The sequence below is a fragment of the Rhodococcus sp. BE178 genome, assembly GCF_050433545.1.
Lineage (GTDB): Bacteria > Actinomycetota > Actinomycetes > Mycobacteriales > Mycobacteriaceae > Prescottella.
Genome location: NZ_JBNPXA010000004.1, coordinates 230,687 through 288,357 on the forward strand (window position 1 = coordinate 230,687; position 57,671 = coordinate 288,357).

The 57,671-nt window shown below is 67.9% G+C and carries 49 protein-coding genes and 2 pseudogenes (1 of these 51 cut by a window edge); 15 read left to right on the plus strand and 36 right to left on the minus strand.

The annotated features are described in order from the left end of the window. Window positions 1–5 precede the first annotated feature (5 nt). Together J2X34_RS10365 and J2X34_RS10370 are read left to right on the plus strand one after the other, a co-directional pair. Window positions 6–617: a TetR/AcrR family transcriptional regulator gene (locus tag J2X34_RS10365; protein WP_114723256.1), complete on the plus strand. Its 612-nt coding sequence runs from the start codon at window positions 6–8 to the stop codon at window positions 615–617. Window positions 618–794: 177 nt separating this feature from the next. Continuing rightward, window positions 795–1,343, plus strand: a complete 549-nt coding sequence (locus tag J2X34_RS10370; protein ID WP_429517000.1) for a TetR/AcrR family transcriptional regulator — start codon at window positions 795–797, stop codon at window positions 1,341–1,343. 54 nt (window positions 1,344–1,397) lie between these two features. Here J2X34_RS10370 and J2X34_RS10375 read toward each other — a convergent pair whose 3' ends face one another. The 6 genes from J2X34_RS10375 to J2X34_RS10400 form a co-directional block, all read right to left on the minus strand. Then, window positions 1,398–2,048 carry a CoA transferase subunit B gene (locus J2X34_RS10375; protein ID WP_114723212.1) on the minus strand — a complete coding sequence of 217 codons (651 nt, stop codon included), beginning with the start codon at window positions 2,046–2,048 and terminating at the stop codon, window positions 1,398–1,400. Next, entirely contained in the window at window positions 2,045–2,791 is a 747-nt protein-coding gene (locus tag J2X34_RS10380) for a CoA transferase subunit A (RefSeq protein WP_429517003.1), read from the minus strand. The genes J2X34_RS10375 and J2X34_RS10380 overlap by 4 nt, the downstream gene beginning before the upstream one ends. Continuing rightward, complete coding sequence (fahA, locus tag J2X34_RS10385; RefSeq protein ID WP_429517005.1) at window positions 2,788–3,972, minus strand: fumarylacetoacetase; 1,185 nt, start codon at window positions 3,970–3,972, stop codon at window positions 2,788–2,790. Before fahA ends, J2X34_RS10380 begins: the two co-directional genes overlap by 4 nt. After that, window positions 3,969–4,892: a hypothetical protein gene (locus J2X34_RS10390; RefSeq protein WP_429517007.1), complete on the minus strand. Its 924-nt coding sequence runs from the start codon at window positions 4,890–4,892 to the stop codon at window positions 3,969–3,971. Before J2X34_RS10390 ends, fahA begins: the two co-directional genes overlap by 4 nt. Then, window positions 4,889–6,088 carry a homogentisate 1,2-dioxygenase gene (locus tag J2X34_RS10395; RefSeq protein WP_429517009.1) on the minus strand — a complete coding sequence of 400 codons (1,200 nt, stop codon included), beginning with the start codon at window positions 6,086–6,088 and terminating at the stop codon, window positions 4,889–4,891. Before J2X34_RS10395 ends, J2X34_RS10390 begins: the two co-directional genes overlap by 4 nt. 300 nt (window positions 6,089–6,388) lie before the next feature. Then, complete coding sequence (locus tag J2X34_RS10400) at window positions 6,389–6,964, minus strand: MarR family winged helix-turn-helix transcriptional regulator (RefSeq protein WP_114723217.1); 576 nt, start codon at window positions 6,962–6,964, stop codon at window positions 6,389–6,391. A 233-nt stretch (window positions 6,965–7,197) separates the two neighbouring features. Here J2X34_RS10400 and J2X34_RS10405 point away from each other — a divergent pair, with 233 nt between their 5' ends. The 4 genes from J2X34_RS10405 to J2X34_RS10420 all read left to right on the plus strand — a co-directional run bounded on the left by J2X34_RS10405 (window position 7,198) and on the right by J2X34_RS10420 (window position 12,799). Then, the gene (locus tag J2X34_RS10405) at window positions 7,198–7,890 is read left to right on the plus strand and encodes an IclR family transcriptional regulator (RefSeq protein ID WP_114723218.1); all 693 of its coding nucleotides are present in this window, start codon (window positions 7,198–7,200) and stop codon (window positions 7,888–7,890) included. A 314-nt stretch (window positions 7,891–8,204) separates the two neighbouring features. Then, window positions 8,205–10,538, plus strand: a complete 2,334-nt coding sequence (locus J2X34_RS10410) for a cytochrome P450/oxidoreductase (RefSeq protein WP_429517011.1) — start codon at window positions 8,205–8,207, stop codon at window positions 10,536–10,538. A gap of 40 nt (window positions 10,539–10,578) precedes the next feature. Next, window positions 10,579–11,919 (plus strand): MFS transporter, encoded by a 1,341-nt coding sequence (locus J2X34_RS10415; RefSeq protein WP_429517013.1) that lies wholly within the window; start codon window positions 10,579–10,581, stop codon window positions 11,917–11,919. 118 nt (window positions 11,920–12,037) lie between these two features. After that, window positions 12,038–12,799: an alpha/beta fold hydrolase gene (locus tag J2X34_RS10420; protein ID WP_114723221.1), complete on the plus strand. Its 762-nt coding sequence runs from the start codon at window positions 12,038–12,040 to the stop codon at window positions 12,797–12,799. A gap of 80 nt (window positions 12,800–12,879) precedes the next feature. Here the strand turns inward: J2X34_RS10420 and J2X34_RS10425 are convergent, their stop codons facing one another. The 6 genes from J2X34_RS10425 to J2X34_RS10450 form a co-directional block, all read right to left on the minus strand. Beyond that, window positions 12,880–13,377: a nuclear transport factor 2 family protein gene (locus J2X34_RS10425; RefSeq protein WP_114723222.1), complete on the minus strand. Its 498-nt coding sequence runs from the start codon at window positions 13,375–13,377 to the stop codon at window positions 12,880–12,882. A 73-nt stretch (window positions 13,378–13,450) separates the two neighbouring features. After that, window positions 13,451–14,800 carry an MFS transporter gene (locus J2X34_RS10430; RefSeq protein WP_258558051.1) on the minus strand — a complete coding sequence of 450 codons (1,350 nt, stop codon included), beginning with the start codon at window positions 14,798–14,800 and terminating at the stop codon, window positions 13,451–13,453. 46 nt (window positions 14,801–14,846) lie between these two features. Further along, a complete protein-coding gene (locus tag J2X34_RS10435) occupies window positions 14,847–16,307 on the minus strand; it encodes an FAD-dependent oxidoreductase (RefSeq protein ID WP_429517016.1) in 1,461 nt (486 codons plus the stop codon). Continuing rightward, window positions 16,304–17,104: an SDR family NAD(P)-dependent oxidoreductase gene (locus tag J2X34_RS10440; RefSeq protein ID WP_258558052.1), complete on the minus strand. Its 801-nt coding sequence runs from the start codon at window positions 17,102–17,104 to the stop codon at window positions 16,304–16,306. The genes J2X34_RS10435 and J2X34_RS10440 overlap by 4 nt, the downstream gene beginning before the upstream one ends. 10 nt (window positions 17,105–17,114) lie before the next feature. After that, window positions 17,115–17,951 carry an SDR family NAD(P)-dependent oxidoreductase gene (locus J2X34_RS10445; RefSeq protein WP_429517018.1) on the minus strand — a complete coding sequence of 279 codons (837 nt, stop codon included), beginning with the start codon at window positions 17,949–17,951 and terminating at the stop codon, window positions 17,115–17,117. A 77-nt stretch (window positions 17,952–18,028) separates the two neighbouring features. After that, window positions 18,029–18,496: a nuclear transport factor 2 family protein gene (locus tag J2X34_RS10450; RefSeq protein WP_114723226.1), complete on the minus strand. Its 468-nt coding sequence runs from the start codon at window positions 18,494–18,496 to the stop codon at window positions 18,029–18,031. A gap of 205 nt (window positions 18,497–18,701) precedes the next feature. Here J2X34_RS10450 and J2X34_RS10455 point away from each other — a divergent pair, with 205 nt between their 5' ends. Continuing rightward, window positions 18,702–19,367, plus strand: a complete 666-nt coding sequence (locus J2X34_RS10455; RefSeq protein WP_258558053.1) for an IclR family transcriptional regulator — start codon at window positions 18,702–18,704, stop codon at window positions 19,365–19,367. A gap of 15 nt (window positions 19,368–19,382) precedes the next feature. Here J2X34_RS10455 and J2X34_RS10460 read toward each other — a convergent pair whose 3' ends face one another. The 5 genes from J2X34_RS10460 to J2X34_RS10480 form a co-directional block, all read right to left on the minus strand. Next, a complete protein-coding gene (locus J2X34_RS10460) occupies window positions 19,383–20,609 on the minus strand; it encodes a CynX/NimT family MFS transporter (protein ID WP_429517021.1) in 1,227 nt (408 codons plus the stop codon). Then, window positions 20,602–22,527, minus strand: coding sequence for an FAD-dependent oxidoreductase (locus J2X34_RS10465; RefSeq protein ID WP_114723228.1), 1,926 nt, complete (start codon window positions 22,525–22,527; stop codon window positions 20,602–20,604). The genes J2X34_RS10460 and J2X34_RS10465 overlap by 8 nt, the downstream gene beginning before the upstream one ends. A 3-nt stretch (window positions 22,528–22,530) precedes the next feature. After that, complete coding sequence (locus J2X34_RS10470; RefSeq protein ID WP_429517023.1) at window positions 22,531–23,865, minus strand: MFS transporter; 1,335 nt, start codon at window positions 23,863–23,865, stop codon at window positions 22,531–22,533. Window positions 23,866–24,029: 164 nt separating this feature from the next. Beyond that, entirely contained in the window at window positions 24,030–24,941 is a 912-nt protein-coding gene (locus J2X34_RS10475; RefSeq protein ID WP_114723230.1) for a LysR substrate-binding domain-containing protein, read from the minus strand. Window positions 24,942–25,022: 81 nt separating this feature from the next. Further along, window positions 25,023–26,453: a DUF1254 domain-containing protein gene (locus J2X34_RS10480; RefSeq protein WP_258558054.1), complete on the minus strand. Its 1,431-nt coding sequence runs from the start codon at window positions 26,451–26,453 to the stop codon at window positions 25,023–25,025. Window positions 26,454–26,640: 187 nt separating this feature from the next. Between J2X34_RS10480 and J2X34_RS10485 the strand changes: the two genes are divergently transcribed. Then, on the plus strand, window positions 26,641–28,623 hold the full coding sequence (locus J2X34_RS10485) for an acyl-CoA dehydrogenase family protein (RefSeq protein WP_114723231.1): 1,983 nt from the start codon (window positions 26,641–26,643) through the stop codon (window positions 28,621–28,623). A 13-nt stretch (window positions 28,624–28,636) separates the two neighbouring features. On the opposite strand, the gene J2X34_RS10490 is transcribed toward J2X34_RS10485, so the two are convergent. From J2X34_RS10490 to J2X34_RS10520, 7 genes are all read right to left on the minus strand, one after another. Continuing rightward, window positions 28,637–29,587 (minus strand): DUF808 domain-containing protein, encoded by a 951-nt coding sequence (locus J2X34_RS10490; RefSeq protein WP_429517026.1) that lies wholly within the window; start codon window positions 29,585–29,587, stop codon window positions 28,637–28,639. Window positions 29,588–29,847: 260 nt separating this feature from the next. After that, entirely contained in the window at window positions 29,848–30,771 is a 924-nt protein-coding gene (locus tag J2X34_RS10495) for a ketopantoate reductase family protein (protein WP_429517028.1), read from the minus strand. 207 nt (window positions 30,772–30,978) lie between these two features. Then, on the minus strand, window positions 30,979–31,866 hold the full coding sequence (locus J2X34_RS10500; protein ID WP_429517030.1) for an STM4011 family radical SAM protein: 888 nt from the start codon (window positions 31,864–31,866) through the stop codon (window positions 30,979–30,981). Between the two features lie 2 nt (window positions 31,867–31,868). Continuing rightward, the gene (locus J2X34_RS10505) at window positions 31,869–33,233 is read right to left on the minus strand and encodes an STM4012 family radical SAM protein (RefSeq protein ID WP_429517032.1); all 1,365 of its coding nucleotides are present in this window, start codon (window positions 33,231–33,233) and stop codon (window positions 31,869–31,871) included. Then, window positions 33,230–34,054, minus strand: a complete 825-nt coding sequence (locus J2X34_RS10510) for an STM4013/SEN3800 family hydrolase (RefSeq protein ID WP_258558055.1) — start codon at window positions 34,052–34,054, stop codon at window positions 33,230–33,232. The genes J2X34_RS10505 and J2X34_RS10510 overlap by 4 nt, the downstream gene beginning before the upstream one ends. Then, window positions 34,038–35,132: an STM4014 family protein gene (locus J2X34_RS10515; protein ID WP_429517034.1), complete on the minus strand. Its 1,095-nt coding sequence runs from the start codon at window positions 35,130–35,132 to the stop codon at window positions 34,038–34,040. Before J2X34_RS10515 ends, J2X34_RS10510 begins: the two co-directional genes overlap by 17 nt. Further along, the gene (locus J2X34_RS10520; protein WP_429517036.1) at window positions 35,129–36,082 is read right to left on the minus strand and encodes an STM4015 family protein; all 954 of its coding nucleotides are present in this window, start codon (window positions 36,080–36,082) and stop codon (window positions 35,129–35,131) included. The genes J2X34_RS10515 and J2X34_RS10520 overlap by 4 nt, the downstream gene beginning before the upstream one ends. A gap of 126 nt (window positions 36,083–36,208) precedes the next feature. On the opposite strand from J2X34_RS10520, the gene J2X34_RS10525 reads away from it, so the two are divergent. Further along, entirely contained in the window at window positions 36,209–37,744 is a 1,536-nt protein-coding gene (locus J2X34_RS10525; protein WP_429517038.1) for a bifunctional 3'-5' exonuclease/DNA polymerase, read from the plus strand. 62 nt (window positions 37,745–37,806) lie between these two features. Here J2X34_RS10525 and asnB read toward each other — a convergent pair whose 3' ends face one another. Continuing rightward, on the minus strand, window positions 37,807–39,636 hold the full coding sequence (gene asnB, locus J2X34_RS10530; RefSeq protein WP_429517040.1) for an asparagine synthase (glutamine-hydrolyzing): 1,830 nt from the start codon (window positions 39,634–39,636) through the stop codon (window positions 37,807–37,809). A 134-nt stretch (window positions 39,637–39,770) separates the two neighbouring features. Here asnB and J2X34_RS10535 point away from each other — a divergent pair, with 134 nt between their 5' ends. Both J2X34_RS10535 and J2X34_RS10540 read left to right on the plus strand, forming a co-directional pair. Then, the gene (locus J2X34_RS10535) at window positions 39,771–40,898 is read left to right on the plus strand and encodes an NDMA-dependent alcohol dehydrogenase (protein ID WP_429517042.1); all 1,128 of its coding nucleotides are present in this window, start codon (window positions 39,771–39,773) and stop codon (window positions 40,896–40,898) included. Continuing rightward, a pseudogene (locus J2X34_RS10540) lies at window positions 40,892–41,124 on the plus strand (serine hydrolase); the annotation flags it as partial. The gene J2X34_RS10535 and the pseudogene J2X34_RS10540, both read left to right, overlap by 7 nt. Before the next feature lie 632 nt (window positions 41,125–41,756). Here the strand turns inward: J2X34_RS10540 and J2X34_RS10545 are convergent. The 9 genes from J2X34_RS10545 to J2X34_RS10585 form a co-directional block, all read right to left on the minus strand. Beyond that, window positions 41,757–43,343: an AMP-binding protein gene (locus J2X34_RS10545; RefSeq protein ID WP_429517044.1), complete on the minus strand. Its 1,587-nt coding sequence runs from the start codon at window positions 43,341–43,343 to the stop codon at window positions 41,757–41,759. A 341-nt stretch (window positions 43,344–43,684) separates the two neighbouring features. Then, window positions 43,685–44,284: a TetR/AcrR family transcriptional regulator gene (locus J2X34_RS10550; protein ID WP_429517045.1), complete on the minus strand. Its 600-nt coding sequence runs from the start codon at window positions 44,282–44,284 to the stop codon at window positions 43,685–43,687. A gap of 148 nt (window positions 44,285–44,432) precedes the next feature. Next, on the minus strand, window positions 44,433–44,780 hold the full coding sequence (locus tag J2X34_RS10555; protein ID WP_429517047.1) for an AMP-binding protein: 348 nt from the start codon (window positions 44,778–44,780) through the stop codon (window positions 44,433–44,435). Window positions 44,781–44,801: 21 nt separating this feature from the next. Continuing rightward, on the minus strand, window positions 44,802–45,956 hold the full coding sequence (locus J2X34_RS10560) for an acyl-CoA dehydrogenase family protein (protein ID WP_429517049.1): 1,155 nt from the start codon (window positions 45,954–45,956) through the stop codon (window positions 44,802–44,804). Between the two features lie 70 nt (window positions 45,957–46,026). Beyond that, window positions 46,027–47,823, minus strand: coding sequence for an acyclic terpene utilization AtuA family protein (locus J2X34_RS10565; protein WP_429517051.1), 1,797 nt, complete (start codon window positions 47,821–47,823; stop codon window positions 46,027–46,029). Then, entirely contained in the window at window positions 47,820–48,635 is an 816-nt protein-coding gene (locus J2X34_RS10570) for a TIGR03084 family metal-binding protein (protein ID WP_429517189.1), read from the minus strand. The genes J2X34_RS10565 and J2X34_RS10570 overlap by 4 nt, the downstream gene beginning before the upstream one ends. Further along, window positions 48,635–49,399 carry an enoyl-CoA hydratase/isomerase family protein gene (locus J2X34_RS10575; RefSeq protein WP_429517053.1) on the minus strand — a complete coding sequence of 255 codons (765 nt, stop codon included), beginning with the start codon at window positions 49,397–49,399 and terminating at the stop codon, window positions 48,635–48,637. Before J2X34_RS10575 ends, J2X34_RS10570 begins: the two co-directional genes overlap by 1 nt. Continuing rightward, the gene (locus tag J2X34_RS10580) at window positions 49,396–51,399 is read right to left on the minus strand and encodes an acetyl/propionyl/methylcrotonyl-CoA carboxylase subunit alpha (RefSeq protein ID WP_429517055.1); all 2,004 of its coding nucleotides are present in this window, start codon (window positions 51,397–51,399) and stop codon (window positions 49,396–49,398) included. The genes J2X34_RS10575 and J2X34_RS10580 overlap by 4 nt, the downstream gene beginning before the upstream one ends. An 8-nt stretch (window positions 51,400–51,407) precedes the next feature. Continuing rightward, window positions 51,408–53,006, minus strand: a complete 1,599-nt coding sequence (locus tag J2X34_RS10585) for an acyl-CoA carboxylase subunit beta (protein WP_429517191.1) — start codon at window positions 53,004–53,006, stop codon at window positions 51,408–51,410. A gap of 662 nt (window positions 53,007–53,668) precedes the next feature. Here J2X34_RS10585 and J2X34_RS10590 point away from each other — a divergent pair. Then, a pseudogene (locus J2X34_RS10590) lies at window positions 53,669–54,229 on the plus strand (alcohol dehydrogenase); the annotation flags it as partial. Window positions 54,230–54,603: 374 nt separating this feature from the next. Continuing rightward, window positions 54,604–54,810, plus strand: coding sequence for a hypothetical protein (locus J2X34_RS10595; protein ID WP_147283552.1), 207 nt, complete (start codon window positions 54,604–54,606; stop codon window positions 54,808–54,810). 12 nt (window positions 54,811–54,822) lie between these two features. On the opposite strand, the gene J2X34_RS10600 is transcribed toward J2X34_RS10595, so the two are convergent. Then, the gene (locus J2X34_RS10600; RefSeq protein WP_114723240.1) at window positions 54,823–55,566 is read right to left on the minus strand and encodes a GAF and ANTAR domain-containing protein; all 744 of its coding nucleotides are present in this window, start codon (window positions 55,564–55,566) and stop codon (window positions 54,823–54,825) included. A 48-nt stretch (window positions 55,567–55,614) separates the two neighbouring features. Beyond that, entirely contained in the window at window positions 55,615–56,085 is a 471-nt protein-coding gene (locus J2X34_RS10605; RefSeq protein WP_114723241.1) for an urease accessory protein UreD, read from the minus strand. Window positions 56,086–56,091: 6 nt separating this feature from the next. Between J2X34_RS10605 and J2X34_RS10610 the strand changes: the two genes are divergently transcribed. Both J2X34_RS10610 and J2X34_RS10615 read left to right on the plus strand, forming a co-directional pair. Further along, the gene (locus tag J2X34_RS10610) at window positions 56,092–56,607 is read left to right on the plus strand and encodes a hypothetical protein (protein WP_429517058.1); all 516 of its coding nucleotides are present in this window, start codon (window positions 56,092–56,094) and stop codon (window positions 56,605–56,607) included. Window positions 56,608–56,704: 97 nt separating this feature from the next. After that, window positions 56,705–57,671: the start of an MMPL family transporter gene (locus tag J2X34_RS10615; protein ID WP_429517060.1), read on the plus strand. 1,262 nt of this gene lie beyond the right edge of the window; only the first 967 of its 2,229 coding nucleotides appear in the window; it begins with the start codon at window positions 56,705–56,707; its stop codon lies off the right edge, out of view.

The window sequence follows — 57,671 nt, forward strand, 5'->3', positions numbered from 1 at the left end:
AGTCGATGAATCAGGACCAGAAGATGTCCCGCCGCGAGCGGAACAAACACGAGACGCGCGAACGTCTCCTCGACGCCGCGAGCACCCTGTTCGCCGTGCGCGGGGTGATCGACACGACCGTCGAGGAGATCGCCGATGCCGCGGGCGTCTCCCGAGCGACGTTCTTCAACTACTTCCCAGGCAAGGACGTGATGCTGGCCGGACTCCACACCCGGCACATGGATCTGCTGTCCGCCGTCATCTCCGATCTGCTCGCTCGGGATCTGACGACCGAGCAACGCATCCACGGCCTGTTCGAGGACTTCGTCGCCGCCACCGAGCAACTTCCGGGGTACCTGCGCGCGGTGACGGGCGAACTCGAACGAGACCTCGCGACACCGGAGATCAGCGTCGGGCGGACGGAGCGGTTCAACGACGAGATCCTGCGCATCCTGGAACCGGGCCTGGCTCGCGGCGAGGTTCGAACGGACTACCCACCGCGGTTCCTCGCACAGATGATCGCCGCCGTCTACGTCTCCACCATCCGGTACTGGCGCCAGGACCCCGAGTTCGACCTCACCGACGGATTCCGGAAGGCCGCGAGCTACGCGGCGGAGTCGCTCGTCCCGCGAGACTGAGCAACACGCATGTCGGATTCGCGAAGTTTGTCCACGAAAACCATCCGGCCGGTAGATTCTCGAATGTCGGGACTTGTCGATCAACCAGTCGAGGTGGGGACGCGGGGGACAGCGATGATGGATGACCGGGAAATCATCACACGCCGTGAGGAACGAAAGCGGCAGACACGAGGCCGATTGATCGAGGCGGGACGGGCACTGTTCACGCAACAGGGCTTCGATCGGACCACCATCGACGACATCGCGATGGCGGCACACGTGTCCCGCGGAACGTTCTTCAACTACTTCGACAGCAAGGACGCGGTGCTGTCGGCGCTGCACCAGGGCCATATGGACAAGCTGCCGGGGATAATCGACGATCTGTTGGCCCGGGATCTCACCACCGCCGAACGAATCCACTCGCTCTTCAACGACGTCGTCGAGGCCGCCGTGACGCTCGATCAGTACTTCCGGGCGACCACCCGGGAGCTCGATCGGGACCTCGCGACACCCGCGATCAGCTCTGCCCGCACCGAACGGTTCATCGTCGCGTTCGGCCGGATTCTCGAGGCCGGCATCGACAAGGGCGAGGTCCGACAGGACTACCCGCTGCGCTTCCTCTCGCAGATGGTGACCGCCGTGTACGTGACCACGATCCGCTACTGGCGTCAGGACACCGTCTTCGACATGGAGTTGGAGTTCGCACGCGCCGCCGCGTTCATCGCCGAGGCCGTCGCCCCGCGCTGAGGAGAACCCGTCCGACCCGAGGGGGGGTTCGGGCCGGACGGGCGATCGGGGGTGCTAGGCGGCGTCTTCGGCCAGTTCCACGACCAGCGCGGCGCCGGTCTTCTCCTGCACCTCTTCGACGGTGACATCGGGTGCGAGTTCACGCAGCACCAACGTGCCGTCCGCGACGTCGATGACCGCGAGGTTGGTGATGATGCGCTGCACCACCGCCTGACCGGTCAACGGCAACGAGCACTGGTCGACGATCTTGGCGCCGCCATCGCGGTCGGTGTGTTCCATGACCACGATGACGCGCCGGGCACCGTGCACCAGATCCATGGCGCCGCCCATACCCTTGACCATCTTGCCCGGCACCATCCAGTTGGCCAGGTCCCCGTTCCGGGAGACCTGCATGCCACCGAGGACCGCGGTGTCGATGTGTCCACCGCGAATCATGCCGAACGACAACGCCGAATCGAAGAACGCCGCACCCGGGTTCACCGTTACTGTCTCTTTGCCCGCGTTGATCAGGTCGGGATCGACCTTGTCCTCGGTCGGGTAGGGACCGGTGCCCAGGATGCCGTTCTCCGAGTGGAGAACCACCTTCACCCCTTCGGGCAGGTAGTTGGGGATCAAGGTCGGCAGGCCGATCCCCAGGTTGACGTACTCGCCGTCGATCATCTCGGCCGCGGCGCGCGCGGCCATCTGCTCACGTGACCAGCTCATGCCGACACCGTCCGCTTCTCGATTCGCTTGTCCTGCAGACCCGTATGCACCACCCGCTGGACGAACACGCCCGGCAGGTGAACCTGCGCGGGATCGAGTTCGCCCGGCTCGACCAGCTTCTCGACCTGCACGATGGTGGTCCGGCCGGCCATCGCGGCCAACGGGTTGAAGTTCATCGCGGTCTTGTTGAACACGAGATTGCCCTCGGTGTCACCGATCTCGGCGTGTACCAGCGCGTAGTCCGCGACGATGGACTCCTCGAGCACGTACGTCCTGCCACCGAACGTGCGCGTCTCCTTCGGCGGCGACGCGATCGCCACCGAGCCGTCGGCGTTGTAGCGCCACGGCAGACCGCCCTCGGACACCGGGGTGCCCACACCGGCCGGCGTGAAGAACGCGGGGATCCCGGCGCCGCCGGCGCGCAGACGCTCGGCGAGCGTGCCCTGCGGCGTCAGCTCCACCTCGAGCTCACCCGACAGGTACTGCCGCGCGAACTCCTTGTTCTCACCGACATACGACGCGGTCACGCGCCGGATCTGACCGGCGGACAACAGGATTCCCAGACCGTGGTCGTCCACGCCGCAGTTGTTGGAGAACACCTCGAGTCCCGTGACACCGCGGTCGGCGAGACCGGCGATCAGCTCGGTCGGGATGCCGCACAGACCGAATCCACCGACCGCGAGCGAAGATCCGTCGACGATGTCGGCGACGGCCTCGGCTGCCGTTGCGAAGACCTTGCTCATCGGGCATCACCGATGGCGGGCAGAATACGAGCACGGACCTCGCCGAAACCGATGCGTCCGCCGTTCGCGCCGGGCGCGGTCGCGGAGATCGAGATCTCGTCGCCGTCCTGGATGAACGTGCGCTGCTCGCCGGCAACCTCGACGGGTTCGGCTCCGCCCCAGGTCAACTCGATGAAGGCGCCTCGTTGATCCTTCTCGGGACCCGAGATGGTGCCGGAACCGAACAGGTCACCCGTGCTCGCGGCGGCACCGTTGACGGTGGTGTGCGCCAGCATCTGTGCGGGCGACCAGTACATCTGGGCGTAGGGCGGACGGGACACGACGTCGCCGTTCCACTCGACCTCGAGATCGATGTCCAGGCCCCACTTCTCCTCGCCCTGCAGGTACGGCAGCGGCGTCGGATCCTGGACCGGGGTGTCGACGCGGGCGGCCTCGAGCGCCAGCAGCGGAACGACCCACGGGGAGATGGACGTCGCGAAGCTCTTGCCGAGGTTCGGGCCCAGCGGGACGTACTCCCACACCTGGATGTCGCGGGCCGTCCAGTCGTTGAGGATCACGGCGCCGAAGCAGTGCTCGGCGAACTGGTCCGGGGTGATCGACGAACCCAGCGGCGAACCCACACCGACGATGAAGCCCATCTCGGCCTCGATGTCGAGGCGGATCGACGGACCGAACGACGGCGCGGCATCGGCGGGAGCCTTGCGCTGACCGCACGGACGCACGATGTCGACACCCGACACCACGACGGTGCTCGAGCGGCCGTGGTAGCCGACCGGCAGGTGCTTCCAGTTCGGCATCAGCGCAGCCGAATCCGGGCGGAACAGCTTGCCCAGGTTGGTCGCGTGGTTCTCCGACGCGTAGAAGTCGACGTAGTCGGCGACCGCGATCGGCAGGTGCATCGTGACGGCGTCCACCGAGAGGACGGCGTCGTCGGCGATCTCGCCGGACACCAGTTCGGTGATCTGCGCGCGCACCGCGACCCAACGGTCCCGGCCCTGGGCCATGAACGCGTTGAGGGTCGGCTGGGCGAAGGTGTCGTCGCCGAGTGCCTTCGCGAGGTCGACGACGCTGTCGCCGACGCGCACACCGACCCGCGGGTCCGTATCGGCGGTCGAGAACACGCCGTAGGGCAGGTTGTCGAGACCGAACAGGGAATCGGCAGGAATCGAGATGACGGTCATGCGAGGGGTCCTTCGTCGATCGAGATGAAATCCACCGGACCCGTAGGCGCGGAGGGCCCGGTGGATGATTGGGGCACCAGGCCGAGGCCGACCAGTTCGGTCAGCGGGTCACTGATGCTGCAGGTGCCGAAGGACAGGAAGCGCGCGCGCAGCGCGTCCACGTCCTCGGCCGACAGCCCGTCCAGGTCGGCTGCCACACGTGCACCGTCACGCTCGGCGAGCGTCGCGGCGATCTCCTCGACGCTCGCACCGGCGGCAGCCCGATGGGTCGCCAGCATGACGTTGAGGAAGCCGTGCTGCTCGAATCCCGTGTCGGGGTCCGTGTTCCGTACCGCGTGGTGCAGTCCGGCGGTCGCCTTGAAGCGCACGCCCGACGTCGCCACGGTGCGGATGGCCGCGGCCAGTTCGGCCTCGTCCGGGTACGCGGTCGCGACGACACCGCCGGTGCGGAACTTCGCGGCGTACGGCGTGCCGGCCAGGCCGGCCAGGATCTCGGCGCGGCGGTCGTCGCGCGGAACCTCGACGAAGATGTCGACACCCGGTGCGGTGGCGGCGATCTCGTCGAGCGCCGCGAGCAGTGCGGCCGCGGACTGTCCCTCGGGCACGGCGATCTCCATCGCGACCAGCTTCGCGCCGTCGATGGCGCGCAACTGCTCGAGCGCGGCGGGGACGGCGTCGGTGCCGCCGGGCACGGTGAGGCTCAGCGCGAGCTCGCCGTCCTGCCCGGCAGCCTTCTCGCCGAGGATCGACGGTAGCTCGCCGAGCCGCGGGGCCGGAAAGACGAACGGCCCCACCAGTGCAGCGTGGTCACTGCGCTCGTGCGCGAGGTGGGCGGGCACCGCGGCGTCCATCGGCGCATTCCCCGGAGGGAACAGCGCCGCGTCGTCGCACAACCCTGCCAGCAGCGGAGAGATCGTCACTTGCCGGGCCCCCGTCCGGACCAGGACCAGGGGTAGGCCTCGTCCTCGCACGCGAGGGCGCCCTCACCGAGCTCGAGCGGACGGAACGTGTCGACCATGACCGCGAGCTCGTCGAAGAACTCGACGCCGATGCTGCGCTCGTACGCGCCCGGCTGCGGGCCGTGGGCGTGGCCGCCGGGGTGGATCGAGATCGACCCCTGGCCGATGCCCGAACCCTTGCGGGCCTCGTAGTCGCCACCGCAGTAGAACATGATCTCGTCGGAGTCCACGTTCGAGTGGTAGTACGGCACCGGGATCGCCAGCGGGTGGTAATCGACCTTGCGCGGCACAAAGTTACAGATGACGAAGTTGTTGCCCTCGAACGCCTGGTGCGCCGGCGGCGGCTGGTGCACGCGGCCCGTGATGGGCTCGTAGTCGGAGATGTTGAACGTGTACGGGTACAGGCAACCGTCCCAGCCGACGACGTCGAACGGGTGGTTCGGGTACACCATGCGGGTGCCGACGATCTCGCCACCGGCGCGGTGCTTCACGAGCACCTCGACGTCCGTGCCCTCGGCGACCATCGGCTCGGTCGGTCCGTGCAGGTCACGTTCGCAGAACGGGGCGTGCTCGAGCAGCTGCCCGTACTTGGACAGGTAGCGCTTGGGCGGAACGATGTGGCTGTTGGCCTCGATTGCGTACGCGCGCAACGGCTCCGGACCCTGCGGCACCCAGCGGTGCGTGGTCGACATCGGGATCAGGACGTAGTCGCCCTGGCGCGCGTGCAGCGCACCGAAGACGGTCTCGACGATCGCCTCGCCGGACTCGACGTACACCATCTCGTCGCCGAGCGAGTTGCGGTACAGCGGCGACTCCTTGGCCGCGACCACGTACGACAGCCGCACGTCGGCGTTGCCGAGGATCAGCCGGCGCCCGGTGACCACGTCGGTCTCGGCCCAGATCTCCTCGGGGAAGAGGTCGTGGAGCTTGAGGTGCCGCGGCTTGAGCGGGTGGTTCGGGGTGGTGCCCTGGTCGCGCAGCTCCCACACGGTCGCATCGACGATGGCCGACGGGATGTGGCGGTGGTAGAGCAGCGAGGAGTCCGAGGAGAAGCCCTCCTCGCCCATCAGCTCCTCGAAGTAGAGCTGGCCGTTCTCGTCCCGGTGCTGGGTGTGACGCTTCGGCGGAATGTTGCCGAGCTGTCGGTAGAACGCCATGACCGGCCTCCTGAGTGCTCGCGCCCGGATCGCTGCCCGGGCTGTGGTCGTCACCTTCGGTGGAACAGCAGCGCGGTATCGATCACCGCCGCCGGCTCGCTCCGAGGTTAGTAAACAGATTAACTAGTTTCGGTGCGTGAGCGCAACCACACGAGCGGTCTCGTCTCGGTATCCCCGGTATCCCCGCTCCCCCCGAGTACCCCCTCCCCCGCGATTTGCGCACTTATCGGCCCCGGGACGGCGTCGCGGACACCGATAAGTGCGCGAATCGCGAAGGGAGTGGGGGGTGACGCGCGTGTGTCAGTTGCGTCCGCGAACGTCGAACTGGCTGCGATTGGTGATCAGCTTGTCGAGCAGCATCACGAGAATGTGCTGTTCAGCCTCGGTGAGAACGCTCGCCCATGCGTATTCGCGTTCGTTGTGCTCGCGGTAGGTGGCGGCCATCTCGGCGCGACCCTTCTCGGTGAGCGAGAGCTGGACCGAGCGGCCGTCGTGCTCGTCCGGGGACCGATCGAGCAGACCGCTCGCCACCAGGGTCTTCGTCAGATTCGATACGGCGGCGCGGCTCATGCCGGTGAGCTTGGCGGCGCTCTTGGGTTCGATCGGACCGGCCAGCCACGTCACGAACAGCAGGCGGAAGGTCGACCACGACAACCCGCGCGGACGGTGCACCGACGACTCGAGGTCGTACGTCACCACATTCGCGGCCCGGTTGAGGGTGAGTAAAACCTGCGTGGCGAGTTGATGGGTGGAACCGTACTCGGTGCTCAGGCGCCGATTCGCGAGATCGATGAACGACCAGAAGTCGAGATCGCCGGCCTCCGGCTCCGCAGCGTCCCCCGCAGCCCGGCCGTTCCGCCCGTCATCCCCGCTCATGCGGTCACCCTATCGCGGCGGGCAGTCGTCGCCGTCAGCTGCGACAGTCGTCGAATCCTCACCAAATTAGTATATCTGTTAACTATTTGATCAGCGCTTCCCTGACCGAGTGCCCACCCCGTGGATCGGGTCCACCGCGTTCGACCACCTGACCCGTAAAGTCGGCGCAAAGGCCCCGGAGCACGGGGTCGAGCCCGCACGACAGGCCCCGACAACCCCCGGACAGGACGGATATGAGCACGCTGCAGACCCTCGATCGTGGGCTGCGCGCGCTCGACGTCGTCGCCCAGTCGCAGGCCGGCATCTCGGTGGCCGACCTGGCCAAGGAACTCGATGTCCACCGGGCCATCTGCTACCGCATCGTCGCGACGCTCGAGGCGCACTCGCTGGTCACACGCACCGACGACGGACGCATCCGGCTCGGCGTCGGTGCCGCGATCCTGGCGTCCCGCTTCGAACCGCAGTTCTCCGGCGACGTGCAACCCCTGCTGTACGCCCTCGCGAACGAGACCAAGGCCACGGCGTTCGTCTCCGCAGCTCAGGGGCAGAACTGCGTCGTGATCATGGTGGCCGAACCGGAGGGCACGCTGCTGCGGGTCGGGTACCGCGTCGGCAGCAGCCACCCCCTCGACAAGGGCGCCGCGGGTATCGCGATCCTCGCGCTGCGTCCCGAGCAGTCGAACGACCCCGACCCGGTGCGTCAGGCCCGCGCCGACGGCTACAGCCTCACCCGCGGCCAGCTCGAACACGGCGCGGTGGGCATCGCGTCGGGCATCGCGCTGCCCCCGGGCTTCGGGTCGAGCACCGGCCTGGAACGCAGCGTCGGCGTCGTCGCGATCGACGGCCTCGACACCGACGGCGCCGCCGCCGCGGTGAAGCGCACCGCGCGCGAGATCGAGACCCGCATCAGCGTCCGAGGCGCCTGACCGCCGGGGCCTTCCGGCCCCCACCCACCCCGCACCCGCGCGTTTCGCGCACTTATCGGTCCGACGCAGGCCCTCCCGAGACCGCCAAGTGCGCAAATCGCGAACGGGGGCGGGGTCGCGTACCCCCCGCGACCGGCGATTCCGGGGTCGCTCGCCCTACCACAGAACAGACCACTCGCGTCGTTATTTGAGGCCTACTTGACCCCGAATGTGACCGCACTTACTCTGTGCGGAGTTCGCTCACCGATACACGATGTGCGCTATTAGTAACTTCGCAGATGAGCGCAGTTTTCAGACAGACGGAGATGCCAGTCATGAGCGTGTGCCCGATCGACCACACAGCCCTGCAGAACGCCGGCCGCGCTGCGGCCATGTCCAACACCGGGTGCCCGGTTTCCGCGAATGCCGCCGCCTTCGACCCGTTCACGGGCCCGTACCAGGTGGACCCTGCCGCGTCGCTGCGCTGGTCGCGCGACGAGGAGCCGGTGTTCTTCAGCCCCGAAACCGGCTACTGGGTCGTCACCCGGTACGAGGACGTCAAGGCCGTGTTCCGCGACAACATCCTGTTCTCGCCCTCGATCGCGCTCGAGAAGATCACCCCCGTATCCGACGAGGCGACGGCGACGCTCGCCAAGTACGACTACGCGATGTCGCGCACCATGGTGAACGAGGACGAACCCGCGCACATGCCGCGCCGCCGAGTCCTGATGGATCCGTTCACCCCCAAGGAACTGGTCCACCACGAACCGATGGTCCGCCGCCTCACCCGCGAGTACGTGGACCGGTTCATCGAGACCGGTCGGGCCGACCTCGTCGACGAGATGCTGTGGGAGGTCCCGCTCACCGTCGCGCTGCACTTCCTCGGCGTGCCCGAGGAGGACATGGACGAGCTGCGCAGCTACTCGATCGCGCACACGGTCAACACGTGGGGCCGGCCCGCACCCGAGGAGCAGGTCGCGGTCGCCGAGGCGGTCGGCAAGTTCTGGCAGTACGCCGGCCAGGTACTCGAGAAGATGCGCAAGGATCCGTCGGGCCACGGCTGGATGCCGTTCGGCATCCGCATGCAGAAGGAGCTGCCGGACGTCGTCACCGACTCCTACCTGCACTCGATGATGATGGCGGGAATCGTTGCGGCACACGAGACCACGGCGAACGCCTCGGCGAACGCGTTCCGCCTGCTGCTCGAGAACCGCAGCGTGTGGGAGGAGATCTGCGCCGATCCGAGCCTGATCCCCAACGCCGTCGAGGAGTGCCTGCGCCACTCCGGTTCGGTCGCCGCCTGGCGCCGCCTGGTCACCGCCGACACCACGATCGGGGGCATCGACATCCCCGAGGGTTCGAAGCTGCTGATCGTCACCTCGTCCGCGAACCACGACGAGCGCCACTTCGACAATGCCGACGACTTCGACATCCGGCGCGAGAACTCCAGCGACCACCTGACGTTCGGCTACGGCAGCCACCAGTGCATGGGCAAGAACCTCGCCCGCATGGAGATGCAGATCTTCCTCGAGGAGTTCACCAAGCGTCTGCCGCACATGGAACTCGTGCCGGACCAGAAGTTCACCTACCTGCCCAACACGTCGTTCCGTGGACCGGACCACGTTCTGGTGCAGTGGGATCCGGCGAAGAACCCGGAACGCACCGATCCGTCGATCCTGGACAACCGCCAGCCGGTGAAGATCGGTGAACCGTCCAAGACCAACATCTCCCGGACCGTGACCGTCGACGCGATCACCCCGGCCGCCGACGGCGTCGTGCGCGTGACCCTGTCGGATCCGTCGGGCAAGGCGCTGCCGAAGTGGACGCCGGGTTCGCACATCGACATCGACCTCGGCGACCTGTCCCGGCAGTACTCGCTGTGCGGCGATCCGAACGACCTGTCCACGTACGAGATCGCGGTGCTCGAGGAACCCGAGAGCCGCGGCGGGTCGCGCTACGTGCACCGCACCCTCGAGGCCGGCCACACGCTGAAGCTGCGCGGACCGCGCAACCACTTCAAGCTCGACCCCGACGCCGAGCGCTACATCTTCGTCGCGGGCGGCATCGGCATCACGCCGATCATCGCGATGGCCGACCATGCCAAGGCCACCGGCAAGGACTACGAGATCCACTACTGCGGGCGCGATCGCTCCACGATGGCGCTGCTCGACCGGCTGATGGCCGATCACGGCGACCGCACCACGGTGCACGCGAGCTCCACCGGCAACCGCCTCGACATCCCCGCCCTGCTCGACGTCCCGGTCGACGGTACCCAGATCTACTCGTGTGGACCGGAACGCCTGCTCACCGCGCTCGACGAGGCCAGCGCCCACTGGCTCGAGGACTCCCTGCACGTCGAACACTTCACATCCAATCTGGCCAAGCTCGACCCGGCCAACGAGCACGCGTTCGAGGTCGAACTGCGTGACTCGGGTTTGACCCTCCAGGTCGCCGCCGACCAGACGGTGCTCGACGCCCTGCGTGCGTCGAACATCGACATCCAGAGCGACTGCGAGGAGGGGCTGTGCGGATCGTGCGAAGCCCCCGTCCTCGACGGCGAGGTGGATCACCGCGACATGGTGCTCACCAAAACCGAACGGGCTCAGAACAAGTCGATGATGACCTGCTGCTCTCGCGCATGCGGCACCAAGATCAGCCTCGCGCTCTGACCCACCTCCCCCTCTTCTTCAGCACCCGAAAGGATCCGTAATGGGATCACCGACAGTCTCTGCGCCGGCCGGCCCGGCTCGTAGCGACCAGCCGCCCAAGTCGAGCTTCAAGCGCGTCCTCACCGGCAGCATGGCCGGTGCCGTGCTCGAGTGGTACGACTTCGCGATCTACGGCATCCTCGCCGCGACCGTCCTCGGCCCGCTGTTCTTCCCCGGCGACGACGGCGTCGCGAAGCTGCTGCTGGCGCTGGCGACCCAGGGCCTCGGTTTCATCGCCCGCCCGTTGGGCGGCATCGTCTTCGGCCATCTCGGCGACAAGTTCGGCCGGAAGCCGATGCTCGTCACGACGTTCATCATGCTGGGCACCGCGACGGCCGCGATCGGCCTGCTGCCGACCTACGACCAGATCGGCATCTGGGCCACGGTCGCACTCGTCGTGCTGCGTATGATCCAGGGCTTCGCGCTCGGTGGCGAGTTCGGCGCCGCGGTGCTGCTGGTCAGCGAGTACGGCGAACCGAAGAAGCGTGGCTTCTGGGCGTCCTGGCCGCAGGCCGGTGCCCCGATGGGCACGGTCCTCGCGACCGTCATCGTCTCGGTCCTCGGCTTCTTCCTCACGGACGACGCGTTCGACCAGTGGGGCTGGCGTGTGGCCTTCCTGTTCGCGATCCCGCTGCTGATCGTCGGCTTCTGGGTGCGTCGCGGTGTCGAGGAGTCCCCGGTCTTCAAGGCCGCGCAGGAGCAGGCCGCCAAGGCCCCGCAGGCCGACGAGCGTTCGAGCATCCTCGAGGCGCTGCGCCGTCCGCGCGCCGTCCTGATCGGGCTCGGCATGCGTCTGGGCGAGAACATCGCGTTCTACGTCTACACCGTGTTCGTCATCGCCTACGCCACGACGTACTTCGACTTCCACCGCGGCGACATCATCATGGCCGTCACGTTCGCGTCGCTGTTCCAGTTCGTCGGCATGATCGGCGGCGGCGCGTGGTCCGACCGCATCGGCCGCCGGAAGGCGATGCTCGTCCCCGCGATCATCCTCGTGGTGTGGGCACCGGTGTTCTTCTGGCTGGTCCAGCTCGAGAGCCTGCCGATGCTGTGGCTGGGTGTGTGCGTGGGCGCGTTCTTCCACGGCATGCTCGCCGGCCCGGAGGCCGCCTGGATCACCGAGCTGTTCCCGACGCGCTACCGCTACGCCGGTTCGTCGCTGGTGTTCCAGGGCTCGTCGATCATCGCCGGCGCGCCGGCCCCGTTCATCGCGGTCTGGCTGATCGACAACTACGGCGTCGGTATGGTTATCGGCTACCTGGTGATCACGATGGCGATCACGGTGATCGCGCTGTTGTTCAGCCGCGAGACCAAGGGCGTGGATCTCGACGAGGTCGCGTGACCGATGAGAATCGGTCGGTGACGCCGACCTAGACATCCGGGCCCCGGCCCCGATCCCGACAGGGGTCGGGGCCGGGGCCCGGCCCGTTCGTCACACCGCTACAGACAGGAGAAGTCGAATGACCATCGCTCACAAGCTGGTCGGACACGGCCCCGTGAAGGTGATCGCGCTGCACGGCTGGTTCGGCACGTCCGAGGGCTGGGGCATGCTGCCCGAGTTGATCGACACCGACGCGTACACCTACGCCCTGATCGACTACCGCGGCTACGGCGCGCGACGCGACGAGGCGGGCGAGTTCACGCTCGAGGAGATCTCCGCGGACACCCTCGCGCTGGCCGACGAGCTGGGCTGGGACCGCTTCGCCCTCATCGGGCACTCGATGGGCGGCGCCGCCGCGCTGCGCGTGCTCGCCGACGCCCCCGACCGGGTCACGGCGGTGATCGGCGTCAGCCCCGTTCCCGCGTCGGGCGTGCCGTTCGACGACGACACCGCGGCACTGTTCGGCGGCGCCGAGAACGAGGACGGCAACCGGTACGCGATCCTCGACTTCACCACCGGTAACCGGCAGTCCGCGACGTGGCTGCGGCAGATGACGCAGTTCTCGGTGGACTTCACCACCCGCCCGGCATTCGGTGCGTACCTGCGTTCCTGGGCCGGGGCCGACTTCGCCGCGGAGCTGCCGCTGACGTCCATCCCGGTCAAGACGATTGTCGGCGAGCATGATCCGGCGCTGGGCGCCGAGACCATGAAAGCCACCTGGATGACGCAGCTGCCGCAGTGCGAGCTGGACGTCCTCGCGAACGCGGGCCACTACGCGATGTTCGAGGCGCCGGTCGCGATGATCACCAGCATCGAGGCCGTGCTCTCCGAGCTGAAGTGAGCTGACACCGTCCGTGGCGACGCCGGCACCCCGCAGACGGGGTGCCGGCGTCGCCGTGTCGGATCCGAACTCGTTGCCGGTCAGGGCTTGCCGGTGAAGACCGGATCCTCGAACGAGCGACGGGATCGGACCCAGGAGGGGTCCAGGCCGTCGTCGATCACCTCGGTCACGGACTCGTCGAACACCACGATGCGGTCCGCGATGCGCCACTGTCCGTCGCGCCGCTCGAAGCGGTCGACGTAGCGGCACTTGATGGTTGCGCGGGCCTGCGGCGCCCCCGGGGTCTCGGGGGTCTCGGGGGCCTGGCGCAGGTAGCACAGGCAGTACGACTCGACGTGCGCCGCATCGCCGTCGAGGTCGATCAGCACGTTGGTGATGTAGTGCATCGACGAGTCGATCGTCGCGTGCCGGGACTTCATGTCCTCGATCAGGCCGTCGACGGTGCCGATGTAGCCGCCGTGGTTGTCGATAGCGTCGGGGAAGTAGCAGTCGGCCACCCGCTCGAAGTCCTTGCGGTCCACCGCCCGCGCGTAGCGGTACAGGACCTCGGTGATCTCCTGCTTGTCGAGCAATGACATTGGTTCTCCTGTCGGATTCACCAGCGGGCCCCGCCGACGTCGTTGTCGGCAGGGCCCGTGGTCGGTCGTCTGTCTAGTCGACCCGCAGTTCGATGCCCTTGGTCTCCTTGACGAAGAAGATCGCACCGAGGGTGAGCAGCGCGCAGAACACGAAGTAGAAGGCCGGCGCCAGGTTGTTGCCGGTGACGTCGATCAGCCACGTCGCGATGAACGGGGCCGTACCACCGAGGGCCATGTTGGTGATGTTGTTGCCCAGGGCGAGACCGCTGTAGCGGACCGACGCCTTGAGCATCTCGACGTACGTCACGTACGACGCACCGTTGACCACCGACACCGCGATGAACAGCACCGACTGGCCGACGACCGCCTGCCAGATGCTGCCGCCCGCCATGAGCATGAACATCGGGACGCCCAGCACGACCGCGGCGACGGTGCCGGTGAACAGCACCGGCTTGCGGCCGTAGCGGTCGGCCAGGTAGCCCGCGATCGGCAGCGTGATGACACCGAGGACCAGCGCCAGCGACGTGGACAGGAACGCGACGGTGGACGACTGCCCGCCGGCCTTCTGCAGGTAGGTGGCCGCGTACACGGAGGCGATGTAGTAGCCGCCGGTGATGAGCGCACCCAGGAAGATGATCTTCACGAGCGAGCCACCGGAGGTGGTGAGCAGCTCCTTGACGGGCACCTTCGCCGTCTCGCCCTTGTCCTCGAGCTCCTTGAACTGCGGGGTGTCCTCCATGTGGTTCCGGATCCAGATGCCGACCACGCCGATGACGACGGAGAGCAGGAACGGGATACGCCACGCCCACGACAGGATCTGGTCGTGGGTGAACACCGAGGTGAGCGCCAGCGCGGTCAGGGACGCGACGAGCGAACCGATGTAGGTACCCGAGTTGACCATCGACGTCTGGAAGGCGCGCCACTTCGCCGGCGCGGACTCCGACACGAACGCATTGGCGCCGCCCAGCTCGCCGCCGGCCGCGAAGCCCTGCAGGCAACGCGCCAACACCAGGATCGCGGTCGCCCACACACCGAGGGTGACGTAGGTGGGCATGAGGCCCATCGCCGCCGTCGCGACGACCATCAGCAGGATGGTCCAGGACAGGGCGTTCTTGCGGCCGTACTTGTCACCGATGTGGCCGAAGAAGATGCCACCGGGCACCCGCAGGAAGAACGCGACCGCGAACGTCGCGAACGTGCCGAGCAGCGCGGCGGTGTCGTTCTCCGAGACGAAGAACAGCGACGCGATGATCGTCGCCATGTAGCCGTAGATACCGAAGTCGTAGTACTCGACGACGGTGCCCACGATCGCGGCACGAACCACCTTGACGGTGGACTGCGGGGGCTTGGCCTGCACGGGGTCGGGTCCTCGGGCGGGCTCGGAGCTACGAACCTCGTGCTCCGCAGTGTCGTTTACAGGCATGGGGGGTCCTTTGAAAGTCTCTGGTGTGCAACACGCTTGACCGGTGTCAGATTCCTGCAGTTGTCATTGCCGTGGACGTCTCCGACTCGCCGCGGGCGGTTCGCGCCGCGTTGATACCGGCGAGTCTGCCCATGGTGAGGGCGTTGGCCACGGCGTTTCCGCCGCCCACGTACCGGAGTCCGAGAATTCCGGCCCCGGCCTCCCCCGCGGCGTACAGCCCGTCGATCGGTCGACCCGTCTGATCGAGGACAGCGGCGTCGCTGTCGATCTCCACGCCCGCGTGTGTGCACACGAGCTCCGCGGGAAGCATCCGAACGGCGTAGAACGGACCCTCGTCGATCGGGTCCGGGTGTGCGGTCGAGCCCTTGTTCGCGAGCGTGCGATGACGCAGGAAATCGTCGTCGACGCCGTTCGGGAGTTGCTCGTTCCACCGCGAGACGGCCGCCTCGAGGGCATCGGCCGGCACGTCCATCGCCCCGGCGAGTTCCGCGAGGGAGTCGGCCCGGAGCGTGCGCCCGGAGTCGGCCTCGTCGAGAACCCGCTCCGGAATCCAATCAGTATATCCCCCAGGCAGATTCACGCGCGCCTTTTCGTCGAAGACGGCCCACGCACCGCCCTCCTGCGCGGCGATGATGCCGGTCGAGACCGCGTACGACGCGTCCTCGTCCATGAAGCGTCGACCGTGGCCGTTGACGTAGATCCGCGACTTCGGCGGGAATCCCGACTGCCAGTGGTGGAACCGCTGGAAGTACGCGGTGGGCAGCATCAGTCCCCAGCCCTCGCCGGTGACGGCCGCGGACACCTGCTCGCCGAACTGCAGGTGATCGCCCCGGCTGCCCGGTGCGGCCACCACGAACAGCGACTGTCCGGCCCGGTTCGCGATCGGGTAGAAGCGCCCGACCAGCTCCGGGTTCTGCGCAAACCCGCCGGTCGCGATCACCACCGCGCCCGCCCGGACCTCGATGTCGTCCGCGACCACACCGACCACGCGGTCGTCCTCGACGATCAGCGACTGGACGCGGGTGTTCAGGATCGCCTCGATGCCGTGCTCGCGGCGGGCCTTGTCGAGCACCTGGACCAGCCCGTAGCCCTGATCCTTCGGCACGTGACCACGCCAGACGTCCTCGACGCCGGCCTGGCACAGGCCGGGCATGTGGGCGTTGGCGGACTCCCGCGCCGGGATCTCCACACCCAGATCGATCAGCCACTCGAGCGTCGGGCCCGCGTGCTCGCAGAACGCGCGGACCAGGCCCGGCTTGAGCATCCAGTGGTTGAGGTCCATGTAGTGCTGGAAGAACTTCTCCGCCGTGTCCTCGATGCCGAGGCCGCGCTGGACGCTGGTCCCGGCCGCGGTGAACAGACCGGCCGACAACTGCGTGGAACCACCCAGTTCGGATTCGGACTCGAACAGCAGCACCGACGCGCCCTGCTCGGACGCGGACACCGCCGCCGCGAGTCCTGCTCCGCCGCCGCCGATCACGACGACGTCCCAGTTGTCTTCACTCATGAGAGGACACCTCCCGATTCTTCGAGGATCCGGTGGTACAGCCCGTTGGAGACCAGGCCGCCGTCCACCGTCACCTCGCTGCCGTTCATGTACGTGGATCGGTCGGACAGCAGGAACAGCACCGCGTCCGTGATCTCGTCGACCGTGCCCATACGGCCGGCCGGAATGCTCTGCAGCGACGCCTCGATGAAGGCATCCGCTCCCCCGACGAGAGCGGTGCCGACCAGGCCGGGGTGCACCGAGTTGACCCGGATACCCCACTTCGCGAACTGCCCGGACGCCGACTTCGACAGTCCCGTCAGCCCCCACTTGCTCGACGCGTACGCGGGCGAGAAGTAGCCGACCTGACCGGAGATCGACGAGATGTTCACGATCGATCCGCCGCCGCTGTCCCGCATCAGCGGGGCGGCGGCCTTCATGCCGTAGAACGGGCCGAACAGGTTGATTCGCATGGTCAGCTCCCAGATGTCGTCCGGGGTGTCCATGAACTCGAGCCGACGGCTGATGCCGGCGTTGTTGACCAGACCGCCGAGTTCGCCCTTGCCGGAGCGGATCTCGTCGATCACCCGCGTCCAGGCCGCGGGGTCGGCGACGTCGAGATGGTGCGCCGACGCGCTGCCGCCGGCGGCCTCGATCTCGGCCAGCACCGCGGAGGTGTCGGCGACGTCGGCGAGGCAGACGTGCGAGCCCCGCGCGGCCAGCGCCCTGGCGTGGTTGGCACCCATGCCGGCGGCGGCGCCGGTGACGAGGACGACGCCCGGGTACGTGGCAGGAGTGGAGCCTGCGGAATGACCCATCGACCCTGCATCAGACATGGCGCGAGCCACCGTCGACGGCGATGGAGTGACCGGTGACGTAGCGGGCGCTGTCCGAGAGCAGGAACAGCAGCGGTCCGAAGACCTCTTCCGGCGAGCCGAGGCGGTGCAGCGGCACCACGTTCAGGGCGTGCGCGAGCGCGGCGGGATCCTCGCGGACCCAGCGGGTCATCTCGGTGTCGATGTAGCCGGGTGCGATCGCGTTGACGCGAATGCCCTTGTCGCCGAGTTCCACCGCGAGCGACTCGGTGAGGTGCGCGACGGCGGCCTTGGACGTGCAGTAGGCACCGCGGCCGCGGCGGATGCGCAACGCGGACACCGACGACATGTTGACGATCGCGCCGCCGACCTCCATGTGCCGCGCCGCGGCCTGGGCGCCGAACAGCACGCCCTCGACGTTGACGTCGAGCGTCGCCGCGATCTGCTCGGGTGTGATCTCCTCGACCAGTGCGAACGGGAAGATGCCCGCGTTGTTGATCCAGAAGTCGATGCGCCCGAACTCCTTCAGCGCGATCTGCGCGAGGGCCTCGTGCTCGTCGGCCTTCGTGACGTCGATGCGGGCACCGACGACGCGACCCGGCTTGTCGGCCAGCGACTTCGCGGCCACCTCGTCGTTGATCTCCTGCGCGGTGGCCGTCATCTGATCTTCGTTGATGTCGGCGCCGACGACGTTCACGCCGCGCGTGGCCAGACCGGCCGCGAAGGCGGCGCCCATTCCGCGGGCCGCACCGGTGACGACTGCGACCTTGCCCGCCATCTCCGGGTACAGCGCCAGCATCTGCGTGGCGTCGGTGCGTCCGGGGTTCTGGGTATCGGCGTTCTCGGTCATGATGTCTGGATCCTCCAAAGCAAATGTCTACAAAAAGATTTCGAGGCGCGGGCGCCCCTGATGTTCGAACCGAACGGTCAGGCTGCTGTGTCGCCGCCGGCACCGCTGCCGCCGCTGTCGTCCCTTCGGACGGCGCGACGCGCGATACGCCACTGCCCGCCCGCACGCACCACCCGGTCGGTGACGGTGGTGAACCGCACCAGGCGGGAGTCCCCGCCGATCCGCGTCGCGATGATCTGCAGGTAGGCACGGACCGCGAGTTCGTCCTCGCCGATCCGGTCGATGAGGATGTTGGTGAGCACGTGGCGGTGGGCTTCGCCCGCCGTCGACGCGGCCGTGAAGAACGCCCGGGCGAACTCGGTGAGCGCCGCGGTACCGACGACCGGCGCGGGGTAGCTGGGCGAGTGGAACTCGCCCGTCTCGGTGAACGTGGCCGCCCACTCCGCCGCGAACCCCTCGTCGATGAGGTGGCTCTGCCGGCCGTACAGCTGGTGGATCTCCACGAAAGCCACTGCACCGACCTCACCGTTGCCAGTTCCGCTCATGACACGAACTCCTTCGGCAGTCCCCTGTTCGGGGATTGCACCGTCTACCAATGTGTGCGATAATCGAACGCGTAGTGCGATTAAGGTGAAGCGTAGGTGGCTCACCTCACACACGTCAAGGGAGGGATTCATGGCATCGGTCCGATCCGATGAGAAAACGAGCGAAACCCCGGGAACGACCAGCGGTGTCCAGCTCGATTCACGGATGTCGAAGACGCTGCACAACGGGCTCGAGATCCTCGAGCTGCTCACGCAGCACAAGTACGGGCTGACGGTCACCGAGATCGCCGACGGAATCGGCGTGCACCGAACCGTCGCGGACCGGCTCGTGCGCACCCTCGAGGCACACCGCCTGTGCCGGCGCACCGCGAACAAGCGCATCCTGCTGGGCTCGGGGCTCGTCTCGCTGGCGAGTTCGGTGGAGCAGGATCTGCGCGAGCTGGCGCGGCCGATTCTCGAGGAACTCGCGGACGCCGTCGAGGCCACCGCGCACCTCGCGGTCCGGGACGGCGAGGACCAGGTCCGCGCCCTCATGGTCGTCGAGCCGCGCAATTCACGCGCCCACGTCGGATTCCAGGCGGGTCAGGTCGATCCGATGAACCGCGGCTCTGCGGGCCTGGCCATGCTCGCGGCGATGCCGCCACGGGAAGGGGAACGCCTGGAGGTCACGCGTGCGCGCCAACGCGGATTCGCGGTGACGTCCGGCGAGGTGACCCACTCGGTCACCGGCATCTCGGCCGCGCTGCCCAATCGTCGGCCGGACGACCTCGTCAGCATCGGCGTCTCGGTGTTCGACTCGTCCGAGGAACAGAGGCTGGGCGAGGCCGTCATGGCCGCGGCACGACGGCTCTCAGCACTGCTGCTGCGTTGAGAGATCCGGTGCGGGTCAGCGAGAGCCCCTGGCCCGCACCGCAAATCCCGCGATCAGACACACCGCGGCGACACTGCTGAGCACCAGCGGGCTCAGCGACCAGCCGCCCGTGTGGGTCGCGACGGCCGCAACCAGCGGCGGACCGATGATCGACCCCGCGTTGGACACCTGCACCACCAGGCCGTTGACGGGCCCGATCTCGCGCGGACTCCGGGCCGCGCCGGGTACCGCCGCGAACACCGCGGCCGGCAGCAGGCCGCCGAGGAGCGCGAAAGCCACTGCCGCAGCGTAGGACAGGCCGAACGGCGCCCATCCCGCGTAGATCACGACGGAGGCGGCGCCCATGGAGGTGGCCGCGACGGCGATCAACGATCCGGGGCGCACTCCGCGATGCAGCAGCACCCCGGCACCGATGTTGCCGACGATGTTGCCCAGCACCACCAGCGCCGTGAGCACCGCGGCCGAGCCGTCGGACCGACCGCCGGCGGCGTACATCGTGGGCAGGAAGCCGATCACCGCGAGGTACTGCAGCGAGTAGGTTCCGAAGGCGAGCGCGATCAGCATGGCGGTCGAATTGCGCCACACGCGTGACGGTTTCGACTCCGGGTCGGCACCGGACGAAGACTCACCACTGGACGTCTTCGGTACGACGGCGAGTACCAGCACCGCACACACCACCAGGGCGGCCGCGTTGACGCCCCACAGCCCGCGCCAGCCGATCGCGCCGATCACCCACGGTCCGGCGACGATCGCCACGAACTGGCCCAGCGGCATGTAGATCCCCCACATGCCCAGCGCCAGTCGGCGATGCTCCGCCGCCGCGGCCGAGGCGATCAGTGCCGGCGCCGACACCGCGACGCCCATGAACCCCAGGCCCTCGAGGATCCGGGAGAACAGCAGTACCGGGGTGGACGGGGAGACCGCGCCGAGCAGCGCTCCGGCCGCGAGCACGGTCAGCGCGAGCGTCAGCATGCGGCGTCTGCCCCAACGGTCGACGAATCCGCCTGCGGCACTGCCGAGCAGCGCGCCCACGAACGTGTACGACGACAGGAGCACCCCGGCCGCGGTCAGGCTCATGCCGAGGTCGTCGCGCACCGTCGGCAACGCGACGATGACCTTGCCGACCTGGCTCGCGGCGAGCACGCCTGCGAGCAGCGCGATCACCACCACACCCCACGCAGACGAATCCAGCGCCGCCGGCTGCTGCCGGACGGCGCTGGATTCGGAGACTTGCTCAGGCACCGACGGCGGCATCCGCGTTCTCGTCGGCGGGCACGGTCAGCGACGGATCGGTGGCGGCCGCGATGGCCTCCTCGAACTCGCGCTGCCCCACCTGCGAACCGAGCACCAGCGCGAGGCGGGTCAGGAAGCCCTCGCGGTCGTTCTCGCCCACCTGGTCGAGCGCGTCGGACAGGCCCATCCACACGTTCTCGCGGCGCAACTCGGCCGGGTCGATCGCGGGCCCGTTGTCGACGGCAGCCGACGCACCGGCCGGGGCGCTCCCCAGGCTCAGGTGGCGCACGACGTCGTCGATCCGTCCGACACCGTCGACGCGGCACAGCAGCACGCCGTCGGGACGGATCACGAACACCTCGCCGTCGCGGGCACCGAGCGCGGCGACGGTCTGTCCGTCGGCGTCGGGAACCACCGCAACCGACACGGCGGATTCCTCGGGGGTATCCGAGCCGATCAGGATCGCGCGCACCGACTCCGGTGCCAGCGCACCGGCCAGGGTCGCGGTGGCGGCGGCCAGCGCCGCGGCGTCGACATGCACGCCGAGGACCGCGAAACCGGTGCCGCGCAGGATGTTCAGCGACGTCTCGGTGCCGTCCGCGGTCTGCACCCGGCGGTCCTCGACGGGATCACCGGCGGCGACTCCGTCGGCGTCGGCCGGGGTGGGCCACGTGAGCGGCGAGATCCGCGCGTTGGTGGCGCTGGACTGGCGCGGGTTGATCAGGTGGCTGAACTCGGGGCGGGTCACCGACAGCGCGAGGATCGCGTCGCGCGTCGTCTGGTAGCCGTGGCTGCCGGGCGACATGATGAGCGTGCTCTTGCCGGCGTTGGCGACGTTCTGCCGCCACGCGTCGTGCCGCTCCACCGAGTACGCCTGCAGGAGTTCGGGAGTGGCGTTTCCGTGGATCACGGCGGCCAGCTGCCACGCGAGGGTCTCGGCGTCCTCCATGCCCGAGTTGAGGCCGCGCACACCGAAGATCGGCACCAGGTGCGCCGCGTCGCCGGCGAACAGGATGCGGCCGTGCGTGAAGTCCTGCAGCGCGAGCGCGCGGGCGCTGTAGAAGCCGTGCCACTCGAGCGTCCACGGCAGGTCGTTCTGCAGCCACTCCAGGTGCCGGGTGATCCGGTCGCGGATCCGGTCTTCCTGCGTCTCGAGCTCGGCGTCCTCCGACGGGTCGAGCTGGTAGTCGATGCGCCAGATGTTCATGGGCTGCTTGTGCATGATGATCGTCGAGCCCGGGTTGCTCGGTGGATCGAACCAGACCATGCGCTCGGCCGGCAGTTCCGATTCCCAGTGGATGTCGGCGATCACGTAGCGGCCGTCGTAGTTGTTGCCCTGCATGCGGAGACCGGCGAGCTCGCGCATCCGGCTGCGGCCACCGTCGGCGGCCACGACCCAGCGGGCGCGCAGATGGCGCTTGCCGAACGCGGTGTCGATCTCGAGGGTCACCTCGTCGTCGGCGCGGAGCACGCCCGCGATGCTCGCGGACCAGTGCAGCGTGATGAGCGGGTTCGCCTCGAGCGTGTCGACCATGATCTGCTCGAACTCGGACTGCGAGACGTTGATCATCGGCGGCCGGACGTCGTGGTCGGCGTTGCGCATCTGGAAGTGCAGCACCTGCCGGTCGCGGTAGAAGCTGCGACCGCCGACCCACGGCAGCACGATCTTCTCGAGCTCGGCGCCGAAGCCGAGGCGCGCAGCGGCCTCGAGGCTGTGGCGGGAGATGCAGATGGCGCGGCTGCCGAACGACACCTGGTCGGCCGCTTCGAGGATCGTGACGGGGATGCCGCGCTGGGCCAGGCCGAGGGCGACGGCCATGCCGACGGGTCCGGCGCCGACGATGACGACCGGGAGGGTCTCGTCGGCGGCGGTCATGGACTCGAAGTTCGAGGCCGGGTACTTCGGGGGCTGGTAGTAGGTCGACATGGTCTACACAACTTCCTGCGGGGACGGACGGGAGGACTGGGTACCGGGCACCTTCAGCAGCAGGATGCTGGCGAGGCTGATCAGGGCGATCAGCACGAAGTAGCCGGTGATCGCGAGCGATGTCTCGAAGCTCGCGTACAGCGCGGTGGCGATGATCGGGGCGAGGCCGCCGCCGAGGATGGCGCCGATCTGGTAGCCGAGGGAGGCGCCCGAGTAGCGGATCGCCGGGGGGAACAGCTCGGCGAACAGCGCGGACTGCGGGCCGGCGCAGCAGCCGAGGGTGAAGCCGAGCGCGATCATCGCGACGACCATCACCGGCAGCACGGCGGTGTCCATCAGCGGGAAGAAGACGGCGGCGGCGATCACCAGCGCGATCGAGCTGCGGACGTAGACCGTCCGGCGGCCCAGGGTGTCGGACTTCCACGCGCTGAACGCCATGCCGGCCATCCAGAACGGGCACGAGCTGATCAGCAGGAACAGCATCGTGGTCTTGCTGAAGCCGAGTTCGGACTCGCCGTACTTGAGGACGTAGACCATGTACGCGTAGGCGATGCCGTTGGTGGCGATGAACGTGCCGCCGGCCAGCAGGACGGTCTTCCAGTGCTTGGTGAGGACCTCGACGATGGGCAGCTTGTCGGGCTTGCCGTCGTCCTTGGAATCCTTGGACTCCTTGAACTCGCTGCTCTCCTCGAGGCCGAGGCGGATCCACATCGCGACCAGGACGAGGACGGCACTGAGCAGGAACGGGATGCGCCAGCCCCACGCCTTGAACGTCTCGTCGCTCATGAACGCGGTCAGCGGCAGGTACACGAGGTTTGCCACGAGGACGCCGGCCGGCACACCGATCTGGGGTGCGGCGCCGTAAAGGCCCTTGCGGCCCTCGGGGGCGTTCTCGGTGGCGACCAGGACCGCGCCGCCCCACTCGCCGCCCACGCCGAGACCCTGGATGAAGCGCAGCGTCACCAGCAGGATCGGGGCGAAGACGCCGATCGCGTCGTAGTTGGGGAGCACACCGATGCCGACGGTCGCGAAGCCCATGAGCAGCAGCGAGATGACGAGCATCGACTTGCGTCCCACGCGGTCACCGAAGTGGCCCATGACGACGCCACCGATGGGGCGCGCGATGAATCCGACGGCGAGGGTCGCGAACGACGCCAGCGTGCCGGCCAGATCCGACGAGTTCGGGAAGAACTGGTGACCGAGTACCAGGGCGGCAGCGGTGCCGTAGATGAAGAAGTCGTACCACTCGATCGCGGTGCCGACGAAGCTGCCCAGCGCGGCCTTGCGGGCCTTGCGGTGCAGCACCTGCGGCGGGGTCGCCGTCATGGTTGCCGTCATGAGTTCGGTGCCTTTCACATCTGGAAGCGCAGGGAAGGAACCACCCGCACGCGCGCCGACGAAGCGGCCTGCAGGACATCTTGACCTGGATCACATCGCGTGAAAAGCGCAAGAAGTCGGGGTGAATACCCACAAAACCTGTGGTTATGGGTGGGTGACGCCGATCAGTCAGCCTCGGCGAACTCGACGAACGCGCGGGCGGCCCGGCTGAGCAGCGCGTCCTGCGACCACACCAGCAGGATGTCCACCTCCGGCACCGGCGGCTCCACCTCGGGCCGCACCACCACACCGAGACCCTCGTACGTGACGTCGAGCTGGGGCCGCTGGATCAGCAGCGTCCAGCCGAAGCCGCGCCCCACCAGCGCGCGGGCGGTCTCGAAGTTCTTCGGCCGGAACCGCACGCGTGGGGTGAACCCGGCATGGCTGCACATCTGCAGCGCGTGGAACGAGCTGGGCGGGGCGTCGAGCAGCACCATCGGCTCGTCGGCAAGTTCGGCCAGCTCGACGACCGGGGCGTCGGCGAGGCGGTGGTCGGCGGGCAGCAGGATCGCGGGCTGCCGGGTGTCCATCCGGGCGCGACGCAGCGCGGGCGACAGGTCCAGGTCGTAGACGATCGCGAGGTCCAGCTCCCCCGAGACCAGGCGTTGTTCGAGCCGGTCCTGGGTGTCCTCGACGAAGTCGACGGTGACCCCCGGATGGAGCTGGTTGAACTCGTACAGCAGCCGCGGCAGCAGCGTCGGCCCCAGTGACGAGTAGCAGCCGATCGCGAGCGGACCGGTGAGCACACCCGTGGCGCCCGACGCCTCCGCGGCAAGGTCACCGGCCTGCTCGAGCAGCGCCTTCGCCCGCATCAGGACCCGTTCGCCGGTGGGGGTGAGCTGCACGCCGTGCGCACGCCGACGCACGCACAACTGCGACTTGAGTGCCCGTTCCAGTTCGGTGATCGCGAGGGACACCGCGGACTGCGAGACGTGCAGCCGATCGGCGGCGGCGCGGATGGTGCCGGTCTCGGCGACGGCCACGAAGACGAACAATTGGCGCATCGTGTACGCCGGCGGCCTCGCCGAGCTGACCATGATGGTTATTACCTCCCAGGCACCGATTCTCGCACCCCGCCGAATGGACGAGCCGGGTGGGAAGTCGGGCGACGGGCCTGCTCAGCCCCGTCCCGGCGCGGCCTCCACGATCTCGCTCGGGGCCCACGCCCCGTCGAACCACGGCTGCAGGGGCCCGTACAGCCGGAGCACCGGGAACCAGCTCTTGTCGGGGAGCGTGCGGATCCAGTTCGTCTCCCGGCCGGGCGGCGGATTCGGCCCGAACCACAGCACGAACGAACCGTCCTCCTCGGGCACGACGGTGCCGGTCAGACTCATGACGCTCGGATAGGGATTGTCGGTCTGGATCAGCGACCGCGTCTGGGTGTCGTACACGTCGACCGACCAGAAGTTCTTCGCGGGCGGGTTCGGCGGGAGGGTGAGACGGTAGGTCTTGCCGCCGTCGAGGATCGCGCCGTGGGCGTCCTCGGCCGTGTAGGTGTACGCGGACCCGGCCCCCACCTGGGCGTGCGCCATCGCCGGCGTGATCACGGTGGCGAAGTAGTGGAACTGGGTTCGGGCGTCGAGCAGCCGGGCGTGGTCGCGCAGGAACTCGTAGCTGCCGCCGACGAACGCCTGCTTCCACGAGGAGCCGGGGTGCAGAAAGCTCTCCGGGTCGCGCGGGAAGTACACCAGTGCCCGGCTGATGCCGGCGGCGGTTCTCGCGGCAGCGTCCAGGATGCCGCGGAGTCGCTGGTCCGGGGTGAAGGGGCTCCCGTGCCGGATGCCGATCGCCGCAAGCTGGCCGGCCCGTTCGGGATCGAGTGCCTCCGCGGGCTCCTCCTGAACCAGTTCGTCGATCTCCTCGAAGAAGGAGAAGTCGTTCGCATGCACGGTGTTGAACTTTTCGTCGGCGATGTTGACGAAAGCCATCTCCGGCGGGTTCGCGGCGTCGGCGAGCCGGTAGACGCGGGTCTGCTTGACGGACTCGACCCCGCCGAGCGCGCGGAAGATCGCCCAGTTGGTGAAGGTGGGGGTCCGGTAGACGAAGTAGCCGTCGGGTTCCTCGCCCTGGTAGCCGGGCGGAAGGAAGAGGTACTTGCCGCCCTTGCCCCGGTCCGGCCCGGCGATGCCCATGTCCGCGACGTAGCGGAACCAGAAGTCGTCCACCACGCACAGCGAGTCGGTGGGCGGCTCGACGACGACGGGGCCGTCGCGCAGATCGAGGAACATCGTGGCGTAGGTGGTCTCGGTGTTGGGAGTCAGGAACAAGCTGCCCGAGTTGGCTCGCGGCTCGGTGTAGGCGATCGTGCCCAGGCCGTCGATGCCCACGCTGCGGAACCCCCGCCGCATCGCGACGAGCGAGGCTCCGGGAACCGCGCCCAGGAACACCTCGACGCCCCGCAGGAAGTCGAGCCCGTCGTACAGACTCTTCGTGGTCTCGGGCAGGGGCACCCCGTCGAAGAACTCGAACGTGCCGATCGGGGTCTGGACCCGGTCCGGCATGCCGACCCCTGCGAGAGCCTGCGCGAGGGCGTCACTTGAGTCGTTCACCTGTGCCTCCTGGTGGGCGTGGATTCGTCGGCGTGCAGCGCCGACGGTAGGCGAGGGCAGGTCCGTCCACCTCACCCGCGCGAGGTGATCCCTTTCGCCGGCGCCCGCCGAGGGGAATACTCGCCAGTAGCTTTGTCAGTAGCTTTGTGGACAGGTTCTCCGATCGCTCTCGTCTAGGAGGCAGATCATGGTGACACCGACCCAGGTCACGGAAGAACAGGCACGAGAACTAGCCGAAGAGTCCCGGGAGAGCGGCTGGGACAAGCCCTCCTTCGCCAAGGAACTGTTCCTCGGGCGATTCCGGCTCGATCTGGTGCATCCCTTCCCCAGGCCCGGCGCCGCCGACACGGCGCGGACCGAAGCGTTCATCGCCGAACTCGAGGAGTACTGCCGCGACCTCGACGGGTCGGTGATCGAGCGCGAGTCCCAGATCCCCGACGAGTACGTCGCGGGCCTGACCGAACTCGGCTGCTTCGGACTCAAGGTCCCCACCGAATACGGCGGGCTCGGCCTGTCCCAGGTGGCCTACAACCGCGCCCTCATGGTGGTGTCGTCGGTGCACCCGAGCCTCGGTGCGCTGCTGTCCGCGCACCAGTCGATCGGAGTGCCGGAACCGCTGAAGCTGGCCGGCACCCCCGCACAGAAGGCGGAGTTCCTGCCGCGCTGCGCGAAGGGCGCGATCTCGGCGTTCCTGCTGACCGAACCCGACGTCGGCTCGGATCCGGCCCGGATGGCGTCGACCGCGACACCGACCGAGGACGGCTCCGCCTACATACTCGACGGTGTCAAGCTGTGGACCACCAATGGTGTGGTGGCCGAACTGCTGGTGGTGATGGCACGGGTGCCGCGCAGCGAGGGGCGCCACCCCGGCGAGCCGGGCAGTCATCACGGCGGTATCAGCGCGTTCGTGGTGGAAGCGGACTCGCCCGGCATCACCGTCGAACGCCGCAACGCCTTCATGGGTCTGCGCGGAATCGAGAACGGCGTCACCCGACTGCACCAGGTCCGGGTCCCGGCCCGGAATCTGATCGGGCGCGAGGGCGACGGCCTCAAGATCGCGTTGACCACTCTGAACGCCGGCCGGCTGGCGATTCCCGCGATGTGCACGGCGGCCGGCAAGTGGTCGCTCAAGATCGCGCGCGAGTGGTCCGCGGAGCGAGTGCAGTGGGGTAGACCGGTCGGCGAGCACGGCGCGGTCGCCGCGAAGATCTCGTTCATCGCGGCCACCACGTTCGCGCTCGAGGCAGTGCTGGAGCTGTCCGGCCAGATGGCCGACGAGGCCCGCAACGACATCCGTATCGAGGCCGCGCTGGCCAAGTTGTGGGCCAGCGAGATGGCCTGCCGCATGGCCGACGACCTCATCCAGATCCGCGGTGGGCGCGGCTACGAGACCGCCGCGTCGCTCGCCGCGCGCGGTGAACGCGCGGTGCCGGTCGAGCAGTTGATGCGGGACCTGCGCATCAACCGGATCTTCGAGGGCTCGAGCGAGATCATGCGACTGCTCATCGCCCGCGAGGCCGTCGATGCGCACCTGACCGCTGCCGGCGACCTGGCCGACCCCAAGGCCGACCTGCAGCACAAGGCCAAGGCGGCCCTCGGCGCCAGCGGCTTCTATGCCAAGTGGCTGCCGCACCTGGTCTCGGGCAAGGGGCAGCTGCCCAACTCCTACAGCGAATTCGGTGCGCTGGCTACACATCTGCGGTTCGTCGAGCGCAGCGCCCGCAAGCTGGCACGGTCCACGTTCTACGGCATGGCGCGCTGGCAGGCCGGCATGGAGAAGCATCAGGCCTTCCTCGGCCGGATCGTCGATATCGGCGCCGAACTGTTCGCGATGTCGGCGGCGTGCGTGCGCGCCGAGATGGACCGCACCGAGGATCCCGCCCGGGGCGCGACAGCCACCGACCTGGCCGACGCCTTCTGCCGGCAGTCCCGGCTGCGCGTCGACCGACTGTTCGCGGCGCTGTGGGAGAACACCGACGACACCGATCACCGGATCGCCCGCGACGTCCTCGGCGGCGAGTACACCTGGCTCGAGGCCGGCGTGCTGGATCCGTCCGAGGGCACCGGACCCTGGATCGCCTCCTGGGCGCCGGGCGCCTCCACCGAGAAGAACCTGGCCCGGCGCTACCCGGCGGTGACCGACGCGAACGCCGAGGAACCGGCCAACTAGAGCCGCAATTCCGTCAGTGCGCCGCGCTCTTCTTCCGCTTCGGAATCAGGTGCTCGATCAGGACGACGAGCGCGCCGACGACGAGTCCGACGAGGGCGGACGCCACAGTGCCCGCGGTCCAGGACAGGACGCCGCCGAAGCCGCCGTGCACGAGGTCGCCGAACCAGTGTTCGAGGTCATGGAGGCGATCGGCCGGCCAGTGGAATCCGGCCTCGCCGACGTTGACGATCAGGATGTGGCCGCCGACCCAGAGCATCGCGGCGATTCCGACGACGGTGAGCACCGCCATCACCTTCGGCATCGCGGCCACGAGGCCTCGGCCGATCCGCTGGCTGACGGACGACGTGCGCCCCGCAAGCGCGAGGCCCACGTCGTCCATCTTCACGATCAGGGCGACGACGCCGTACACCAGGATGGTGATGAGGATCGCGACGACGATGAGCACCATCAGCCGGGTGAAGAACGGTTCGTCCTCGACCGAGGACAGGGAGATCACCATGATCTCGGCGGACAGGATCAGGTCGGTGCGGATCGCACTGCTCACCATCGCCTTCTCGCGTTCGGGTCCGCCCTGCGCCTCCGCCTCGCCCTCGTCCTCGTGATGACCACCGGTGAGCGCCTCGTAGACCTTCTCGGCGCCCTCGTAGCAGAGGAACAGGCCACCGGCTATCAGTAGATAGGGCAGGGCCTGTGGCAGGAACTGACTCAGGATCATCGCCACCGGCAGGATGATCAGGAGCTTGTTGCGGATCGACCCGATCGCGATCTTGCGGATGATCGGCAGCTCCCGCTGCGGCGAGAACCCGTGCACGTAGCGAGGCGTGACCGCGGTGTCGTCGACGACCACCCCGGCCGCCTTGATGCTGGCCTTGCCGGCCGCGGCGCCGATGTCGTCGATGGACGCCGCGGCCGCTTTCGCGATCGCTGCGACGTCGTCCAACAGGGCCACAAGACCACCAGCCACGGGAACCTCCCAGTTCGAATGTGCAGAGCCGGTCGAACAACGCGTGGTCGCGGGCCGACAGAGAACGGTACCGAACCGGTGATCACGGGCGCGCGCGAGACCGATCCTGAGGCGCCATGCAGCCCGCTCCGGCCGGCCGCCGTTCCGGCGTGCTGGACCCGAGTGAGGGCACCGGACCCTGGATCCCTTCCTGGGTGCCGGGCGGCTCCGGCGGTCGGCAGACCGGGTAGACACCGCGGCAAGCGATCCGGAGCATGGAGTCACGACAATTCTCGGGTGAGCAGGTCGAGATCGGGCGTCGCGCGACCCGAGCTGTGAACGGCCGTCAGCAAGCCGCCGACCAGCAGCCGCATCTCGTCGGAGGCGGCGCGGGTGTGCGCTGCGAACCAGAGCTCGCCACGCGGGCCGGCGAACACTCGCCGCCAGTACGAAACCACGAACACGTTCGGCATTCGGTAGAGCGCAGACAGATTGGCTGGGATCTCGGTGTTCCCGCCTGCGCGTAGCGCCGCGAATCCTTGCCGCGTGGCCCGCACCATCAGCCGCAAGACCGGCCGATCGGCGGCGAGTCGCGCCGGGTCGGTGCCGACTCTGAAGAGTGCGAACGCGATAGGCACAACGAACGCGGCGTGCGCGAGGAGCCAGCCCGCTATGTCGGTACTGGTCGCGGTGGAGAAGCCCGCACGGTTCAGTTCGGCACGGATCTGTCGGATTCGCGGTGTGATGGTGCCGTTGGCCTCGCCGAGCATCGTCTTCTGCCGGCCGATCATGACGTACTCGACGACCGGGCCGGTACGCGTCCCGCCGACCGCGGGGAAACCGAAGAACACTCGATCACCAAGTGCAGCGATGATTTCCGACTCGCGGCCCGCAGTGTTGCCGAAGAACAGCACGTCGGTCCCGTCGGCCATGGCGGCCAGCACCGGCAGCGTGTCCACGAGCTGCTCGGCGCGAACCGCCACCAGCACGAGGTCGTAGCGCTCGCCCTCCGGCGTACCTGTGTAGCGGACGTCGAGCGCGACTCGGTTGCCGTCGGCACCGCGGTCGTCCAGGATCAGACCGTTGCTCCGCAGCTCGCCCAGGCGTTGCCCACGGGCCAGCAGCGATACGTCGTGACCTGCCTGCTGCAACTTGCCGGCGTACACGCTGCCGATGACACCTGCCCCGAACACCAGGACGCGCATCCGATCACCCCTCACACCGATGCCGCGGCACATCAGCGCCGCAGCGCCGCCATGCGACGAACGTCTCGACCAGTGTGGTCCTTCCTCGAGCTCGCATACCCGTATCCCGCCCTACTTATGCACGCATCGCGGCACGCCGGATCTCCGGCGGCCGAATGTCCCGTGAGCACGTTGTCGGCGAGCGCCATGGCCCTGCTGCAGCTATGCTCACCGGCGCCCATCTGCGGGGGTGCCGAGCGAGGCGAGCGGCAGCCATACCGCCTCGGACGGGATCCGCTCCAGCACACCGCCGGCGAAGACGTCGTACAGCGGAAGCTGCTCGGCATGGACGTACCCGATGTGGCAGTCGCACACGTCCAGCGGACAGGGCCGCGGTCGCAGCGCCTGCTCGAAGGAGCCGTCGTAGAGGTTGCCCAGTTCCTCGGGGACGAAATGGCAGCGCCGGACGGTGCCGTCACCGTCGACGGACACCACCGTGTCCCCGGTACGGCACGCGCGCCCCCGCGTCGGATGCGGATGCCGGCTGAACGCGAAGAGCGGGTCGATCCCGATCCAGTCGGCCGCGTCGGCGTCGGTGTACTCGTGCCCCTCGGCGGCGTTGACCCACAGGTACACCGAATCGGGCAGCTCGGTGCGCAGCCGACGGGCGGCCTCCAGATGTTCCGGTAGTCCGACGACACCCACGCTGAACCGCACGCCGAGCGCGGTCAGTTCGGTGGCCTTGGTGAGGAACCGGTCGTGGGGTGTCTGGCCGGGGTGGTACGTGCACCACAACGCGACCGCGTCGCGGTCGGCGTCGGCGAGCCAGCCGGTGCGGCAGCTGAGGTTGGTCTGGATCGCCACCCGGCGAACCTGCGGCAGCCGGGACAGGTCCACCAGGGCCCGCCGGTACCAGGACCGGACCAGGCCCTCACCCCACGGCGTGAACAGGATCGACAGCTCCCGGTCCTGGTCGCCAACCCACGTGCAGAAGCGTTCCAGGGCGGCCCGGTCGGCGCGCAACTGCTCGGGGGTGTCCCGGCGTTTGGCGAACGGGCAGTACGGGCAGTCGTAGTCGCAGGACGCCAGCGGGCCGCGGTACAGGATGGTCAGCACCGTCAGCGGCCTTCGTACTCGGCCATCGCGTCCCGCACCTGGGGGGAGAACAGTTCCGGACCGAGGGCGTCGGAGTACGCCAGGCCCAGCTCGGTCAGCCGCAGTCGGCCACCGTCGGAGAGCAGCCATCCGCGTTCGGTCCACCGGTCCAGCTCTACGCCGAAATGCTCGCGCGGGTCGGCCCCGAATCGGGAACGGTAGTCCGCCAACGGCATTCCCGTGGCCTGCAGGACGGACTGCAGCAGGTGCCGGCGTCGGGCCTCGTCCTCGGTCATCGTGTGGCCCACCACGGCGCGGCGGAAATCCGAGGTGGTGCCCGCCACGTAGTCGTCGATGATGGCACGCACCTCGTGCGCGCCCACCGCGTAGTCGAAGGAGTAGTGCAGCTCCCGGGTGTACGACCTTGCGCCACAACCGAGTCCGATCATGCCGTCGGTCTGGCAGGCGTAGTCGTTCGGACCGAGATCGGGCGCGTCGGCGCGGCGGAACATGCGCATCGACTCCTGGATGTAGCCCGACGCGAGCAGGTGGTCGCGGCCGCGGCGGTAAAGGTCCAGGCGGTGCGCGTCCCATTCCGGATCGGGACCGGCGCCGCGGCGGGCCAGACCCGTCAGCGGCCGCACGTACAGCGGGTACAGGTACAACTCCTCGGGACGCCAGGCCAGCGCGGCGTCGAGGGAGGCGGCCCAGGATTCCGGTGTCTGGCCGTCGATCCCGTAGATCAGATCGATGTTGAGGACCTCGATCGCGGCGTCGCGGATCCGCTGCAGGGCGGCCTCGACGTCCGCGCGTCGCTGCGGTCGGACCGCCGCCCGAGCCTCGGTGTCGTCGAAGCTCTGCACGCCGAGGCTGAGCCGGGTGACGCCGCGCTCGGCCAGTACCGCGAGCCGGTCGGCGGTGGCCGTCGCCGGGGACGCCTCCACCGACAGGGGGACGGCTCGCAGGTCGGCGCCCAGGCCTTCGGCGATGTCGCACAGGCGGTTCAGTTCCGCCGCGGTCAGGTAGGTGGGGGTACCGCCGCCGAACGCCGCGGTCGCGAACCGGGCCGACGGTGCCAGGGCCTCGCGGACCGCCTCGGCCTGCCGCTCGAGGGCGTCGAGGTATCGGGTGGTCAGCTCGCCCGGCGCGCCGACGCGGGTGAAGAGGTTGCAGAATCCGCAGCGCACCTCGCAGAACGGCACATGCAGATACAGCGACAGTGCGTCCTGCGGTTCGCCCGCCCACAGGTCGGTCAGGGCAGGACGCGGGTGCAGCGGCCGGTATGCGGTCTTGTGCGGGTACGCGTACACATAGTTCTGGTACGGCGGAACGTATCCCATCGGCGCCACACCAGGCGACATCGGCAGGGGCAGGTCGATCGCGGTCATCGTGGTCCCTCGAGGAAGAAGTGGGCGTAGGGCACCGTCCACACCGCGGGATGGCCCAGCCGGTGCCCGGTGTAGCCGTCCTCGCCGTACGTGGTGCCGTGGTCGGAGCACACGATCGCGAAACACCGACGCCTGCTCGACATTGCCGCGAACAGCCGCCCGATGTGCCGATCCACGTACTCCAGCGCCGCCGCGTGGGTCTCGCGACTGTCGCCGTGATCGGCGGTGGCCCCCTCGGCGTGGAACCAGTTCGGTTGGTGCAGTGCGGAAACGTTGACGAACAGGAACAGGCGGCGCTCGGCGGGAAGCCGGTTCACCACCCGTGCCGCGACGTCCACCTGCGCCTCGAACGACGTCGGCGACGTCACCCCGAGTTCGGGTGACCAGTGCGCCTCGTCGAACATGTCGGGCAGCACCGAGCCCAACGCACCCCGACGGTTGAAGAAACCGACACCGCCGATGCACACCGTGTGGTAGCCGACGGCGGCAAGGCCCGCAACGAGATTCGGCTCCGCGAACACGAACGTGCCGTCCGCGGTCGACTCGCTGCCACCGAACTCGGCCGCGAACAGTCGCGGGTGCGGCCCCTGCCCGACCGGTGTCGGGAGGAACCCGGCGAACATCGCCTGGTGCGAGGCGTAGGTGAAGCTACCGGGGGCATGGCGTTCCTCCCACCGGCCACCGGGCAGGTGCCGCGCGAGGTTCGGGATCCGACCGGCCGCCGCGAGTTCGCAGGCCACGTCGTAGCGCAGGGTGTCGAGCGTGATCAGCAGGATGTCGTCGGAGCCGACGACGGTGTTCATGTCAGGCAGCTGCAGCATCGGCCCATCCTTCGATCGCCGCCAGTTGCGCTGCGTAGGTGTCGAGCCCGTCGGCGCGGCCCGGAAGGCCGGTCAGGCCCGGGAGCAGGTCGCCGAACGCGTTCACCTCACCCACCGCGGCACCGCGCCAGTTCGCGGCGGGCAGCAGATCCACCCCGACACACAGGGTGCGCGGGAAGCAGGCGGCGGCCCGTTCCGCGACGGCGAGCGCGCTGTCCCAGCCGTATCCCGCGGCGTCGAAACCCGCCCGCGCGGTCTCCAGGTCGCCACGTTGCCCGCCCAGGTGCAGGTTGGTCATCGGGTGGGCGCTGGTGCGGAGCACCGCGTGGGTGGCCCGGCCGGCGACCACCACCACCCGCAGATCGGCGGCGCGACCCTGCCGCGACGGCTTCGGCAACCACGCCTCGATGTGCAGGCGTTCACCGGCCAGAGCGTCGATCAGGGCGCCGACCTCGGCTTCGCCCGTGAGTCGGCGCACGCGCAGCGAGTTGTGGACCCCATCCGCCGCGCTCTCCACGCTGCTGCGCGCCTGCACCCGGCCACCCGGTGCCGTCTCGACGGCCACCACCCCGGCCGCGGACGATCCGTGCGCGGGTTTGACGAAGAACCGCCACAGCCCGGCAGCGGCGGCCAACTCGCGCACCTCCGGCCAGCTCCGCGGCACCGGAGCGTCGGCGCCCGACGTGGGCGAGATCGGCACCGGCACTCCGTTACTCGCAAGGACAGCGTGACACCGACGCTTGTCGAACAGCAGGGCCAGGTCGTCCGGATCGGTCAGCCGGCGCCCGCCGCGCAGCGTGCCGACCGCGGCGAGCAGCGACGCGTACCAGCGCGGGCCGTCGGCGATCCGGGTCGGATCGCCGGCCCCGCGCAGCATCGCGTCCACCTCGGGGTTCTCTCCGGGCGAGTCGAGCCGCACCCACTCGTCGGCGTCGAACCGGGCCCCGCCGCCGGTGAGTACCTCCCGCCAGGACACCACCCGCGGGGTGGGCAGGCCGGAGCGGGCCGCGGCGTCCAGCAGCATCGTCACGCGACGGTTCTCCGGATTGCCCACGACCGCCAGTCGAGGACGGGTCATTCGCTGACCGCGACCGACCGGTAGATCGTTCCGTCGTACTCGTCTTCCTCGGCATCCTCACCGTCGAGGTTCAACTGCACTCCGGACGGTTCGAGTGCCGCCCGCAGACGCTCCCGCATGCCGGCGCTCAGGTAGTTGTGGTGCAGGTCCAGCGATTCGAGGTGGGTGAGCGACTGCCCGGCGACCAGCGCCTCGGCGCCCGTGTCCTGCAGGATGCCCTTGGACAGATCCAGGGCACCTAGCTGCGGAACGATCGGAGCGGTCGCGACGGCGGCGGCGATGTCGTTCTGATACTCGCTGTTCGACAGCGCGAGGCGCGTCAACCGGGGGAGCTTCTCGCCGGTGAGGATGGGCGCGAGGTCCTCGACGGTCGAGTCGGCGCCGTATTCCTCTGTGCCCAGCCACAACTCCAGGTCGGTCAGGGCCGGAAGATCCGACGCGGCCACGGCCCGGACCACGTCGGCGGGCAGGCCGCCCGTTTCGATCACCAGGCTGCGCAGGTTCTCGTGCCGGACCGGGGTCAGTTCCAGTTGGGTGCCGCCGCGGACCCCCAGGTGCTCCAGCCGAGGAAACGCCGTGAGCAGGGCGGTGACGTCCGACTGCACGATCCACGAGATCTCGCAGTCCTCGCCGGTCATGTCGCCGAGGAACAGGGACCGCAACGCGGGGAGTTCGTCGGCGGCCGCGACGAGAGCCGCCACGACGTCGGCCGAACTGACGTCGTACGGATCGGCCCAGCTACCGACGACGATCGCCTGCACGGTCGACGGATCCACCGCGGCACGGAACTTCTCGAATGCCTCCTGCCACTCGATCTCAGCGTCGTACGAGGCCACCGAGATTCGCCAGGCGACCGGGCCCTGTGTGGGCACGGTGGGGGCGGTGTCGGTGTCGATCGGGAACTCCTCGACGGGAAGGCCGTGAAACTCGTTCTGCAACTCGCTGATCACCGGGGGGCGCTCCTGATCTCGGGTCGGTTCGATGGGCATTATGCCCGACTTCGGTTGTTGGTCCGGCCGAGGTTAACCCGGCGGTCCGACACCATCGTGTCGGTGCCGTCCCGCACACTGGTCTGCGTGAGAACGGTGCTGGTACCCGACGGCGACGGTGCCACGCTGATCCGGACGGACGAGTCCGGCCGGGCACTGGGCCAGCCGCTGCGCCTGAACGACGTTGCTGCCGCGGTCCGCGAGATCGAGGCCGCCGAACACCCACGCTGGGTGTGGGAGGACACCGCGCGGGTGTACCCGCCGCTGCTGGCGGCGGGGGTGCGGGTGCAGCGGTGCCACGATCTGACGCTCACCGGCGCGCTGCTCGAGACGCGTGCCGGCCGGTACGTCCCTGTGGCCGAGACCCCGGTCGACGATCGACTGGGCCTGTTCGACGCCGTCCCGTGGACCGCACCGGATGTGATCGTCGAGCGGCACCGGCGCCAGGCCGAGGCGATCGAGGGTGATCCGCGGCTGCGACTGCTGGTGGCCGCCGAGTCCGCGGGCGGACTGACGGCGGCGGAGATGAGCTTCGACGGCCTGCCGTTCTCGGCGGCCGCGCACCGGGCCCTGCTCGAGGAGGCGCTCGGTCCGCGCGTACCGGAGGACATGCTGCCGGACCGCCTGCGCGCGGTCGCCGACGACGTGAGCGCGGCGTTCGGTCGCCGGGTCAATCCGGCGTCGCAGCCGGAGGTGGTCGCGGCCTTCGCGCGCGAGGGCATCGAACTGCACTCCACCCGCGCGTACCTACTGCGGGAGATCGACCACCCCGCCGTCGAACCGTTGTTGCGCTACCGCGACCTGGCCAAGCTGCACAGCACCAACGGGTGGACGTGGCTGGACGCCTGGGTGCGCGGCGACCGTTTCCGGCCCGTCTACGTGCCCGGCGGCGTGGTCTCGGGGCGGTGGGCCAGTCGCGGCGGCGGTGCGCTGCAGATCCCGAAGGCATTGCGCTCCAGCGTGATCGCGGATGCAGGGCAGACCTTCGTGATCGCCGACGCCGGTCAGCTCGAGCCGCGGATCCTGGCCGCGATGTCCGGCGATCCGCGCATGATGGCGGCGGCCGGCGCCGACGACCTGTACGCCCCCGTCGCGGCGGAGGCGTTCGGCGGCGACCGGGCGAAGGCGAAGGTTGCGATCCTCGGCGTCCTCTACGGCGCCACCGCCGGCGAGGCCCGCGCCCTTCTGGGGTTGCTGCGCAAGCGTTTTCCGGTGGCGGTGCAACTCGTCGAGGACGCCGCCCGCGCCGGTGAGCGCGGCGAGGTGGTCCATTCCTGGCTCGGACGCGCCTGTCCCCCGCCGGACGACTCGTGGTGGTCCGGCGGCGACCCCCACGCCCGCGGCCGGTTCACCCGCAACTTCGTCGTGCAGGCCACGGCGTCGGAGTGGGCGCTGTGCCTGCTGGCCGACCTGCGCCGCCGCCTGGCCGCCGATCCCGGCGACGGCGAACTCGTCTTCTTCCAGCACGACGAGGTGGTGGTGCACACCACACGCCCCGACGCTGCCACCGCGCATGTCCTCGCCGCGGCGAACTCGGCAACCCGTCTGCTGTTCGGCGCCACCGCCGTCCGCTTCCCGATGGATGTGGGGGTCAGGGAATGCTACGCGGAGCCCGCCGAATGATTCGTTGGCGCGCACCCGCCGTCCGCAGGCAGCCATCGTCGTGCCGAGGACCTCATTCATGCTCAATCCAGTTGCAGCTCCGGCCTGTACAGGTCCAGCCAGGTGTAGATGTCGACGGCGCGATCCAGGCCCGCCCGGGTGACGGGATCCATCCGCATCGGATCCTGCGCCGTCAGTTGTTGCATCCAGGTCCGGTCGATCAGGTCGAACAGCGGCGAATTGGTCTCAGCCAGGATCTCCTTCGCGAGCTGCTGCAGGTTCGTCGCGTATGCCGGATCCTGCGTCAAGGGGTACCCGCTCTTCACGCGATCGACGACAGATTGCGGGAGCACATGTTTCGTGGCGTGACGCAGCAGGCTCTTCTCGCGGCCGTCGAAGGTCTTCAGTGGCCACGGAGTGTTGTAGACGTATTCGATGAGGCGATGATCGCAGAACGGCACCCGAACCTCGAGGCCGGCCGCCATCGATAGGCGATCCTTGCGGTCGAGCAGGATCCGCACGAACCGGGTCAGGTGCAGGTAGCACACCTCGCGCATGCGGTATTCGGCCTGGGATTCGCTGGGCAGGTGTTCGACCTCCGCGCACGCCGCGGCGTATTGGTCGGCGATGTAGCTGTCGACATCCAGCTGTTCGCGCAGCTCTGGCCGCAGAGCGTTCCACGGCTTGTCGCCGGTGAAGGCCGCCCACGGGAAGGTGCCGGCGTTGACCGCTCTATCGGCAAAGAACCACGGGTAGCCGCCGAACACCTCGTCGGCCGATTCACCCGACAGCGCCACCGTCGACTGCTCGCGAATCGCCTTGAACAGCAGGTAAAGGGATAGATCCATATCGCCGAGTCCGGGCATGTCGCGTGCGGTGATGACCGCACGACGGACCGACAGATCCAGCATATCGGCCGAGTTGAGCGTCACGTTCTGATGCGCGGACTCCACCAACGCCGCGACCTCGTGCGCGTACGGCGCGTCGGGGGTGCCGCGCACCTCGTCGGGGACGAAGTTCTGTTCCTGATGGAGGAAGTCCACGGAGAAGGTGCGCAGCTGTTCTCCGTCGCGCGCCAGGCTCGCCGCGGCCAGGCCGGTGATGGCACTGGAATCCAGTCCACCCGAGAGCAACACGCAGCGAGGTACGTCGGAGATCAGCTGCCTGTCGACGATGTCGGTGAGCAGATCCCGGATCTGCTCGACGGACTTTTCCGTGCTGTCGGTGTGCTCGGCAGCCTCCAGGCGCCAGTATGTGCGCTCGTGCAGTCCATCGCGATCTACCCGGATCAGAGTACCGGGTGCCACCTCGTACATGCCCTTCCATACCGACGTGCCCGGCGCCTTGGTCATTGCCAGCAGCTCACGAACGCCGTCGGAATCGATGGCCTTGCGTGCCAACGGGTTCGCAAGAATTGCCTTCGGCTCCGACCCGAAGAGGACCCCGTCCGGTGTCGGATAGTAGTAGAACGGCTTGATGCCCATGCGGTCTCGGATCATCACCAGCTTCTCCTCGCGCTGGTCCCAGATCGCGAAGGCGTACATGCCGTTGAGGTGATCGACGATGCTCTCACCCCACTGCAGGTATGCGTGGAGCACCACCTCGGTGTCGCTGTCGGTGCGGAACGCATGACCCAGAGCCCGTAGCTGATCGCGCAGTTCCCGGTAGTTGTAGGCCTCCCCCGTGTACACCATTCCGACGTCTCCGGCGGGGGTGCTCACGCTCATCGGCTGCGCCCCGCCGGGTAGATCGATAACGGCGAGCCGCCGATGACCGAGCCCCGCGTGAGTGCGCACGAAAGTGCCGCGCCCGTCCGGCCCACGCAAGGCCATGGTGTCGGTCATTGCGTCGAGAACACCCCGCTGCCGGGTCAGGTCGGAGTCGAACGACACCCAGCCTGCGATTCCACACATGTAACGCCCCCCAAACTCGGTTACTTGCACAGCTATACATAGTTTTGTAAGAACGATCTAGAACGTGTTCCAATTCGAAGGATCTGTGGCTATCGTCACAGCGACCGCTAGTCACGTAAGGGGAGGGTGTTGCAATGAGGACCAAGGGTGCGTTGCTGTGGGGCATCAACGAGAAGTGGTCGATCGAGGAGATCGAGCTCGGTGACCCGGTCGCCGGCGAGGTGCAGATCCGCATGGAGGCTGCCGGCATGTGCCACTCCGACCTCCACATCGTCACCGGTGCGACGCCGATGGCGTCCTACCCGGCGATGGGCGGCCACGAGGGCGCGGGTGTGGTCACGAAGGTCGGCGAGGGAGTCAAGGATCTCGAGGTCGGCGACCACGTCGTGCTCTCGTTCATCCCGGCGTGTGGACGCTGCCCGTCGTGTTCCGAGGGCCATTCGAACGTGTGCGACCTCGGCATGGGGCTGCTCAGCGGCCAGGCCATCGCCGACGGCACCTACCGCATCCAGGCGCGCGGGGAGAACGTGATCCCGATGTGCCTGCTCGGCACGTTCTCGCCGTACATGACGGTGCACGAGTCCCAGGCGGTGAAGATCGAGAAGGACATCCCGTTCGAGCTCGCGGCCCTCGTCGGCTGTGGTGTCCCGACCGGATGGGGTTCGGCGACAAACATCGCGGAGGTCAAGCCCGGCGAGTCGGTCGCCATCATCGGTGTCGGCGGCGTCGGCATGAGCGCGCTGCAGGGTTCCGTCGCGTCGGGTGCACGCCACGTCTTCGCGATCGACCCGTCGCCCTTCAAGCGCGAGCAGGCCCTCAAGTTCGGCGCCACGCATGCCTTCGCCTCGATGGAAGAAGCGATCGCGCCGATCATGGAGATCACCTGGGGCCGCATGTGCCAGAAGACGATCATCACGGTCGGTGAGATGAAGGGCGAGTACGTCGACCCGGCCCTCACGCTCACCGCCAAGAACGGCCGCTGCGTCGTTACCGCGATGGGCCACATGGCCGACATGGACGTCAAGCTCAACGCGTTCCTGTTCGCGATGCTGCAGAAGGACCTGCGGGGAAACATCTACGGTGGCTGCAATGCCCGCGTGGACATCCCGAACCTGCTGAACATGTACCGGGCCGGTCGACTCAATCTCGCGGACATGGTGACCAACACCTACTCGCTCGAGCAGGTCAACGACGGCTACCAGGACATGCTCGACAACAAGAACATCCGCGGCGTCGTCCGCTTCACCGAGGCGGACTGGTAGATCGCCGGACGCGCTTCTCGCGTCATCGGATCGGGCAATGGCCAGTGCGCGACGCCTCGGCCGCCGTCGTCTACGACGGTGGCCGAGGCGTTGCGCATTTCGGTGACCAGGAGCGGGTGTATCCACTCGCGTCCGTGACGAAGCTGCTGTCCGCGTACGCCGCCCTCGTCCGGTGGAGGAAGGCGCGATCGAACTCGACCAGCCGGCGGGTCCGCCCGGTTCGACGGCGCTGAAGAGCGCTCCAAACCGGTAGACGTAACGGCAACGCGAGCTTGATCATTAGCATGGCGAACGCACTCAGGACACCCATGAAGGCTGACGCAGTCCAGTTGACGAGCAGGCTGCACTGCCGGCCACTGATCAGAAGCCGAGTGCTACAGCCTCCAGCCTGTCCGGATCGGCCCAGCACTGCTCGATCTCTGTCCGCTCGGCCTCCGGCATCGGCTGAACTATCGCCAACTACATTGACCATCAGGTCGCAGATCATCGGCAGCAAGGGTGGGACATCTCCCGCCCGCAGGGATGCGTTCCCTCGCAAAGAAGGTCAAAGCGCTTTGAGGATCTCGTTGGCTTCCTAGAGATCTCGGCTCCCGCGCTCGAGTTCCTTGCTCCGCTGCTGCTCCGTCGCGGTCGCTCCTGGTGCACGGGCGGAGTCGACCTGGCCCTGTTTGCACCAGTTCCGCAGAGGCTCGTGTCGATGCCGAACTTCAGACTGATGACCGGGCAGGCGGCATGCAATGAGTGATACTCGCCAAGGCGATCGCGGACCGTCTTCACCGCTCGTCCACGCTGGTCGGGTGGGTAACGCTTGGGTATGCCCTCAATCCTTCAAGCGGCATCAAAACGGTACGGGTTCAGTTAGATCCCTTGATAGAGGCCTACATTCGCGTCACGAACGCGGTTCTTCTGAACCTTTCCCGTCGAGGTCTTGGGTAGTTCGTCGACGACCACAATGGCCTTCGGGATTTTGTAGGCGTCCAGATGATTGCGCATATTCTTCTGGATGACCGCCGGGTCCAAGTGTGCGTGGGGGCGCGGCACAACGAAGGCTGTGATCGCCTCTGACCAGTGCGCGTGGGGCAGGCCAACGACGACGACTTCGGCGGCTCCTGGCTCCGCAGCGTAGATCGCCTTCTCGACCTCGAGTGATGCGACATTCTCACCGCCGGACTTGATGACATCCTTACTGCGATCGGTGAACCACAGAATTCCGTCCTCGTCGAAGTGCCCGAGGTCGCCGGAGTGGAACCACCCATAGCGGAACGCCTCCTCGGTAGCTTGGGTGTTGTGCAAGTACCCCGTCATCACATGAGGACCTCGATAGACGATCTCGCCGGATTCCCCTCGTTCCAACAGCGCCCCGTCGTCACCCATGATGGCGACCTGAACATTCACGACCGGAGTGCCGACGGCGCCGGGGTGTGTGAGTTGGTTCTCGGTCCGGAAAATTGTTGCAGTAGGGCTCATCTCGGTTTGCCCGAACAGCAGATAGAAGTCGCAGTCGAACACCTCGATGCAGCGCTCCAGTACCTCCTGCGGCATCGGCGCCATGGCATACAGGGCGCGCCGCAGGCTCGACAAGTCTCGCCGCGAGATCGAATCTCGGTCCAGCATTGTCCGATACATCATAGGAAGGGCAAAGATCTGGGTTATTCTCTCGGTTTCAATCAAGGCAAGCAGGGCATCAGCATCAAAGCCGGGCTGGATGAAGATCGCCGCACCCACCATGACGGCCGTCGTGCAGTGACAGTTCAGTTGTGCGGTGTGGAACATCGGGAGCAGGGCTGCGAATCGATCGTCCGCGCGGAACTGTCCCTCGATCACCATCGTCATCGATTCGAGGTAGACGGCTGTATGGTTGCCCACAACCCCCTTCGGCGCGGACGTGGTTCCACTTGTGTAGAGATACGTCAACGGGGCCCGATCATCAACGAGGCGGCGGGGTTCCGCGATATCAGGGTAGGAGGCCAGCTCCGCGAAGGACATTGTGGAGAGGTCCCCTAGGGTCGCCGGGGATGAGCCGACCACGACCACGAGCTCGAGTGCTTCTGCAGCGGCGGCCGGCGCCGCCATGGCGGGAACCAGCCCTGCCTGAACCACCAGGATTCGGGCCCCTGAGTCTCTCAGCACATGACTCACCTCGTCGGAGCGCCACCCGAGGTTGACAGGCACACATACAGCCCCGATCTTGGCGCAGGCATAGTAGGTAGCGAGGAATTCGATGCTGTTCTCCGATGCCAGCGCAATCGCATCACCCACCTCCACCCCCTGATCGATGAGGCCGTGCGATACACGATTGACGTGCTCGTTGAACTCCGTGTAGCTGAGTTGGCGGTCCCCCTCCACGAGGGCGAGAGCCTGCGGATTCCGAACGGCGCTGCGGGTCAGACTGTCCCCGACGTTCACCCGCTGGATAAGGTTCAGGGCCAAAGCGTTGGACTCCACGCGGATCTCCTTAGTGAATGGTGAACAACTAATCTGCCTGATGCAGTAAATCTCATTGTGATCTAGATTGCAATGGGTCCGGCGTGGCTTGATGAATGCATGAAGCAACGCTTCCGAGATGTTGGGCGCGAAACAGAAGCGCCGAACTAGTCAATAGGAAATCACTAAAGAGTGGCCGGGGGCATGAGGGCGCCCGGTCCCCGCCCACACCACGTCCATAGCGGTCGTGCCGCAATGGGGTGCCTGCTGATCATGGCTTTACCAACGACGTCATCATCGACGTCGCCGGCACTGAATACGTAGCGCAGAGATGGCAGCGCGCAGGCGCGCACTGTAGTCGTCTACCAGTTTGTGGCGAGGCAACTCTCGGCCACAGCCGTCAGATAAAGCACTCGCTCGTCGCGCGATTGGCCACCCTCATAAGTCACTATCGACTGGATCGCTCCGATTGCCGCGTGCACCAAGGACCGCGCTGAGGCGTCATCGAGCTCCGGTCGCACCTCGAGCAGAGTGGTGGTCCACTCCTCGTTGTAGCGCCGCTGCATCCTGCGAAGCCGACGGCTGTCCTCTGGCTGCAGAGCATGCATCTCACGGCGATACAACTGCACGTGCACGCGATTATCGAGGCAGAAGTCAATCTGTGTCTGGATCAGCCCGCGCATCGTAGTGGCGGGGTCCGCGTGTTCTGCGACAATCGTGTCAGCACTGGCAAGCAGACGAGACATAACATCATCGAGCAACGCGACCAGCACCGCGTACTTGCTCTCGAAATGCCGATAGATTCCTGACCCCACGATTCCCGCGGCTTGCCCAATCTCAGCCATCGCCACGGAGTGGAAACCCCGGGCGGCGAACAGCTCGGCGGCGGCATTGAGAATCTTCGCGCCGCGCTCTGGGTCACGCACGCGCACGCCTTGGACCACTGCGTCTTCGCTCACCATCACTCCATCGCCGGCTTGGTCTCGGTACTGAACGCCGCGAATTCTAAGCGTGCCACATCAGTCTTCAGGGCCGATGACTGGTAAGTGGCCTCCAGGTTCAGGCAATCAAGGAGCCTCCCCCCTGTGGTGGCGTTGATCAGCCTCTTCGTCATCGCGACAACCCCGCGGACGCCATGCGGGCGAAGGTCACGGCCTCATCAAGGACGAGCCCGACGCTCACCTCGCCTCGATGGCCTCGCGGTAGCGCCGCATAACACTCGGCATACTCTGGCCGGGGTTGCGATAGCACCGCCACCCGGCTCCCCCTGCCCGACGACGTTTCCTGCAGCCCGACCGCGAGACGACGAGAGCGATCCCCTACTTCGGCATAGGTCAAGGAACTGTCGTCGCTGGCCACCGCCACCCGGTCCGCAAACCGGACGAACGACTGCTCGAATAGTGCCGCCAAGGTGTAACCATGCGCGGCCGTGACAGCGTCGGTGTTGCGTCCAATCATCGTGTGCCCCTCGCCAGCAGACTAGTAGGATCTGGGCAGCCGAAGACTGTGCTGCGCAACGAAGTTGAGGATCATCTCGCGGCTGACCGGGGCGACCCGGAGCAGGCGGGCGATGCCCCACTGCGGGATCAGCCCGAATTCCACGCTGAAGCCGTTACCGCCGTGGGTCTGAATCGCGGTGTCGACCGCGGCGACCGCCGCCTCGGCCGCCGCGTACTTGGCGATGTTCGAAGCCTCCCCGGCCGGCTGCCCCGTCTCGTACAGCCAGGCCGCGCGGGCCGTGGCCATCGCGGCGAGGTCCACTTCGATCTTGGCCTTGGCCAGGGGATGCGAGATCCCCTGGTGCGAGCCGATGGGTGGGCCCCAGACCGAGCGCTTGCGCGCGTAATCCGCGCCGCGTTCGACGGCGAAGCGGCCGATCCCGACACATAGCGCGGCGCCTGTGATGCGCTCGGGGTTCAGGCCGTCGAACACCTGCCGGAAGCCCTCATCCTCCTCGCCGATCAAGTTGGCGGCCGGGATGCGGACGTTGTCGAAGTGGAGGGTGAACTGCTTCTCCGGCACGCTGACCGCAACCGGTAGCGGCTGCTTGTCCAGCCCCGCCGCGTCCGTGGGGACGAGGAACAGCGACAGCTTGGCCTTGCCGGTCTGCTCGTCGCGGCCGGTGCGGGTGACCACGACGATTGCCTCGGCCTCGTCGACGCCGGAGATGTAATACTTCGCGCCGTTCAGGATGTAGTCGTCACCGTCCCGCACCGCCGTGGTGGAGATGGTCTGCGTGTTGGAGCCGGCGTCGGGCTCTGTGATGGCGAAGACCACCTTGGTCTCTCCGGACGCCATCCTCGGCAGCCAGCTCCGGCGCTGCTCCTCGGTGCCGTATTTCGTGATCAGCTCGCCGGAAATGGCGCTCGAGACCAGCAGCAGCAGCAGCGGGCAGCCGTGCGCGGCGGTCTCCTCGCAGACCAGGGCCAACTCGGTCATCCCAGCGCCGCCGCCGCCGTACTCCTCCGGCAGGTTGATCCCGATGAAGCCGTTGTCGGCCAGGGCCTGCCACAGTTCGGAGGTCGGTTGCCGCGCCGCGCCCCGCTCCGCGAAATACGACGGGCCGAATTTGTCGGTGATGGCCCCGACGGCCTCGCGGATCGCCTTGTGCTCTGCGTTCTCGGTGAAATACACATCTGCTCCTTGCTCGGGTTGACGGCGTCTGCGAAGTCGCCGCGACGGCCTCGGTGTTGGCTCGGGTTGATCAGCTGGGTAGGAGATCGTTCGGGATCGGGGTGAACCGGGCGCGGAGATACTCGCCAAGCCCCTTGGCCTGCGCGTCCGGCCGGGTGGACGAGGCGACGCCGTCGCCGAGGAATCCGACGATCACGAAATTCAGCGCCTTGAGGTTCGCCAGCTCATGGCGCTCGATCTCGAGGCCTGCGGCTTCGGGCACGAGTTCGACGAACCGCCGCACGGTCAGGTGCGAGCGGAGCCAGTCCCAGCGGTCGGGGGTGTCGGTCCACACGCCGACGTTGGCCTTGCCGCCCTTGTCTCCGGACCTCGCTGCGACGATCTCGCCGATCGGGCGGCGGGTGGTGGGCGCGGCCCCCGGCGCTGCGTCGGCCGCCGGAGCGTGTTCGACTCGCGGCGCGGCCACGCCCGGGGTCGGGGCGATCACCGTGCGGGACCCGTCGTGGTGCACCACGGTGTGCTCCACCTCGACCGCGTCGATCAGAGCCGGCCAATACACGCCGAACTCCGTGGCCGACGAGGGCGGAGTGGTGGTGTGGGCCCCCGCATAGCCGGCGAGCAACAGCTCCATCACGGCATTGGAGAACGCTCGGTCAACTGTGGCCCGGTCGCGGTCCTTCACGGTGATCCGCAGATGCGCGCAGGCCTGGGCCGCGGTCTCCGGATCCGGGCTGTCGTAGCGCAGCAGTTGGATGTCTGTGGCGTCGAAGGCCTCGCGTCCGCCGAGGATCTCGAACAGCTCGTCCGTCGCCCAGGCGGCCTTCTCCTCGATGTCGAGTCCGGTCAGGACCATTGTCATCGTGTTGCGGTAGCCGCCGACGTAGTTCATCGCGACCTTCAGAGTCGTGGGCGGCGGGGAGCCCTTGACGCCCGAGACCCGCACCCTCGACTCCGACTCCTGGACGATCTCGGCGGTGTCGAAATGCGCCACGACGTCGGGGTTCAGGTATTGAGGGTTGTCGATCTCGTAGAGGATTTGAGCGGTCACGGTGCCCACGGACACTAGTCCCCCTGTGCCCGGATGCTTGGTGATAGCGAAGCTGCCGTCGCGCGCCACCTCGGCGATCGGGTAGCCCGGATAACGGCGGTCGGTGACCTCGTGGATCTGCGAGTAGTTCCCGCCTGTGGCCTGGGGGCCGCACTCGATGATGTGGCCCGCGAGGACCGCACCGGCAAGCGCGTCGAACTCGTCCCGCTGCCACCCGTGCCACCATGCGGCCGTGCCTACGACCAGCGATGCGTCGGTCACGCGCGGGCAGATGACGATGTCGGCCCCCTTCTCGAGGGCCGCGGCGATCCCCCACCCGCCGAGATAGGCGTTGGCCGAGACAGGGTCTGCGTCGGACTCCGCGAGGCTCTGCCCCTGATCGAGGTGGCGGAACTCGTGTCCCCGGCCCTGGAGCTCGGCCAAGCGGGGCAGGATGTCGTCGCCCTCGACGTGCGCGACACGGACGTCCACCCCGAGGTCCGCGGCAACCTTCCGGACCTCGTCGGCCAGCCCGGCCGGGTTCAGGCCCCCCGCGTTGACGACGATCTTGATGCCCCTGTCGACACAATCCACCAGGACCTGCTGGGCCTGTGTCAGAAAAGTGCGGGCATAGCCGGCGGAGGGGTCTTTTTTCTTCGCCTTCCACAGGATGAGCATGGTGAGCTCGGCCAAGTAGTCGCCGGTGACCACGTCGAGGGGACCGCCGTCGATCATGTCGCGGAAGGCCGCGATGCGGTCGCCGTAGAACCCTGACGCGTTGCCGATGCGGAGGGGGCGGCGGCCTTGTGCTGGCTGGGAGGCGTGCGCGGGCTGGTTCATGTGGGGTCTCCAGTGGGTGTAGCGGTCGTGGCTGCCCGGTCCCGCCCGGCCCCGGGCGCCCCGGCGTAGGCCTGTGCGATGCGCATCCAGGCCGTCGCTACCGCGCCGGTGACGGTCAAGGCGGTGTCGGCCACGTTGCGGCGCTGGGTGACCGCGAGAACGAAATCCTCGGCCGGGCCGGCGACCGTGTTCGTCGCCGATTCCGGCCCCCACACCCATCGAACCTGGGTGATCGGGTCGATCAGCTCGACGCGGACCGGGTCGGCCGGGACCTCGAGGCCGTTGAGGGTGTGCACGAACGGGAGGGCGCCCACACCCAGATGCGCGATGCTCCTCAGGCCGGGGTTGGCGGGGTGCGGCAGCCGCACCGCGTCGTACACGTCTTGGCCGTGGGCCCAGGTCTCCATTAGCCGAGCCGTCGCCATGGACGCGATGCTCATCTCCGGCCCGTACCACGGAATCCGTGCCCTCGGCTCGGCCTCGCCCAGCGTGGCCAGCAGATTCTGCCGGGCCTGGACGAACCAGTCCAGCAGCCCGGCCGCGGGAATCTCCCGGTATGTCACGGCAATTCGGTCGGGAAAGTCCATCCCGTCGGCGATCAGCTCGGCCGCGTCGACGCGGAAGCGATCGGGCGTGCGGATGGCGCTGACCGCGGCGTCGTCGAAGTAGGCCAGATGGGATATCTGATCGCGAATCGCCCAGCCGGCGGCCGGGGTGGCGAGGTCGAAGTCCTCGGCGCCGTGTAACAGCTCCACGAGGCCGTCGGACTCCTGCCGGAGCTCGTCCAGCAGGGCTGGATAGTCGAGGGCCATCAGCGTCCACTCCACTCTGGTCGGCGCTTTTCCTTGAACGCACGCATGCCTTCTTGCGCGTCTTCGCTGTGATAGACCGGCGTCCAGATCTCCTCGGCCCGATCGAACGCCGCCGCCAGCGGGAGCTCCGCCGAGAGCCGGACCGTCTGTTTCCCGGCCGCGACCGAGAGTGGGGCGTTGGCGGCGATCGTCTCGGCGAGATCCTGTGCCGCCGAACGTAATTGATCCGGGGTGACGACCCTGTTGACGAAACCGATCTCGTAGGCCCGCCGCGCGGTCAGCGGGGCGCCGGTCAACGACATCTCCATGGCCACTCTCGCGGGGATCATCCAGGACAGCGGCGCGGACCACGGCGACCCGCGGCCGATCTTGACTTCGGAGATCGCGAAGGTCGCGGTCTCCGAGGCGACGCACAGATCGCAGGTCTGGGCGAGCAGGAAGCCGCCGGCGAGCGCGGCCCCGTTCACCGCCGCAATGGTGGGCTTGTCGACCTCGATGTTGCGTCCGAGCTGCGGGACGAAGTCCACCGGCGGCACGGTGAGCTGGTTGTCGGCCATCTCCTTGAGGTCTCCGCCGGCGCAGAACGCCTTCTCACCCGTGCCTGTGAGGACCAAGACCTTGGCCGCCGCGTCGGCGTTGAAGCGACGGATGCCCTCGAACAACCCGTCGCGGACGGCCTTGCTCAGGCTGTTGCGGGCCTGCGGCCGGTTGATCGTCAGCCAGGCCACCCCGTTGTCGAGCTCGTAGAGCACCTCTTCGGTCATGCCTGCGCCTCCTCGTCCTGGATGACGGCGAGGACCGTGCCTGATTCGACCTGCTGGCCGGTTGCGACGGGCAGCTTGGAGACGAAGCCCTCCGCCGTCGCCTTGATGGAGTGCTCCATCTTCATGGCCTCGAGCACCACGACCACGTCGCCGACGCGCACACGGTCGCCCTCCCCCACCTCAACGCGGACCACCGCGCCCGGCATTGGGGCGAGGAGGGAGCCGGCCTCCTGGAAGTCGCTGGGGTCCGGGAACCGCTCGACCTCGTGGAGTTCGCTGACGCCGAGGCCGCTGTTCACAAAGTGGGTCGCCCCCACCCGTGCGATGCGATAGCGCCGGCGCACCCCATCGATCACGGCTTCGACCAGATCGGCTGCGCCGGAGATCATCTCGATCCCTTCAAACGCGCGCTCGTCGGCCCAGCCGCGGAGCTCGCCACGGATCAACTCGTAGCGGACCTCGATCTCCTCCGCCCCGTGTAGGTAGCGGACGGACTGCGGGGCGCTGCGAACCGTGCGGAATCCGGCCGGGAGGCCGGACAACAGCGACGTCCGCTCCGCACCACGCGCAGCCATCGCCGCGAGCGCGGCGACCAGGGCATGTGTTTGGTGCACGCCGGCGCCAGCCGGTTCCGGGCACAGCTCCCGCACCGGATGCCGGTCGAGGTAGGCGGTGTCGGTGGAGCCGGCGCGGAACTCCGGCTCCCGCAGGACAGCGATGAGCAGGTCCCGGTTGGTCGTCACCCCGTGAATGCGGGACTCCTCGAGTACTCGCGCGACGCGGGCGCACGCGTCGTCTCGATCGCGGCCGTATCCGATGACCTTGGCGAGCATCGGGTCGTAATAGGTGCTGACCTCGGATCCGGACTCGAAGCCCGCGTCGACGCGGACCCCGGGGAGGTCGGGGATCTCGAAGGTGCTCAGCACGCCGGAGACCGGGATGAAGCCGGCGGCGGCGTCCTCGGCGTACAGGCGCACCTCGACGGCGTGGCCGGTGAACACCGGGTTGAGGATCTCCTCAGGCAGCCGCTCGCCCGCCGCGACGACGAACTGGCCACGCACCAAGTCCGTACCGGTGACCAGCTCCGTGACCGGGTGTTCCACCTGCAGCCGCGTGTTGACCTCCAGGAAGTAGAACGAGCCGTTCGGCGCCATGACGAACTCGACGGTGCCGGCGCCCTCGTAGTCCAGGGCCTTGCCGGCGGCCACTGCGGCGCTGCCGAGCTCGGCCCGCAGGTCGGCGTCGACGCCTGTGGACGGAGACTCCTCGATGATCTTCTGGTACCGGCGCTGGATGGAGCACTCACGCTCTCCGAGATGCACGACGTTGCCGTGCCGGTCGCCGAAGATCTGGACCTCGATATGTCTGGGCGACTCGACGAACTTCTCCAGGAACACCGTCCCGTTGCCGAACGCCGAGGCCGCCTCGCGGCGGGCGCTGCACACCGCCTCCACCAGCTCGTCGATCGTGTTGACGATGCGCATGCCGCGGCCGCCGCCGCCGAACGCCGCCTTGACCAGCACCGGCAGGCCGATCTCCGCGGCGGCCGCGCGCAGGCGGGCCGGATCCTCGTCGGCCTCGCTCTCCACGACCATGCCGGGCAGCACCGGGACGCCGGCGTCAGCCATGATCCGCTTAGCCTCGATCTTGGAGCCCATGGCGGCGATCGCCCGCGGGGACGGGCCGACGAACACTACGCCGGCCTCCGCGCACGCCCGAGCGAACTCCTCGTTCTCCGACAGGAATCCGTAGCCGGGGTGGATTGCGTCGGCGCCCGTCGCCCGGGCTGCGGCCAGGACGAGGTCCGCCCGCAGGTAGGTGTCTGCGGGGGCGGTTCCGGGCAGGTGGACCGCCTCGTCCGCCTGCGAGACATACGGCGCGTGCCGGTCGGCGTCCGAGTAGAGCGCGACGGTGGCGATGTCCATCTCGCGGGCCGTACGGATGACGCGCGAGGCGATCTCGCCCCGGTTGGCAATGAGCACTTTTCGAATCTTCGACATAGCGGTTCTCACATTCGGAATACGCCGTAGCCGCGCTGGCCGGCAACGTTGTTGGAATGGGTGGCAGACAACGCGATTCCGAGCACGGAGCGGGTGTCGCGGGGGTCGATGACGCCATCGTCGTAGATGCGGCCGGAAATGAAGAAAGAGTGCGACTCCGCCTCGATCTGCCGCTCGATCTCCGCGGTGCGCTTGGCATCCGCCTCAAGATCGAACGCGCGCCCGGAGCTCTCGGCCGCGGCCTTGCCGACGATCGACATCACGCCGGCGAGCTGCGCGGCGCCCATGACGGCGAGCTTCGCGTTGACCCAAGTAAACATGAAACGCGGGTCATAGGCCCGGCCTGACATGCCGTAGTTGCCGGCGCCGAAGGAGCCGCCCATGTTGACGGTGATGTGGGGGACCTTGCTGTTGGTGACCGCGTTGATCATCTTGGCGCCGTCCTTGATGATGCCGCCCTGCTCGTACTCGGTGCCGACCATGTATCCCGTGGTGTTCTGCAGGAAGATCAATGGCGTGTCGGTCTGGTTGGCCAGCATGATGAACTCGCTCGCCTTCTTCGCCTCTTCGCTGAACAGCACGCCCCGCGCGTTGGCGAGGATGCCGACCGGGAAGCCGTGGATCGACGCCCACCCGGTGACCAGGCTCGTGCCATAGCGCGATTTGTACTCGGAGAACCGCGAGCCGTCGACGACCCGGGCGATCACCTCTCGGGGATCGAAGGGCACCCGCTGATCGCCGGACGCGATGCCGAGCAGGTCCTCGGTGTCGTAGAGGGGGGCGTCCGCGGGCTTACTCGGTCCCGGTCCGAGCTTGCGCCAGTTCAGGTTCGCCACGATGTCTCTGCCGATGCGGATGCAGTCAACCTCATCGATGGCGAAGTAGTCGCCCACGCCCGAGACCCGGGTGTGCATGTCCGCGCCGCCGAGCTCCTCGTCGTTGGCGTCCTCCCCCGTGGCCATCTTGACCAGCGGCGGTCCGCCAAGGAAGACCTTGGCCCCCTGGTCTACCAGCACCGCGTAATCGCACATGCCGGGTACGTAGGCGCCGCCGGCGGTGGCGTTTCCGAATACCAGGGCGACAGAGGGCACGCCCATCGAGGACAGCTCGGTGAGGTCGTGGAAGATTCGGCCGGCGTCGACGAACAACTCCGACTGTGTCGGCAGGTCCGCGCCGCCGCTCTCCACCAGGTACATCACGGGAAGGCGATTGGTCCGCGCGATCTCCAAGGCGCGCAGGTTCTTTCGCAGTGTATAGGGATTCATCGTGCCACCGCGGACTGTCGGGTCATGCGCGATGATCACGCACTCCACTCCGGAGATGACGCCCACTCCCGTGACAATCGCGGCGCCGACGGTGAAGTCGGTACCCCAGGCCGCCAGGGGTGAGAACTCCAGGAATGCCGCATCCCGGTCCACCAGCAGCTCGATGCGCTCGCGCACGAGCAGGCGTCCGCGGTCGTGGTGCCGCTGGGTGTAGCGCGGTCCCCCGCCCGCAACAACCTTGGCAAGTTCATCGTCAAGCGCGGATACGCCCTTCAACTGGACACCGCGGTTGCCGAGGTACTCGGTCGATGTCGAGTCGACCACGGATTTTAGTACGGGCATTTTTCCCGCCTCTCGAATCGATGTGGCGTGCCACTCCACCGGTAGGGCACTCTGTAGCGCCACGCCATTTAGTGAATGGCTAGACACTAACAGCGAATGGCCAGACATTAACTTCAGTACATGCGGCTGTCAACGCCAAACATCGGAAGATTCTCAAGGAGTTGGGCCACATAGTGAATGCCGGGTCTCTTTTGCGCTAGTTCCCAAGACGTTGGCCCCGAGGGGGAATCGATTCGAACCACCGCCATCCAGCCGCTGCGAGCGTCGTCGCGGCACGCCGGAAAGAGTCAGCGATACACACGGGGAGCGGCAACGGCCGTCCCTTCACCGCCCGTTACCCGGGTGCCGAAGTCCAGCTGCAAGGACGTGGTGATCGCCGCCGGACCGGATGCGGCACAGGAAGTGTCGTGGCGGCGCGGCACCAAGACCACACCCAGCGATCCTCACGCCGTCATGCGCTCCCGGTTCATCGCCTTGCGGGCCCGACCCGCCGGCCACCGAGCGCCTCGGGCGACCGACGGATCGGTCGAGCAGATGTGGCCACTGAACGAATGTCCCATCGGTGCAACAGAACCCACTGACCATTGGCTCTCCGCCCTGCCCGCCGACACCCCGATCGACGAACTCGCCCGCCCGCGAAACTCCGCTGGCGCGGCGAACACGACCTCGGCATGGGGCTGCTCAGCGGTCAGGCCATCGCAGACGGCACCTACCGCATCCAGGCGCGTGGCGAGAGCTGTGGTGTCCCGACCGGATGGGGTTCGGCGACAAACATCGCGGAGGTCAAGCCCGGCGAGTCGGTCGCCATCATCGGTGTCGGCGGCGTCGGCATGAGCGCGCTGCAGGGTTCCGTCGCGTCGGGTGCACGCCACGTCTTCGCGATCGACCCGGTGCCGTTCAAGCGCGAGCAGGCCCTCACGCTCACCGCCAAGAACGGCCGCTGCGTCGTCACCGCGATGGGCCACATGGCCGACATGGACGTCAAGCTCAACGCGTTCCTCTTCGCGATGCTGCAGAAGGACCTGCGGGGAAACATCTACGGTGGCTGCAACGCCCGCGTGGACATCCCGAACCTGCTGAACCTGTACCGGGCCGGTCGACTCAATCTCGCGGACATGGTGACCAACACCTACTCGCTCGAGCAGGTCAACGACGGCTACCAGGACATGCTCGACAACAAGAACATCCGCGGCGTCGTCCGCTTCACCGAGGCGGACTGGTAGATCGCCGGACGCGCTTCTCGCGTCATCGGATCGGGCAATGGCCAGTGCGCGACGCCTCGGCCGCCGTCGTCTACGACGGTGGCCAGGGCATTGCTCATTGGACCGGAGAGGTGTCGGAGTTGGCACCGGGACCTTCGAACGTCGGATAACGATTCGGTGGCGGCCCATTGCCGGAGGTCACGTGTGGCCGTTATCGTTGAGCAGCAAGGTTGGGCAGACAGCCGGCGTCGGGGGTACATGTGCCGTCGTACTGGCTGCCAGCCGTATCCCCCTCCGTGTAGGTACACCGTGAGGGCACCCATGACTCATCGTTCTGTGATCGACGTGATCCCCCTGTCTCGTGAATGGCGCCGCCTCGCCCAGGAGGTCGACCGATGACGACACTTTCCGAACCTGACGTCCGCATGCCGGACGACCGCGAGACGGTCGCGCGCGAAGGGTGCTGCACGCTGCGGATCGCGGGCCTCTCGGCCACATCCGTCACTGCGGCAACACTGCTGTTCGGCGGCTCGCTCGTCCTCGCCGCGACCGCCGCTGCTCTGATCGTGCTCTGCGTCGTGGCCGCCGCCGTTCTCATCTGACCGGCCGGCGGGCTACGACCGATCGATCTTGGCGAGGAGCTGCTGTGCGACGTCACGCAGCTTGGTGTTGCTCTGCTGGGACGTCTTGACCATCAGGTCGAAGGCGGCCTCGGGATCGATGCCGTGCAGCGCCATCAGCACACCGATGGCGTGATCGATCGATGCGCGGGACTTCAGCGCCGCCTCCAATGCTCGGACGGACCGCCGGGCCCCGTCGTAGCGTTGCGTTTGGCGCAGGGCGACCATCGCCGCTGTCGTGAATGCCTCGAGCAGCGACTCGTCCAAGGTGCGGAAGCCGTCGTCGTCCGAGCTGTACAGGTTGAACGATCCGCTCACCCGATCGTCGAGAGTCAGGGGCGAGGCGATGAAACTGCCGACCCCGTTGCTCTCCGCGACGTCGGCAAGGCCCGGCCACCGCCGGCGTATCTCCTGCCGATCGACGTTCTGGGTGGCCTGCTCGCGCGCCGAGCGCAGGCACGGGCCGTCGTCGAGATCGTATTGCGTGCTGTCGATTTCGCGAACACGAAGATCCGTGGCCGCCGCTGTCTCCGCTTTGCCGTCACGCAGGATCGTGACACCACCCATGTCGGCGTCCGGCACGATGCGGACCGCGCTCTCGACGAGGCACTGCAGCACGTGCTCCAACTCGTCGACATCGTCGAGCATCCCCGACAGTTCCCTGAGGGAGGACGTGAGTTCGTCGACGCTTCCCTTCAGTTCCGACTGTTCGTCCGGAATCGTTTGCTCGTCACCCATCGGATCCCCCGGATCGGCCGTCTCGATGCCTCGACCACTGCGTCGATTCTATTCCGGTCGACGCGCCACGGGACGGCTTCGACCGGACTCCGCCGCCCCGCCGGCGATGGTGGCGTGCTGCACCGGCACGAACTGCTTCTTCGGGAGCAGGAACAGCCACATGGCGAACACGAAGGGCGCGGTGCCCACCGGCAGCGGGATCGTCATGCCCGGCATCAGTTCCAGGTAGGAATGCTCCGCCAGCGTCACCGTCTGCACCTGGGAGGCGAAGTTGGCGTCCATCTCGTGCACCTTCGTCGCCGACTGCGTCGTCACGTGCGCCATCGACCCGGGCCCCATCGCGATGTCGACGTAGAGGCGGTCGCCCTGCAGCACGCAGCCGGATGTGGAAATCATGTAGACGCACGGCATTCCGGGCAGACGCTCATGGTCGACGGCGGGAACATCGAACTGCGCTGACGGGCGGGACGTCACCGAGACCGTCGTCCGATTCGGTGCGTCGGTCCCCTGTGCGAACATGCGGTCATGTCTGCCATCACCGACTACTTCACGGCCCCCTCGGACGAGGTCGCCGCCACCGCTCTCGACGACCTGCTCGATCTCGACCCGGACGTCGTCGACGCCGCCCAGGCCCTGTACCGCACCGACCCGGACGAGGCCTCCCGCCCGCGCGTCCAGTCTGCGTCGAGCGGCACCCCGGTCCTGCAGGCCAAGCGAATCGAGCCGGGCATCGCCCTCAGCAGGCTCGAAGCGGCGCTCACCGGCCGCACCTACGAGCAGGTCACGGCGGGTCCACGGCGCGGATCCCTGGTCGCCGCCGGCGAGGACGGCGACGCCTTCGTTCTGACCGTCGCCGACGAACTGCGCGACGCGCTGGCCGGCCTGGACTCCGACGCCGTGACCGCGGCGGCCCGCGTCTGGATCTTCGACGAGGCGGCCGACCCCACCGAGGCGTCTGCCCCGTTCATCGCCGCGCTGGCCGAACTGGCCGCGGGGGCGGTCGCCCGCGGCGACAGCATCTACTGCCACATGGTCGTCTAGCGCCGGTCCGCCCGCCGGATCGTCTCCCCGGCCGCGCGGTCGCGTGCTGTACTGGTCTGCATTGGTATCCGGCCGCGACCGCGTACGAGGAGCACCAATGACCCGAGTGGAGTCCATGAGCGGACCGCCGGCGGGTGACGACACCCGGCCCAGGCGGGGGTGGCCGGTGTTCACCGTCGTCGCGATCGCGATCGTCGCGTTCTTCCTGGGCGGTCTGGGCGGTTCGTTCCAGGGCAAGCTGGCCGAGATCCAGAAGAACGACAACGCGTCCTATCTGCCCGCTTCGGCCGAGTCGACGGTGGTCGCGAACGAGACCGCGAAGTTCCTGAAGGTGGAGACAATTCCGGGTGCGGTGGTGTTCCACCGCGACGGCGGCCTGACCGACGCGGACAAGGCCGCGATCGACCGGGCGCGGGTGTCGATGGCGTCGGTCGAGGGCGTCGACGCGGACGGCGTGACGCCCACCCAGATCTCCACCGACGGCACCACCGCGTCGGTGTTCGTGCCGCTGATCGCCAAACAGGACGGGACCACCGTCCAGGGCACCGACCTCGCCGCCGCCGAACAGGACGTGCTCGCGGCCGCGCAGACGTCCGTGGCGTCGGATCTCGAGGTGCTGCCTGCCGGACCGGGTGGTCTGCTGGTCGCGTTCATCGACGCGTTCGAGGGGCTCGACAGCACGCTGCTCGGCGTCGCGCTGCTGGTGGTGATCCTGATCCTGCTGGTGGTGTACCGGTCGCCGATCCTGTGGTTCTTCCCGCTGTTCTCGGCGCTGCTCGCGCTGGGGCTGTCGTCGATGGTGATCTACGTTCTCGCCGACCACGGGATCCTCACGCTCACCGGCCAGAGCCAGGGCATCCTGTTCGTGCTGGTGATCGGCGCGGGCACCGATTATGCGCTGTTGTTGATCTCCCGGTACCGGGAGGAACTGCACTTTCACGACAACCGGTTCGACGCGATGATCAAGGCGTGGAAGGAGTCCGCGCCGGCCATCACCGCGTCCGCGATCACCGTGATCATCGGGCTGCTGTGCCTGGGCTTCTCGCAGTTGAACTCCAACAAGA

Coding starts and splice junctions, on each gene's coding strand:
- J2X34_RS10365 (WP_114723256.1), top strand. CDS start 6: ATGAATCAGGACCAGAAGATGTCCCGCCGCGAGCGGAACAAACACGAG.
- J2X34_RS10375 (WP_114723212.1), bottom strand. CDS start 2,048: ATGAGCTGGTCACGTGAGCAGATGGCCGCGCGCGCCGCGGCCGAGATG.
- J2X34_RS10380 (WP_429517003.1), bottom strand. CDS start 2,791: ATGAGCAAGGTCTTCGCAACGGCAGCCGAGGCCGTCGCCGACATCGTC.
- fahA (WP_429517005.1), bottom strand. CDS start 3,972: ATGACCGTCATCTCGATTCCTGCCGATTCCCTGTTCGGTCTCGACAAC.
- J2X34_RS10395 (WP_429517009.1), bottom strand. CDS start 6,088: ATGGCGTTCTACCGACAGCTCGGCAACATTCCGCCGAAGCGTCACACC.
- J2X34_RS10400 (WP_114723217.1), bottom strand. CDS start 6,964: ATGAGCGGGGATGACGGGCGGAACGGCCGGGCTGCGGGGGACGCTGCG.
- J2X34_RS10405 (WP_114723218.1), top strand. CDS start 7,198: ATGAGCACGCTGCAGACCCTCGATCGTGGGCTGCGCGCGCTCGACGTC.
- J2X34_RS10410 (WP_429517011.1), top strand. CDS start 8,205: ATGAGCGTGTGCCCGATCGACCACACAGCCCTGCAGAACGCCGGCCGC.
- J2X34_RS10415 (WP_429517013.1), top strand. CDS start 10,579: ATGGGATCACCGACAGTCTCTGCGCCGGCCGGCCCGGCTCGTAGCGAC.
- J2X34_RS10420 (WP_114723221.1), top strand. CDS start 12,038: ATGACCATCGCTCACAAGCTGGTCGGACACGGCCCCGTGAAGGTGATC.
- J2X34_RS10425 (WP_114723222.1), bottom strand. CDS start 13,377: ATGTCATTGCTCGACAAGCAGGAGATCACCGAGGTCCTGTACCGCTAC.
- J2X34_RS10430 (WP_258558051.1), bottom strand. CDS start 14,800: ATGCCTGTAAACGACACTGCGGAGCACGAGGTTCGTAGCTCCGAGCCC.
- J2X34_RS10435 (WP_429517016.1), bottom strand. CDS start 16,307: ATGAGTGAAGACAACTGGGACGTCGTCGTGATCGGCGGCGGCGGAGCA.
- J2X34_RS10440 (WP_258558052.1), bottom strand. CDS start 17,104: ATGGGTCATTCCGCAGGCTCCACTCCTGCCACGTACCCGGGCGTCGTC.
- J2X34_RS10445 (WP_429517018.1), bottom strand. CDS start 17,951: ATGACCGAGAACGCCGATACCCAGAACCCCGGACGCACCGACGCCACG.
- J2X34_RS10450 (WP_114723226.1), bottom strand. CDS start 18,496: ATGAGCGGAACTGGCAACGGTGAGGTCGGTGCAGTGGCTTTCGTGGAG.
- J2X34_RS10455 (WP_258558053.1), top strand. CDS start 18,702: ATGTCGAAGACGCTGCACAACGGGCTCGAGATCCTCGAGCTGCTCACG.
- J2X34_RS10465 (WP_114723228.1), bottom strand. CDS start 22,527: ATGTCGACCTACTACCAGCCCCCGAAGTACCCGGCCTCGAACTTCGAG.
- J2X34_RS10470 (WP_429517023.1), bottom strand. CDS start 23,865: ATGACGGCAACCATGACGGCGACCCCGCCGCAGGTGCTGCACCGCAAG.
- J2X34_RS10475 (WP_114723230.1), bottom strand. CDS start 24,941: ATGGTCAGCTCGGCGAGGCCGCCGGCGTACACGATGCGCCAATTGTTC.
- J2X34_RS10485 (WP_114723231.1), top strand. CDS start 26,641: ATGGTGACACCGACCCAGGTCACGGAAGAACAGGCACGAGAACTAGCC.
- J2X34_RS10495 (WP_429517028.1), bottom strand. CDS start 30,771: ATGCGCGTCCTGGTGTTCGGGGCAGGTGTCATCGGCAGCGTGTACGCC.
- J2X34_RS10505 (WP_429517032.1), bottom strand. CDS start 33,233: ATGACCGCGATCGACCTGCCCCTGCCGATGTCGCCTGGTGTGGCGCCG.
- J2X34_RS10510 (WP_258558055.1), bottom strand. CDS start 34,054: ATGCTGCAGCTGCCTGACATGAACACCGTCGTCGGCTCCGACGACATC.
- J2X34_RS10515 (WP_429517034.1), bottom strand. CDS start 35,132: ATGACCCGTCCTCGACTGGCGGTCGTGGGCAATCCGGAGAACCGTCGC.
- asnB (WP_429517040.1), bottom strand. CDS start 39,636: ATGTGTGGAATCGCAGGCTGGGTGTCGTTCGACTCCGACCTGACCCGG.
- J2X34_RS10535 (WP_429517042.1), top strand. CDS start 39,771: ATGAGGACCAAGGGTGCGTTGCTGTGGGGCATCAACGAGAAGTGGTCG.
- J2X34_RS10550 (WP_429517045.1), bottom strand. CDS start 44,284: ATGGTGAGCGAAGACGCAGTGGTCCAAGGCGTGCGCGTGCGTGACCCA.
- J2X34_RS10555 (WP_429517047.1), bottom strand. CDS start 44,780: ATGATTGGACGCAACACCGACGCTGTCACGGCCGCGCATGGTTACACC.
- J2X34_RS10565 (WP_429517051.1), bottom strand. CDS start 47,823: ATGAACCAGCCCGCGCACGCCTCCCAGCCAGCACAAGGCCGCCGCCCC.
- J2X34_RS10570 (WP_429517189.1), bottom strand. CDS start 48,635: ATGGCCCTCGACTATCCAGCCCTGCTGGACGAGCTCCGGCAGGAGTCC.
- J2X34_RS10575 (WP_429517053.1), bottom strand. CDS start 49,399: ATGACCGAAGAGGTGCTCTACGAGCTCGACAACGGGGTGGCCTGGCTG.
- J2X34_RS10580 (WP_429517055.1), bottom strand. CDS start 51,399: ATGTCGAAGATTCGAAAAGTGCTCATTGCCAACCGGGGCGAGATCGCC.
- J2X34_RS10585 (WP_429517191.1), bottom strand. CDS start 53,006: ATGCCCGTACTAAAATCCGTGGTCGACTCGACATCGACCGAGTACCTC.
- J2X34_RS10595 (WP_147283552.1), top strand. CDS start 54,604: ATGACGACACTTTCCGAACCTGACGTCCGCATGCCGGACGACCGCGAG.
- J2X34_RS10600 (WP_114723240.1), bottom strand. CDS start 55,566: ATGGGTGACGAGCAAACGATTCCGGACGAACAGTCGGAACTGAAGGGA.
- J2X34_RS10605 (WP_114723241.1), bottom strand. CDS start 56,085: ATGTTCGCACAGGGGACCGACGCACCGAATCGGACGACGGTCTCGGTG.
- J2X34_RS10610 (WP_429517058.1), top strand. CDS start 56,092: ATGTCTGCCATCACCGACTACTTCACGGCCCCCTCGGACGAGGTCGCC.